This is a genomic window from Streptomyces albofaciens JCM 4342 (genome assembly GCF_008634025.1).
Lineage (GTDB): Bacteria > Actinomycetota > Actinomycetes > Streptomycetales > Streptomycetaceae > Streptomyces > Streptomyces albofaciens.
This window is the reverse complement of sequence record NZ_PDCM01000001.1, coordinates 1,172,180-1,227,500: the sequence shown is the minus strand read 5'-3', so window position 1 is coordinate 1,227,500 and position 55,321 is coordinate 1,172,180. Positions and strand designations below refer to the sequence as shown.

Here is a 55,321-nt window from a genome sequence, read left to right as displayed (position 1 = left end):
CGTTTCCGAGTTTCATCGGAGGGGTTTGCCTTTCGGCTGGTCCGACTTTATCAGGAACCGTTTCACCGAACTGAATCGGTGTGCGCTTTCCGGATAAAGATTCGGCGGTGCTTCGTGGAATCGGTGTTCCGGCCGAAGCAGACGAGAGACTAACCGTTGCACTCGAACATGTCTAGTCCGTTGCAACCGTTCGAATCTACCTCCCCGCCTCTCCCGTGTCAACGGGTTTCTTGGGGTGATCAGGAGATTAGCAGGTCAGCGGGGCTGTACGCACATCAGGCGGCCATTGGGGCCAATGCGTCGCGGTCCGACGCGTCGACGTCGCCCGTCTCGCCGGACCGGACGGCACGGCCGCCGAGTACGTACACGTACACGAGAAAGGCCAGCTCGGCGACGACGCCGATGGAGATGCGGGCCCAGGTGGGCAGGCCGGACGGGGTGACGAAACCTTCGAGGGCGCCCGACACGAACAGCACGGCGGCGAGACCGATGGCCACACCGAGCGCGGTGCGCCCTTCTTGGGCGAGTGCGGTGCGGCGGGTGCGCGGGCCCGGGTCGATGACCGTCCAGCCGAGGCGCAGGCCCACGCCGGCGGCGACGAAGACGGCGGTGAGTTCCAGGAGGCCGTGCGGGAGGAGCAGGCCCAGGAAGGAGTCGAGGCGGCCGGCCGAGGACATCAGGCCCAGCCCGATACCCAGGTTGAGCATGTTCTGGAAGAGCACCCAGAAGACGGGCAGGCCGAGGAAGGCGCCCAGGACCAGGCACAGGGCGACGGCTTGCGCGTTGTTCGTCCAGACCTGGGCGGCGAAAGAGGCGGCGGGGTGGCTTGAGTAGTACGTCTCGTACTCACCGCCCGGCCGGGTCATGGCGCGCAGGTCTTCGGGGGCGCCGATGGCGGCCTGGACCTCGGGGTGGGTGGAGATCCACCAGGCGATGAGGGCGCCGACCGCCGTGGACAGGAGGGCCGTCGGTATCCACCAGTGGCGCAGCCGGTAGACCGCGGCCGGAAAGGAGACGGTGAAAAACCGGGCCACGTCGCGCCAGGACGCCTTGCGCGCGCCGGTCACCGTACTGCGGGCGCGGGCCACGAGCGAGGTGAGGCGTCCCGTGAGGACGGGGTCCGGAGCGCTGGTCTGGAGAAGGGACAGGTGGGTGGTGGCGCGCTGGTAGAGCGTGACGAGTTCGTCGGCCTCGGCGCCGGTGAGGCGGCGTTTGCGGCGCAGCAGTTCTTCGAGGCGGTCCCACTCCGCTCGGTGGGCCGTGACGAAGACATCGAGGTCCATGGGGTTCCGCTCCTGGCAGCGCCGTGAGGTGACTGTGCCGTCAGCTTGGCAGACTGGGCGCGCCGGCCGTGGGGCGGGCTTCGGTTCGGGAACGGACCGGTACGGATTCGGGCAGGGCAGGGAAGGACGGCGCGCGTGAACGAGCTCGTGACGGGCGAAGCGGTGGTGTTGGGGCTGCGGCCGGCCCGGCTGCCGAGCCGGGCGCTGGCGATCCTCGTCGATCTGGCGATGACCTGGACTGCCTACATCCTGCTGTCGGTGGTGATGCTGAGCGCCACGGCGTCGATGGACGATGCGGCGCGGGCCGCCGTGTCGGTGGCGCTCTTCGTGCTGGTGCTGGTCGGGGTGCCGATCATTGTGGAGACGCTGAGCCGTGGCCGTTCGCTGGGGAAGCTGGCGTGCGGGCTGCGGGTGGTGCGCGAGGACGGCGGGCCGGTCCGGTTCCGGCACGCGCTGGTGCGGGGCGCGATGGGCGCCATAGAGATCGTCCTGACGATGGGCGTGGTGGCCTGCATCGCTTCGCTCGTCTCGGCGCGCGGCCGGCGGCTCGGGGACGTCTTCGCGGGCACCGTGGTCGTACGGGAGCGGATACCCACCCCGCGCGGGATGCCGGTGCTGCCGCCCCCGCCGCCCTGGCTGGCGGCGGAACTCGGCGCGCTGGACCTGTCGCGGGTACCGGACAGCTGGTGGCTGACGGTGCGCCAGTTCCTGACTCGAATATCCCAGCTCGATCCGCAGGTCGGGGGCGCGATGGCGGCCCGGCTGACCGGGGATCTGAGCGGCTGGACCGGGGCGTCGGTGCCCGCGGGCATGCATCCGGCGGTGTATCTGGCCGCGGTGGTGGGCGAGCGGCAGGCGCGGGAGGCGCAGCGGGCGTTCGGGGCGCCGCTGGGAGCTCCGGGTCCGGTGGCGGCCGGGGCTGCCTGGGGCGGGACTCAGGCTGGGGGCAATGCCGCGGGCGGGCAGGGCGGCAGTGGGGGCATCGAGCCGACTGGGGCTTTCGGGGTGGCCGGGGTGGCCGGGACGACTGGAGCTGCCGGGGTATCCGGAGCGGCTGGGGCTGCCGGGGCGCCCGAGGCAGCCGGGCCGACTTCGTCAACTTCGCCGGTCCCGCCGGTCCCGCCGATCCCGGCGACTCCGGCAATTCCGGCAACTCCGCCGTCTCCGGCGTCGGGTGGGAACGAGGTCGGAGCCGAGACCAGGGGCGAAGCCGAGGCCGGCCCGGGGGCCGAGGCCGGAACCGGCCCTGCAACCGGCGCTGCTCCCGCAACCGAAGCCGACCCCGCCCCCGAAGCCGACCCCCAAAGCTCCCGCCCCACGACCGCCCCAGCGGGCCGCGACGAGCGGCGTACGGGTTTCGCGCCGCCCGTGTGAGGGCGCCAGGCCAGCGGCAGTCGGTCAGGGGAAGGTCGACGGCGGGGTTTCGAGGTCTTCGAGTTCGATGCCGGGGGCGGCCAGGACGACGTCGCCGGCGATGTGCACGGCGTGCTGTTCGCCGGTCTCCAGGTCGTTGACCTGGTATTCGTCTGCCGTCAGCGGGCCGTTGTCAGTGGGGTGTGCTGTCCTGTTCACCAAGGCCCAGGACTGGTCGAGGGTGCGGGGCGCGAGGACGGGGGGTGTGAAGGCCACGAGGCGGGTGCGGACGGCTCCGGCGCCGGGGGCGGGGCGCAGCAGCCTGGCGGTGGCGACGAGGAAGGCGGGGGACGCGCCGGTGAAGGCGTGGGCGGGGACGTTGCCTTCGGTGGCGTGGGTGCCGGTCGGGTCGGTGCGGACCCAGGTGACGCCTTCCAGGGCGGCGCCGCGGACCTGCCAGTCGCCGGCGTGGAGTTCGAGGCGGATGGGGCGGCCGAGGTCGTCGAGGGTGAGGTCGACGGAGCCCGCGGGGTCTCCGGAGGGGGTGGTGAGCTGGGAGACGTAACGCCAGCCGGAGGGGCCGGTGGCGCAGTGGAAGTGTTCTTCGCCGAGGGGGGTGTGGTCGTGCGGGTCGTGGAGGGAGTAACGGCCGCGGGGCATGGGGGTCCTTGGTCGGGTCCGGTGGTACGGGTCAGGCCCCCGCCGTGGTGCTGGACGGGGGCCTGGATCACCGGCTACCGGTGGTGGTGCCCGGCGTGCGCGGTGGCGGGCCGGGCACCGGTCGCGCGGGGATCAGTAGCGGTAGTGGTCGGGCTTGTACGGGCCCTCGACGGTGACGCCGATGTAGGCGGCCTGCTCGGGGCGGAGGGTCGTGAGCTTGACGCCGAGGGCGTCGAGGTGGAGGCGGGCGACCTTCTCGTCCAGGTGCTTGGGCAGGACGTAGACGTCGGTCGGGTACTCCTCCGGCTTGGTGAACAGCTCGATCTGGGCCAGGGTCTGGTCCGCGAAGGAGTTGGACATCACGAAGGAGGGGTGGCCGGTCGCGTTGCCCAGGTTGAGCAGGCGGCCCTCGGACAGCACGATCAGGACCTTGCCGTCGGGGAAGGTCCAGGTGTGGACCTGGGGCTTGACCTCATCCTTGACGATGCCGTCGATGGCGGCGAGGCCGGCCATGTCGATCTCGTTGTCGAAGTGGCCGATGTTGCCGACGATGGCCTGGTGCTTCATCTTGGCCATGTCGGAGGCCATGATGATGTCCTTGTTGCCCGTCGTGGTGATGAAGATGTCGGCGGTCTCGACGACCTCGTCCAGGGTGGTGACCTGGTAGCCGTCCATGGCGGCCTGGAGGGCGCAGATCGGGTCGATCTCGGTGATGATGACGCGGGCGCCCTGGCCGCGCAGCGACTCGGCGCAGCCCTTGCCGACGTCGCCGTAGCCGCAGACGACGGCGGTCTTGCCGCCGATGAGGGTGTCGGTGGCGCGGTTGATGCCGTCGATCAGGGAGTGCCGGCAGCCGTACTTGTTGTCGAACTTCGACTTGGTCACGGCGTCGTTCACGTTGATCGCCGGGAAGAGCAGCACACCGTCGCGCTGCATCTCGTACAGGCGGTGCACGCCGGTGGTGGTCTCCTCGGTGACGCCGCGGATCTCCGACGCCAGCTTGGTCCACTTCTGCGGGTTCTCGGCGAGGGTGCGGTTGAGGAGCTGCAGGATCGCGCGGTGCTCGTCGTTCTCCGCGGTCTCGACGGCGGGGGCCTTGCCGTCCTTCTCGTACTCGACGCCCTTGTGGACCAGGAGGGTGGCGTCGCCGCCGTCGTCCAGGATCATGTTCGGGCCGCCGGTGGGCGAGTTCGGCCAGGTCAGCGCCTGCTCCGTGCACCACCAGTACTCTTCGAGCGTCTCGCCCTTCCAGGCGAAGACCGGGACGCCCTGGGGGTTCTCGGGGGTGCCGTTCGGGCCGACCGCGATGGCGGCCGCGGCGTGGTCCTGGGTGGAGAAGATGTTGCAGGAGGCCCAGCGGACCTCGGCGCCGAGCGCGGTGAGGGTCTCGATCAGCACGGCGGTCTGCACGGTCATGTGCAGCGAGCCGGTGACGCGGGCGCCGGCCAGCGGCTGGGCGGCGGCGTACTCCTTGCGGATCGCCATCAGGCCGGGCATCTCGTGCTCGGCGAGGGTGATCTCCTTGCGCCCGAAGGCGGCGAGGGACAGGTCGGCGACCTTGAAGTCCTGGTTGTTGGCTGCGGTCGACATGCGGGTTGCTCCCGGGGTCGAGGGTGGTCGGCTGGCAGTCTGCGGCGCGGGCAGGTGGGGACGTTACCGCCCGGCGCTTCGCGCGGGCGGACGTACCGCGTATGCGGCACACCGTCCGAGGCGGCGTGCCGTACGGGCAGCGCCCCAGGTCGTACCGGCGATACCCCATGCCGTACCGGCCGTGCACGTCGCCGTGCGGGCCGTGCACGTCGTACGGGCGGTACCGCGTGGGCGGACACACCTCTCCCCCGGCCGCAGCGCAGTCCGTCGGAGGCCCTCTCTCCCTCGGCCGGCCCGCGGGGCGGACCGCCCGACCGCCATCAGCAGCGACGTCTGGCACTGGTCACGAATCTACACCGATCGCCCCGGGTAACCCCAGCCCGCCCAAGGACTTCGTCCGCGGGCGGACGGCCTCGCGGGCCTCCGTTCGGAGCGGGCGCGCAGGTCGCGGGGCACCGGCCGCGAACGGAGTGGCTTTGGGCACTGTGCACCCGTCCCTTCGTATTGCAGGATGCGGAAAGCGCGGGGACACTCGCACGTCATCCCGCGCGCACGTCCGTTAGGAGAACCACGTGACCACCAGTCCAGCCGATCCCCGCGAGGGTGCGGGGACGGGCGGGCGAGGGCTGAAGCTGCTCGCAGTGACCGCCTGCCCGACCGGCATAGCCCACACGTACATGGCCGCCGAGAAACTGGCCCAGGCCGCCGAGTCGCTGGGCCATGCGATGAAGGTGGAGACGCAAGGGTCGATCGGCGCCGAGAACGTCCTGTCTGACAACGATGTCAGAGACGCCGACGGGATCATCATCGCGGCGGACAAGGATGTCGACCCGGCCCGCTTCGTCGGCAAACGGCTGCTGGTGGTGGGCGTGGCCGAGGGCATCCGCCGCCCCGAGGAGCTGATCGAGCGGGTGCGGAGCGCGCCGGTGTACGGCGCGGACGGGGACGGCACCGGGGCCGGGACCGGGGACGGGGCCAGGACCGGGGCCGACGGTGGGCGCGGGCACTCGGGCGGCGCGGCCGGTTCCGGTGCCGGGGGTACGGCTGCCGGGGCCGGTCCGGATGGGGCCGGTTCGGGCGGTCCAGCCGGCTCGGCCGGCGGTGCCGGGCGGGGCAGGGAGCGCAGCCTCGCGTACAAGGCGCTGATGAACGGTGTCAGCTACATGATCCCGTTCGTCGTGGTCGGCGGGCTGCTGCTGGCGCTGTCGCTGGCGGTCGGCGGGCACCCGACGGCGAAGGGGCTGGTGATCCCGGAAGGCACGTTCTGGGCGCACGTCAACGACATCGGCACCATCGGCTTCCAGCTCATGGTGCCGATCCTGTCCGGCTACATCGCCTATGCGATCGGGGACCGTCCCGCGCTGGTGCCGGGCATGATCGGCGGCTGGATAGCCAACACCGGCGAGTTGTACGGATCCGAGGCGGGCGCCGGGTTCATCGGGGCGATCGTGACCGGCTTCCTGGCCGGGTACCTGGTGATGTGGATCAAGAAGGTCCGGGTGCCCCGGTTCGTCCGGCCGATCATGCCGATCATCGTGATCCCGATCGTCGCGACGGCGGTGCTCGGACTGTTCTTCATCTACGTCCTCGGCAAACCGATCTCGTGGGTCTTCACGCACCTGACGGACTGGCTCGGCGGGATGACGGGCACCAGCGCGATCGTGCTCGGCGCGGTCCTCGGCCTGATGATCGCGTTCGACATGGGCGGGCCGGTCAACAAGACGGCGTTCCTCTTCGGTACGGGGCTGATCGCGACCGGCAACCAGACCGTCATGGGCATGTGTGCCGCCGCGATCCCGGTGATGCCGCTCGGCCAGGGCCTGGCCACGCTGATCCGCCGGCGGCTGTACTCCGAACAGGAGCGGGAGACCGGCATGGCGTCGCTCTTCATGGGTCTGTTCGGCATATCGGAGGGCGCGATTCCGTTCGCGGCGGCGCGGCCCGCGCAGGTCATCCCGGCGAACATGCTGGGCGGCGCGGTGGCCGGTGCCGTCGCGGGCATGGCCGGGGTGACGGACGCGGTGCCGCACGGCGGCCCGATCGTGGCGGTGCTCGGCGCGGTCGGCGGTGTGCCGATGTTCTTCGTGGCCGTGGCGATCGGCTCGGTGGTGACGGCGCTGGCGACGGTGGCGCTGGTGGATGTGTCGGATCGCAGGAACCGCAGGAAGGGGCGGACGGCCGGTCGGGGAACGGAGCAGGTGGCGGGTCAGGAGACGGCAGCAGACCTGGCCGTGGCACCCGAGCCGGTGCTCGCCGGGGTCGGCGCGACAGCTGCCCCCGCCGCCACCGGTCCCACCCCTGCCCCCGCCTCTGCCGCTGCCACCACGACATCGGCGACCGAAGCGACCGGGGCAACCGGGGCAACCCGAGCGACCGGAGCGACCGAAGCGACCGGACCGACCGAAGCAACCGGAGCAACCGCCACGACGGAAGCAGCCAGTACGGCCGACACCCCCGCTGCGACCGGAGAAGCTGAAGCCCCCACCACCCCCGCCCCGGACGCCGAGGTGCTTTCCGGCTACCTCACCCGCCACACCGTGAAGGTGCGCCTGGCCGCCGACGGCAAGGAGGCCGCGATTCGGGAGATGGCGGAGCTGGCGGCGCGTACCGGCAAGGTGCGGGACGTGGACGAGTTGGTGCGGGTGGCGCTCGCGCGTGAGGCGCAGGGCACCACCGGCCTCGGCGAGGAGATCGCCATCCCGCACGCCAAGACGGACGCGGTGAGCGCGCCCGTCGTCGGCTTCGCGCGTTCCGAGGAGGGCATCGACTGGGACTCGCTGGACGGTACGCGCGCCAAGCTGGTGTTCATGATCTCGGTGCCGGAAGCCGCGGCGGGCGACGAGCACCTGCGCATCCTGGCGCTACTGTCGCGGAAGCTGATGGACGCGGATTTCCGGGCCCGGTTGCAGGCCGCGCCGGACGAGGCGGCGATCCTGCGGGTGCTGAGCGAGGTCGGGTAGCCGTACGAGGCGGGTTGTCCGTACGGGCGGATAGCCGAATGGGGCAAGTTGCCCGTACGAGCGGATAACCGAACGGGACGAGTTCCCGTACGAGCGGATAACCGAACGGGACGAGTTCCCGAACGAGCGGATAGCCGCACGAGGCAGGTTGCCCGTAGAAGCGGACAGCCGCACGGGGCAGGTTGCCCGTACAAGCGGATAGCCGTACGGACAAGTGGCAGGGCCCCGCACCACACCGGGTGCGGGGCCCTGCCGCGTACAGAGGAGATTCCCGCCTTCCTCAGTTCCCCCCGGGCGTCTTCGCCGGATCGTTGCCCGCCGCGGCGGCGGACTCGCGGTAGATGTCCGGCTCCAGGTAGATCACGCGGGCGATGGGGACGGCCGCGCGGATGCGTTCCTCGGCGGCGTTGATGGCGTCCGCGACCTCCTTCGCCGTGTCGTCGTGCTGGACCGCGATCTTGGCGGCGACGAGGAGTTCCTCCGGGCCGAGGTGGAGGGTCCGCATGTGGATGACGCGGGTGACGGTGTCGCCGTCGACCACGGCCGCGCGGATCTTGGCGACCTGTTCGGGGCCGGCCGCCTCGCCGAGCAGCAGCGACTTGGTCTCGGCGGCGAGGACCAGGGCGATCAGGACGAGCAGGACACCGATGCACATCGTGCCGATGCCGTCCCAGACGCCGTTGCCGGTGGCGAGGGTGAGGCCGACGCCCCCGAGCGCGAGCACCAGGCCGATCAGCGCGCCGAAGTCCTCCAGGAGGACGACGGGCAGTTCGGGTGCCTTGGCGCGGCGGACGAACTGGGCCCAGCTCTGCTGCCCGCGCAGCTCGTTGGACTCCTTGATGGCCGTACGGAAGGAGAAGCCCTCGGCGATGATCGCGAAGACCAGGACGCCGACCGGCCAGTACCAGTGCTCCAGCTCATGCGGGTCGTGGATCTTCTCGTAGCCCTCGTACAGGGCGAAGACGCCGCCGATGGTGAACAGGACGATGGAGACGAGGAAGCCGTAGATGTAGCGCTCGCGGCCGTAGCCGAAGGGGTGTTCCTCGGTGGCGGCCCGCTTGGCCTTCTTGCCGCCGAGCAGCAGCAGCCCCTGGTTGCCGGAGTCGGCGATGGAGTGGACGCCTTCGGCCAGCATCGAGGACGATCCGCTGAAGGCGAAGGCCACGAACTTCGCCGCCGCGATCGCCAGGTTGGCGCCCAGCGCCGCGACGATCGCCTTGGTACCGCCTGATGCACTCATGGGTGGCGCGTTTCCCTTCCGTCGAACGGCCGCGGTGCGCGGCCTGCTCCGAGGCCGCTGCGTGGGCGGCTTTACGAACCCTTTAGGCGGGTCATTGTTGCAGCCCGCCCCGACGGCCCTTCGTCAGGCCACCAGCGTTGCCCGGAAGACGGTGCCCTTTCCCGTAAGTTCCACGCGCTCCCCGGCACGTACGAAGACCGATTCGCCCGGTGCGAGAGTTACGGCGGTTTCGGTTCCGGTTCCGGTGAAGGTGTCTGTGCCCGTGCCCGTGCCTGTGCCCGTGCCTGTGCCCGTGCCTGTGCCTGTGCCCACATCGGAACGCACCGTCGCCTCCCCCGCCGTGCACAGCAGGATCTGCGGCGTACGCTCGTCGAGCGGGCGGGGCGCGGCGCCCGGGGCCAGCACGAAGCGGGAGAGCCGGAACTCGTCGATCGGGGTCTCGTAGACCTCCTCGCCCGACGCCGTGGCCTCCTCGGGGCGCAGCACTCCCGCGTCCCGGGCCTCGAAGCGGACGACACGCAGCAGTTCCGGTACGTCCACGTGCTTGGGCGTCAGGCCGCAGCGCAGCACGTTGTCCGAGTTGGCCATCAGCTCCACGCCGAGGCCGCCGAGGTAGGCGTGCGGGATGCCGGCGCCGAGGAAGAGGGCCTCGCCGGGCTGGAGCCGTACGTGGTTGAGGAGCATGGCGGCGAGCACGCCGGGGTCGCCCGGGTAGTGGTGGGCGATGCCGGCGTACGCGGCGCAGGCGTCGGCGTACGGGCCGTCCTCGGCGGCCAGGCGCCGGGCGGCGGCCGCGGCCTGTTCGACGGTCTCGGCCGTCTCGGCGTGGTCGGCGCTCAGTACGGCGGTGAGCACCTCGCGCAGCGCGGCGTCCTCCGGGGCGGCGCGCAGGATGTCGGCGTACGGCTTGAGGCCGCCTACGCCGAGCGCTTCCAGGAGGGCGGCGGTTTCGGCCGGGTGGCGGAAGCCGCAGAGCCCTTCGAAGGGGGTGAGGGCGCAGATCAGTTCGGGCTTGTGGTTGGCGTCCTTGTAGTTGCGGTGCGGGGCGTCGAGGGGGACGCCGCGCCGCTCCTCGTCCGCGAAGCCCTCCTTGGCCTGGGTCAGGTCGGGGTGGACCTGGAGGGAGAGCGGGGAGCCGGCGGCGAGCAGCTTGAGCAGGAAGGGCAGCCGGGGGCCGAAGGCGCGTACGGCGTCGGGGCCCAGTTCGCGTTCCGGGTCGGCGGCTATGACGTCGGCCAGCGACACTGGGCCGGCGCCGCGGTCGGTGCGGGAGGGGGCGCCGGGGTGCGCGCCCATCCACATCTCGGCCTGCGGCTCACCGGTCGGCTCGGTGCCGAGGAGTTCCGGGAGGGCGGTGGTGGAGCCCCAGGCGTAGGGGCGCACGGTGTTCGTGAGGCGGTCCATGGTGGCGGCGATCCTGACTTCTCGTGCGTGGTTTCTTGTACCCGGCTGCTCGTGCGGGCTGTTCGCGTGTGCTCGAACCGTACGAGGCTCGCGTGGGCTCGAACCGTACGAGGCTCGCGTGTGCTCGAACCGTACGGAGGCCGGCAAAACGTGCCTGCCCGGCGCCCGGCGCGGCGCGGGCCGGGCCCGTGCTCCCGCGGCCACACGCCCGCAGACACGCCCGCAGACACATCCTCAGACACACACCCGCAGTCATACGCCCGCGCTCACATGCCCGCGGTCATGATCCCTTGGTCCCGGCGAGCCCCAGGTAAACGGCGGCGAAATCCGTGACGGCGAGCAGTTCGGCGGCCTTCTCCAGGTCGCCGCCGTCGTCCGGTTCCAGTTCGCTGACCGGTGTGTCGTGCTCCAGCGCCAGGTCCCGGGCGGCGGGCGCGGCGGTGAGCGGGCCGGGGGGTTCCTCGCGCAGCAGGACGACCCGGGCGTGCAGGGCGGTCGGCTGCTCGACCCGGTCGCGGAAGAAGTCGTCCGGGTCGGCGCCGGCCGCGAACGGGCCGGCGAGCAGCGCGCCGTGCGTGGTCATCGTCTCGGGCAGTTCGCCGGCGAGGGCGGGCCGGCCGGCGAGCCCGGCCAGTACGGTCGCGAAGTGCCGGCCGACGGCCCCGGCGACGAGGCCCTCGGTCCAGATCAGCGGCAGCGCGTCGGCGAGTTCGGCGGCGAGCGTCTTGGCGGGGTTGGAGTACGTCTCGATGGCCGGGCCGCAGCGTTCGGCGACCTGGTCGAGGCGGTCGGCGAGCTGGGCGAGCGACTCGGGCGTCGCGCTGAGCAGGCCGATCCGGTCGGCGAGCGCGAGCAGCGGGATGAGCAGCGACCAGAGGGTGCCGGGGGCGGCGGGCGGCGCGCCCTCGACGTCGAACTCGGCGTCGTACGGGGTGGTGGCCAGCGGGACGGTCAGGCCGCGCGCCTGGACGACGGCGTCGGCGAGCAGGCCGCCCGCGGGGGTGACGGCGACGATCGAGCAGCCGCGGCGGTAGGCCTGCTCGACCAGCTGGGCCAGGCCCGGGTCGGTGCCGTCGGGAGCGGTGATCAGCAGCAGGTCCAGCGGCCCGGACCAGCCGGGCAGGGTCCAGCGCAGCGCGCCGGTACGGGCCGCGACACCGGTGGGCCGGATGAGGCTGACCGGACAGTTGCCGCCGCCGAGGGCGCCGAAGAGGTCGGCGACGCAGGCGGCGGCCGGTCCCGGGCCCGCCACCAGGACGGTGCGGGGCCGGCCGTCGGGCCGCAGGGCGGGGATGCCGGACTCGGCGGCGTTACGGGCCGCCGTGCGCACCCGGGCCCCCGATTCGGCGACGCCGCGCAGCAGCCCGTAGCGGTCGGCGCCGGCCAGCGCTTCGGGTGCGTCCAGGAGGGACTCGTCGAGCATGGTGTGCGCTGCCTCCGATCGCCGGTACGGGCGGGGGTGGGATCCGGAACGGCTCCGGCGCCCGGGTCAGGCGGGGCGCCGTGCCTCGTCCACCAGGAGTACGGGAATGCCGTCACGGACGGGGTAGGCGAGGCCGCATGCGGTGCCGGTGCACTGGAGCTCGGCCGGGTCGGCGTCCGACCGGTCCGCCAGCGGGGCGTGGCACGCCGGGCAGGCGAGGATCTCGATCAGGCTGGCGTCGACCGGCATGGGGGCTTCTCCTTCGGCGTGAATACGGCACTTGCCAGCGTACCGCCGGGAAGGCGGCGGGGACGCGGCGCAGGTGGGGAGCGGTGGCCGGGCACATTTTCGAGTGCCCGGCCATCGGCCCCCTCGTCAAACGTTCAAGCACGTCCGGACAGGCTCAGGCACATCCGAACCCGCTCAAGAACACCCAAGCGTGCTCAAGCCCGCTCAAGCACACCCAAGCGTGCTCAAGCCCGCTCAAGCAGTCCAAGCCAGCTCAAGCAGCCCAAGCAGTCCAAGCCAGCTCAAGCAGCCCAAGCCCGCTCAAGCACATCCAAGCTGCTCAAGCCGTCCCAGCGCAGCCAGGAACATCGAGGAATCCAAGAACATCCAGGAAAACCCAGGACCGGCCGACACCGCCCCTCACCCCCGCACGATCTCCAGCACCTCGTCCCGCACCCGCTCGACCGTCGCCCGGTCCCGGGCCTCGACGTTCAGGCGGAGCAGTGGCTCGGTGTTGGAGGGGCGGAGGTTGAACCACCAGTCGGCGGTGGTGATCGTCAGGCCGTCCAGCTCGTCCAGTTCCGTGCCCTCGCGGCCCTCGTAGGCGGCCCGGACGGCGGCGAGACGGCCCGTCTGGTCGTCGACGGTGCTGTTGATCTCGCCGGAGGCGGCGTACCGGTCGTACTGGGCGACCAGCTGGGACAGCGGGCCGTCCTGGCCGCCGAGCGCCGCCAGCACGTGCAGGGCCGCGAGCATGCCGGTGTCGGCGTTCCAGAAGTCGCGGAAGTAGTAGTGCGCGGAGTGCTCGCCGCCGAAGATGGCGCCGGTCCGGGCCATCTCGCCCTTGATGAAGGAGTGGCCGACGCGGGTGCGGACGGGCGTGCCGCCGCACTCCTTGACGACCTCCGGCACGGACCAGGAGGTGATGCAGTTGTGGATGACCGTGCCGCCCGGGTGCTTGGCCAGTTCGCGCGCGGCGACCAGGGCGGTGATCGCGGACGGGGAGACCGGGTCGCCGTTGCCGTCCACGACGAAGCAGCGGTCGGCGTCGCCGTCGAAGGCCAGGCCGATGTCGGCGCCGGTCTCGCGGACGCGCGCCTGGAGGTCGGTGATGTTCTTCGGGTCGAGCGGGTTGGCCTCGTGGTTGGGGAAGGTGCCGTCCAGCTCGAAGTACAGGGCATCCAGCTCGATCGGGAGCCCCTCGAAGACCGTGGGGACGGTGTGGCCGCCCATGCCGTTGCCGGCGTCCACCACGACCTTCAGGGGGCGGATGCCGGAGAGGTCCACGAGGCTGCGCAGGTGGGCGGCGTAGTCGCCGAGGACGTCGCGCTGGGTGATGGTGCCGGGCCGGGCGGCGGGCTCCGGGCCGTCCCCGTCGCGCCACCGCTCGACCAGCGCGCGGATCTCGGCGAGGCCGGTGTCCTGGCCGACCGGCGCCGCGCCCGCGCGGCACATCTTGATGCCGTTGTACTGGGCGGGGTTGTGCGAGGCGGTGAACATGGCGCCCGGCAGGTCCAGCGCGCCGCTGGCGTAGTACAGCTGGTCGGTCGAGCAGAGCCCGATCTCGGTCACGTCCGCGCCCTGCGCCGCGGCGCCGCGGGCGAAGGCCCGGGACAGGCCGGGCGAGGAGGGCCGCATGTCGTGCCCGGTCACGATCGCGTCCGCTCCGGTCACCTGGGCGAAGGCCGCGCCGAACAGCTCGGCCAGCGTCTCGTCCCACTGGTCGGGGACCACACCGCGCACGTCGTACGCCTTCACGATCTGCGACAGATCAGTCACAGCCAGCCCTCCTGATGTCATGACGGGGTCCCAAACCTACCCGTACGCGACCGGAGGGAGGCTTGAGTGTGCGGGGCCCGGTCCGCCCAGGACATCTGGTGTCCCGTGCGGCGCCCGCCAATCACGCCACCGCCCGGCCGGTGCGGGCCGGGGGCCCGCGCCCGTTCGGCGGCCCGTACCCCTACGGCAGCATCCACCCCAGCACGTCCGTGCTCTGCCCCACCACGATCAGGCACATCACCAGCAAAAGTCCCAGACTCCACGGCAGCACCTTGCGCAGCAGGTCCCCCTCGCGGCCGGCCAGTCCGACCGCTGCGCAGGCGATCGCGAGGTTCTGCGGGGAGATCATTTTGCCGAGGACGCCGCCGGAGCTGTTGGCCGCGGCGAGCAGGACGGGCGAGAGGCCGGACTGCCGGGCCGCGGTGACCTGGAGGGCGCCGAAGAGGGCGTTGGCGGAGGTGTCGGAGCCGGTGACGGCGACGCCGAACCAGCCGAGCACGGGCGAGAGGAAGGCCAGTCCGGCACCCGCGGCGGCGACGGAGTGGCCGATGGTGGCGGCCTGACCGGAGAGGTTCATGACGTAGGCGAGCGCCAGGACGGCGGTGACGGTGAGGATCGCCAGGCGCAGTTCGCGTACGGTCGCGGCCCATTCCCGTACGGCGGTGGCGGCCCGTACGCCCAGGACGGGGGCGCTCAGCGCGCCGGCCAGCAGCACCAGCGTGCCGCCGGTGGCGAGCAGCGGCAGCGCGAACGTGTTGCCGGCGACCGGTGTGCCGTCCGGGCCCGCGACGTCCAGGAAGGGCCAGTCGAAGGTGCGGGTGGCGCGTGCGAGGAGGTCCTTGGCGGGCGGGACCTGGGCGAGGGAGAAGACGGCGACGATGAGGGTGTACGGCGCGTAGGCGCGTACGACTTCGGCGCGGGAGTCGCGTGCGTCCAGGTCCGCGCTGCGGGCGCCGGTCAGCACGGCGGCCCGTACCGGCTCGGCGGCGGGCCTGCGGGCGCCGGGTACGGCGACCAGCGCGGCGGCCCCGGCCAGGGCCGCGCCGATGTCGGCGAGCTGCGCGGAGACGTAGTTGGCCGCCGCGAACTGCACGGCGGCGAAGGCCAGTCCGCAGGCCAGCGCGGGCACCCAGGTCTCGCGCAGGCCGCGCCGCCCGTCGACCAGGAACACCAGCAGCAGCGGTACGACGAGGGCGAGCAGCGGCGTCTGGCGGCCGACGACCGGGGCGACGGCGTCCAGCGGCAGGCCGGTGACCTGGGCGAGGGTGACCACGGGTGTGCCCATGGCGCCGAAGGCGACCGGGGCGGTGTTGGCGACGAGCGCGACGACGGCGGCCCGTACCGGTGCGAAGCCGAGCGCGACCAGCATCACCGCGCTGATCGCGACGGGCGCCCCGAACCCGGCGAGCGCTTCGAGCAGCGCCCCGAAGCAGAAGGCGATGACCAGGGCCTGGACGCGGGGGTCGGCGGAGAGCCCGGAGAAGGAGCGGCGCAGCACGTCGAAGTGCCGGGTGCGGACCGTCATCCGGTGGATCCACAGGGCGTTGACGACGATCCACAGGATGGGGAACAGGCCGAAGAGCGCGCCCTGCGCGGCGGCGGACAGGGCCTGCCCGGCGGGCATGCCGAAGCCGAGGCAGGCGGTGCCGAGGGCGACGGCGAGGCCGGTGAGCCCGGCGCGGTGGGCCCGCATCCGTACGGCGCCGAGCAGGACGAGGACGGTGACCAGCGGCAGGGCGGCGACGAGTGCGGACAGGGCGAGCGAATCGGCTATGGGCTCCAGCTGCTGTACGAACACTCGGCCTCCCGGGCCTACCGGTGGACAGCTCAGTCAGCTCCCCCGCCACTTCCGCGATACGGAAGCGGATCACCCGGGAGTGGAGGCATGGTGGGGGCTGCGCGGAACCGGCGTCAATGCCGCGTATGGAAGCGCGGAAGCACGGGAGTGCGGAAGCACGGACGTTTGGCAGTACGGGCGGCCCGTGCGGGCCGTGTCCGCCCGTGAGCCGGCGGCGGTCCTCACGAACGCGACGGCCGTCCTCAGCAATCCGGCAGCCGTTCTCACGAATCCGGCGGCCGTCCCCAGAACCCGGCGACCGCCCTCACGAATCCGGCGACCGCAGCACCCGCAAATGCCCTCGGCGGGCGACCTCCATCGGGTGGGCGTCGCGGCCGTTCGGTCCGGAGACCTGCGGTCCGTTGCCGCCGCCCGCGGCGCGCTCCTGCGGCCGGGCGGCCTCGCGCACCGCGTTGGCGAGCGCTTCGAGGTCGTCGCCGCTGGGGCGGGCCGGCCCGGCGTCGGTGGCCAGGCGCACGACCTCCCAGCCGCGCGGCGCGGTCAGCCGCTCGGAGTGCTCGGCGCACAGGTCGTAGCAGTGGGGCTCGGCGTAGGTGGCGAGCGGTCCGAGCACGGCGGTCGAATCCGCGTAGACGTACGTCAGCGTTGCGACGGCGGGGCGGCCGCACGCAGTGCGCGAACAGCGACGTACAGGGCTCACGACGTTGGACGGTACCGCACTCTTGAGCGGGCCGCGATGACTCTCCACGACCTCACCCGACCGTGTCGTCCTGGTTCGTCCGGTGCGCCTGACCTGCGGGCGCTCGGGCCGCTCCGCGCGGGGAGCACTGCGCCGTACGGCGCAGGGGGTCAAAACCCGTCATGACTGTGTGCATTTCGTGTCATTCCTCATGCTGTTCGCGGTCCGGCGCGTAGTCGCGAACGGACGCAACGAGCCTATGACCGGTCACTCACCGACATCTCACCGGATCCGCCGCTCTTGCGCCCCGCCCGCCCTTGGACGGTTACGCTCGGTTTTGATGGACAGCCCCGTACCTCCTCCGGCCGACTCCGGGGGGACCCCTGCCCCGGCCGGCACCGGCGGGACCGGCGGGTCCGCCGCGCCGGGCGCCGGCGCCGGACGAAGCCCCGCGCCGGCGGAGCCGCGCCCGCGCCGCCGCGACCGCCACGGCCGCGGCATGCGCGGCCCGGTCGCGCCGCCCCAGGTACCGCTCTCCGTGAGCCGTGCGGACGCCTTCGTCGACCTGGTCTACGACTCACGCGACCGGCTGGAGCGGCGCTGGCCCCAGCTGGCCGACGTCGACTTCCTGGTGGTCGAGGTGCCCGGGTTCGGGCCCGACGGGGCCGCCGGGCTGCCGGACGACGAGGAGACGGTGCCGCTGGGCCGGCTGCTGCCCGCCGACGGTGACCAGCGGGACCGGGTGCTGGTCTACCGCCGCCCGGTCGAGATCCGCACGAAGAACCGCGACGAGCGGGCACTCCTGGTCCACGAGGTCGTCGTCGAGCAGGTCGCCGAGCTGCTCGGCCTGGCACCGGAGTCGGTGGACCCGCGGTACGGACAGGACTGAAGCCGGGCGGGTCCGTCGCGGCCGCCCGGCCCCGCCCTCACTTCGTCAGCAGTGACAGGTCCTCCCCCGCCGTCGGCACCACGACCGTCCCCCGGTCGTCCGGCAGCGTCTGCACGGTGAAGGCCGGGAGGCCGCCCTGCGGCAGGGCCAGGGTGCGGGCCGCGTGGACCGGGCCGCTGCCCGCCTCCGGGGTGACGGTCAGCGCGTAGGAGCCCTTCAGGCCCTGTGGGCGCGGCGGCTCGACGGCGAGGGTGCTGCCGCCCTTGACCGTGTACGTCTTCGAGACCGGCGTACCGCCCCCGCTGCCCGCCGACGCGGTGACCGTGACCTTGGCGTCCTTGCCCTTCTCCGGCGCGACGAGGGACAGCGTGCCGCCCTTCTCCCGGTTGTCGGCGGCGGTGGCCCGCTGACCGACCGGCCGGGTCGCCGGGATGAAGGCCATCTCCTGCTTGTCGCCCTGGCCGCGGGTGACCCGGAGGGCCGCGGTGACCGGTGCCGTGGAGCCGTCGGCCGGGGTGAGGACGAGCGAGCCCGCCTCGCCCTTGGTGAGGTCCTTGAGGTCGGCGGTCGTGGTCATGCCGCTCTTGACGTGCAGGGTCTCCAGGCCGGCCGGGGTGATCAGGCCGTTCGGGGTGGCCAGCTGCACCTTCAGGTCGGCGTCCGCCTTGCCGGGGGCGACGGCGACGAGGTGGACGGAGGTGGCGTCGGCCGGGATGCCGGGCAGCACCAGGCCGGGCGCGGGGTCGGCCGCGGCGGGCAGCCAGTCGCCGCCGAGCTTGGCGTCGGCGGCCTGGACGGAGGCGCCGACCCGGCCCTCGCGGGCGGTCACGTGCAGCGCCGCGTCCTGGACGGGCGTACCGGTCAGCGTGGAGAGCAGCACCGGCACGGTGGCGTGCGGCGGGACGCTGATGTTCTCGCCGGAGGCGGACTGCACCGGGCCGTCCTTGCCGCGCAGGTCCAGGTCCACGACGGCCGGGGTGTTGTCCGGGTTGGTGAGGTGGACGTAGTCCTGGCGGTCCTTGGCGGTGCTCACGCCGGGGAACCAGAAGTCGGTGTCGGGCGCGACGCAGGACAGGCCGAGCAGGCCGCGGCCGCTGCCGGCCGCGACGCTGGTCGTCTGCTGGACGGTCCAGCCGGGCGCGAGGGCGCCGTCGGCGGCCCCGACGAGGGCGGGCGCGTCCGCGCGGTCCGTGCTCGCGGTGACCGGCGTACCGGGCTCCTTCAGGGGCGCGACGGGCTGGGCGTCCGCCTGCGCGCCCTGCCCACCGCCCTTCTCCTTGTCGTCCTGGGGCGGCTTCCCCTTGCCGTCCTGCTGCTTGCCGGGCTGCGCGGGCAGCAGTCCGGCGGTGCCCTGGGAGCCCGCCTTGCCACCCGTGCCCTTCGGCGTGAAGGCGGTGTACGTGGTGTCGCCGACCTCGGAGGAGGTGGGCGGCGGGCACAGCAGCGCGGACCGCTCGACGGGCAGCCGGGTACCGCCCTTGGCCGCGCCGTCCCGCGGCCCGTCCGGCGCGGCGACGGCGGCGACGCCGGTGACCGCGCCGAGTGCCGCGGCCGCGCCGATCAGGGACATGATGGTGCGCTTCACTGCTGGTCGCTCCCGTCGCGGCGGGGCTCGGGGTAGGAGCCGGGGTACGTCGTGCCGTCGCCGTAAGGCTGCTGGTGCGGCGGCTGGTGGGCCTGCTGGGGCTGCTGGGCCTGCTGGCCGTAGTGGTACGGGTCGTAGGCACCGGGCTGGTACGGGTCGGCGGGCTGGTCCTGGTCCGGATTCGGCGGGTAGGGGGTGGAGTCCGGGTCCGGATGGCCGTACTGGTTCTGGCCGTACGGAGCCTGGTCGTACTGGTTCTGGCCGTACTGGCTCTGGTCCTGGCCGTACGACGGCGCACCCGGGTCCTGCCCGTACGACGGCACGCCCGGGTCCTGTCCGTACGACGGGGCGTCCTGGCCCTGTCCGTACGGCTGCTGCACGCCCTGGTACGGGTCGAAGACCTGCTGCTGCGGAACGGCCGCGTACGGGTCGGCGGTCCCGCCCGTCATCGGGTCGGCCATCGGGTCGGGGTGCTCGGCACCCGCGAGTGCCATGGGGTCGGGCGTCGGCCCGTCGCCGGTGCGCGGCGCCGGGACGCCCGCTTCCGCGCCTTCGGGGGCGCCGGCGGCCTGGGCCGCCCGCAGCCGCCGGGCCCGGCGGCCCTCGCCCGTGGCGGCCGGCGCGGCCGTCGCGGCCGCGCCGTCCTCGGGCAGGTCGTCGTCGATCTCCCGGCGGCGGCCCGGCAGCGCGAGCACCACCAGGACGACGGCGAGCAGGCCCTGGGCCCACAGCCACAGGGTGTGGCCCATGGGGTCGTCGTAGGTGAGGTCCAGGCGTCCGCCGTTCGCGGGCAGGGTGAAGCCCTGCGCCCAGCCGTCGAGCGTGACCGGCTTGAGCGCCTTGCCGTCGAGGGTGGCCTGCCAGCCCGGGCCGGCGGTGTCGGCGAGGCGCAGCACCCGGCCGTCGGGGCCGTTGGGCAGGTCGGTGTGGGCCTCGACCGGGCCGGCGGCGACCGGGACCGGCGCGGCGGCGCGGCCGGCGCGGGTGCCGTCCTTGGTCTCCGACGGCACGATCGTGACGCGCGCGACGCGCTGGTCCACGCGCCACAGGGCGCTGCCGTCCTCCTGGCTGAGCCGGGTCAGGCCCGGCGTGGCGTCCAGGACGCGGCCCATCTGGCGGGGGGCGCCGTCGCGGACCAGGACGTAGCGGATCGCGTAGCCGCCGAGCTGGTTGGTCTGGTCGGCGCCGGAGCCGGCCACGAGGTTGGCGACGATGCCGCCGAGCCGCTTGTCCTCGCCGGTCTCCGTGGCGATGTCGGCGTCCCCGAGGCGTGCGCCGGAGCCGCGTACCAGGGTGTACGCGACGTGTCCGGCGTCGCCGTCGAGGACGAGGGTGCGGGCCCGGTCGACGGAGCCGGAGTCCTCGGCGACGAACGCGGGGACCTGGACGGCGGCGCGGCGCTCCAGCGGCCCGGCCGCGCCGGTGATCATCCAGCCGGCCGCCGCGTAGAGCGGGGCGATCAGCGCGGACAGCGCGATCAGCACGGCGACCGGCTGCTTCCAGCCGAAGCCGACGCTCTCCATGCGGGAGCGGATGCCCTCGGCGCCGACGGCGGCGGCGCACAGCAGCGCCAGCCCGTAGACGAGGACGGCGGGCCCGGCCCACGCGGAGCGGTTGGCCAGGACGGCGAGGAGCAGGCCGGTCACGGCGACGGCCCAGGCCGTGCGGACCGCGAACTGCCGGTCGGCGCGCAGGGTGGCGGCCAGCGCGGCCAGCACGATGCCCAGGAGCAGCACGCCGCCGACGGCCTTGGGGCCGCCGGGGCTGATGCCGACCAGGTCCAGGGCCGAGGCCGGTCCGGCGCCCAGGTCCAGTCCGGCTTCGCGGAAGAGGCGGGAGGGGTGGGTGAGCAGGGACAGCGACCAGGGCGCGAGGACGATCAGCGGGGTGACCGCGACGGCCAGGAAGCGCAGCGCGTACGGCAGGAGCAGGCCGCGGTTGCCGTCGAAGGCGCGCAGCACCAGCAGGGCGAGGCCCAGGACCACGGCGGCGGGCCAGACGACGGGGGTGAAGGCGGTGGTGAGGGTGAGCAGCAGCGCGTAGGCCCAGGCGGCGCGCCAGCTGGGCCGGGTGCCGGGGGTCAGTCGCAGGCCGCCGGCGGCGACGGCGGCGCGGGCCATCGGCGGGAGCAGGACGGCCAGGACGGCGGTGCCGATGCGGCCGCCGGCGAGGGCGCCGGTGGCGGCGGGCAGGAAGGCGTAGACGACGCTGCCCCAGGCGCGCAGCAGGCGGGAGGTGACCAGCGGCCGGGAGGCGAAGTAGGCGCTCAGCCCGGCGAGCGGTACGGAGCACACCAGCAGCACGGTCATGGCCAGGCCGGTGTTGCCGAGGAAGAAGGTGGCGGCCAGGGCGAGGACGGCGAGGTAGGGGGGCGCCGGGGCGGTGCTGCCGGTGCCGGTGGCGTGCCAGCCGTCGAGGTAGCTCGACCAGAGGTCGCCGACGCTGTCGGGGGCGGGCAGCAGGGCGCCGCCGGTGAGGGCTCCGGAGCCGAGCAGGGACCGGCAGGCGACGAGGGAGACGACGAGCAGGACGAGGAAGAGCACCGGGGCCGGCCGGCGGGCGATCCGCTTGAGCCGGGCGAACTGCTCGATCTCCAGGTAGTCGGCGTCGTCGCCGCCGGGTCCGGATTCGACGGCGCCGTGCCGTCCGGCGGAGGCGGCTTCGGGGGCGGAGCGGCCGGCGAGGTTGCCGGCGACCTGTTCGACGGTGGCCCGTACGGTCGCGCCGGGCGGCGGGAACAGGGGCCGCAGTTCGCTCGCTTCGACGGCGGGCCGGCCGCGTTTCCTGCGCGCGGCGAGGATCGTGCCGGGGCGCAGCACGGTGCCGAAGAGTCCGGCGAGTTCGTCGAGGGCCTGGCCGGGGACCTTGCCGACGAGGTAGGCCAGGACGCGCAGCAGGGTGCCGAGGACGATGCGCAGGGCGACGTACGGCAGCAGGACGCCGCGCGTGTTGGCGAGGAGGGTGTAGACGGCGCCCGCCTTGTCGACCCGGTGGGGGCCGGCGACGGAGCGGCCGACGCAGTCGATGGGGCGGCGTTCGCGGGCGGCCGCCTCGGCGTGCCGCAGCACCGCGTCGGGGGCGACGAGGACCTGGTGGCCGGCGGCCTGGGCGCGCCAGCACAGGTCGACGTCGTCGCGCATCAGGGGCAGTCGGCGATCGAAGCCGCCCAACTGCTCGTACACGTCGCGCCGAATGAGCATGCCCGCGGTGGAGACGGAGAGCACCGGGCGGACCTGGTCGTGCTGGCCCTGGTCCTGTTCGCGGCGGTCCAGGCCGGTCCAACGGCGGCCGCTGCGGGCGATGCTGACGCCGGCTTCGAGGAGCTGGCGGCGGTCGTACCAGCTGCGCAGCTTGGGGCCGACGATCGCGGTGGAGGGGCTGGCGTCGGCCACCCGCAGCAGTTCGGCGAGGGCGCCGGGCTCGGGCGCGCAGTCGTCGTGCAGCAGCCACAGCCACTGGACGGGTTCGCCGTGCGGCAGTTCCGGCAGGTCGTAGGCGTCGTCGCGCCAGGTGCGGCCGACCGGGTCCCAGCCGCTGGGGCGTTGCAGGTAGGGCAGGTCGTCGGGGCCGAGCACGGGGGCGGCGCGTACGGCCTCGTCGACCGCGGTGCCGAAGCCGGAGCGGCGGGCGAGGTGGAGCACCCGGTCGTCGCCGAGGGCCTCGGCGAGCAGCCGGGCGGAGGCGTCCGCGCTGCCGGTGTCGGCGCCGACGGTCTGCTGTGGCGGGCGCTCCTGGCCGAGCAGCCCGGCCAGCGCGTCGGGCAGCCAGCGTTCGCCGTCGTGCGAGACGAGCACGGCGGTGACGACGTGCCGGGGGAACTCGGGGGTGCCGTCGTGGTACTGGGCGGCGGCTTGCGCGGCCTGGGCGGCCGGCTGACTGTGCAGGGACATCGAGGTAGGGGCCCTCCCCGGGGGTCTCGGGGTCCTCCCCCGGCATAGCGCTCGCTGTGGACTGCGACGGACGGCGACGCGGTGCGGGCGACGGCACGTCCCGTGGCCGGGTTGCCCGTCTGGGCGTCGGTGCGCCTCGGACGCGGCCCCACACTAATGGTTCCGGGCGGCGCGTCCGTCGGCCCCGTACACAGGCGTCCGCCTCCGGCGCGTGGGCGCCGGAGGCGGACCGTTGTCTATAGGGGGATTTAGGGAGATGCGGTGGCCCGGCGGCCGGGCCGTCCGGCCGGACGGCGTCAGACCGCCGCCTTCTTGAGCCGGCGCCGCTCGCGCTCGGACAGTCCGCCCCAGATACCGAAGCGTTCGTCGTTGGCGAGGGCATATTCAAGGCATTCGGAGCGGACCTCGCACGCGAGGCAGACCTTCTTGGCCTCGCGGGTGGAGCCACCCTTCTCCGGGAAGAAGGATTCGGGGTCGGTCTGGGCGCACAGCGCGCGCTCCTGCCAGCCGAGCTCCTCGTCCGCGTCTTCGACCAGCAATTCCTGGAACAGCTCGGTCATGTGCGCCCCTCGTCTGTCTTTGCGTCCCCGTGATGCAGCCGTTACCGATGACGGCTGAACGACACGAGTGAAATTACAAGTGTGCCGATCCGGGCCAGTCAAGCCGAGATCTGCTATTGGGCCCCTTATTCACTCTGCGGAACCAAGCGTATGCAGAAAGTGTTCAAATCGGCAAAAAACAGGACACTTCCTCAGCCGTATCACCCGTAACTTCCTTCTCACACCCAAGGACGCGACGGGCGCGGCAGCCGTTGCACCTCGCACACCGAAGCGGGCCGGATCACATTCAGGTCACGAGACCGCAACGGCGCACGGCGGCGCGCGGATGTCGGCCGTCTGCTCCGAACCCCCCTTGCACAAACCTTTCGCCGGGCGCAGCAACCGGATGAGGTGAAACATCTCGCCCAAACCCGGCATCCGGTTGACACGGCGCCGAGTACCCGGTCTCCTTACAGGCATGCCAGCGATTCCTGCGCTCCGCCTGACCCGTGCCTACGGGTCCCGCTGCGCTGCCCAGGCCCGCTGTCGCTGTTCCAGCTGTTGACGCCACCGAGCTCCAGCCCTCTTTCCCCGCAGCACCCCGCCGCACGGCTTCCGTGCCCGCCGCGCGCACCGCGCACGGCGGCGCACCCCTTTCGCGTCACCTGATCCGCGCCACCTGAGCACCTTGCCGAGGAATCCCCGCACATGAACAGCGACGTCCAGATCGCCGGCGACCCGCTCGCCGTCCCGCATCTGCTCCCGCCCGTCCCCGCCCACCCGGTCACCGTCGCGGGCTTCGCCGGGCTCGCCCGCGACATCGCCGCCGACCGCGCCGCCTGGGCCTCCCTGGTGCGCTACGACGCCACCACCCGCTGGTACCACCGGCTGCGCCAGGGGCCGGGTTACGAGGTCTGGCTGCTGAGCTGGCTGCCCGGCCAGGGCAGCGGGCGGCACGACCACGGCCCCTCCTCCGGTGTACTGACCGTGCTGGAGGGCGAGTTGAGCGAGCACACCGCGACCGGCCACCGCACCCTGGCGGCGGGCGCGCAGCGCGTCTTCGCGCCCGGCTACGTCCACGAGGTCGTCAACGACGCCCTGGCACCGGCCGTCAGCCTCCACGTGTACTTCCCCGGACTGACCGAGATGCCCATGCACAGCGCGCGCTGCGCGGCGGGCGCCTCCCACGAGAAGGTCGCGCCCTGACATGCTGGCCCCATGCGCATTGTGGTTCTCGCCGGCGGCATCGGCGGCGCCCGCTTCCTGCGGGGTCTGAAAGCAGCGGCGCCGGACGCCGACATCACGGTCATCGGCAACACCGGTGACGACATCCACCTGTTCGGGCTGAAGGTCTGTCCCGACCTCGACACCGTGATGTACACGCTCGGCGGCGGCATCAACGAGGAACAGGGCTGGGGCCGGGCCGACGAGACCTTCCGGGTGAAGGAGGAGCTGGCGGCCTACGGGGTCGGTCCCGAGTGGTTCGGGCTCGGCGACCGGGACTTCGCCACCCACATCGTCCGTACGCAGATGCTCGGCGCCGGCTACCCGCTCAGCGCGGTGACCGAGGCGCTGTGCGCGCGCTGGAAGCCCGGGGTGCGGCTGCTGCCGATGTCGGACGACCGCGTCGAGACCCATGTGGCCGTGGACATCGACGGCGAGCGCAAGGCCGTCCACTTCCAGGAGTACTGGGTACGGCTGCGCGCCTCGGTCGACGCGCAGGCCGTGGTGCCGGTCGGCGCCGAACAGGCCAAGCCCGCGCCGGGCGTGCTGGAGGCCATCGCCGAGGCGGACGTGGTGCTCTTCCCGCCGTCCAACCCGGTGGTGAGCGTCGGCACGATCCTGGCGGTGCCGGGCGTGCGCGAGGCGATCGCGGACGCCGGGGTGCCGGTGGTCGGGCTGTCGCCGATCGTCGGGGACGCGCCGGTGCGCGGCATGGCGGACAAGGTGCTGGCGGCGGTCGGCGTCGAGTCGACGGCCGCGGCGGTGGCCGAGCACTACGGCTCCGGGCTGCTGGACGGCTGGCTCGTGGACACGGTGGACGCCGCCGCGGTGCCCCGGGTCGAAGAGGCGGGCATCCGCTGCAAGGCCGTACCGCTGATGATGACGGACCTGGACGCGACGGCCGCGATGGCCCGCGAGGCGCTGGCGCTGGCCGAGGAGGTCCGCGCGTGAGCGGGCCCGGGGCCGCCCCCGCGTACCGGGTGTGGGCGCTGCCCGGCATCCCCGAGGTGCGGGCCGGCGACGACCTCGCCAAGATCATCGCGGCCGCGGCGACCGCCGACGGGCTGCCCGGCCTGGCCGACGGCGATGTGCTGCTGGTGACCTCGAAGATCGTCAGCAAGGCGGAGGGCCGGATCATGGAGGCCGCCGACCGCGAGGCGGCCATCGACCGGGAGACGGTACGGGTCGTGGCGCGCCGCGGCACGCTGCGCATCGTGGAGAACCGGCAGGGCCTGGTCATGGCGGCGGCGGGCGTGGACGCCTCCAACACCCCGGCCGGTACGGTCCTGTTGCTGCCCGAGGACCCGGACGCCTCGGCCCGCGCGATCCGCGACGGGCTGCTGGCCGCGCTGGGCGTGCGCGTCGGGGTCGTCGTCAGCGACACCTTCGGGCGGCCGTGGCGCAGCGGGCTGACGGACGTCGCGATCGGCGCGGCCGGGGTGCGGGTGCTGGACGACCTGCGCGGCGGCGTGGACGCGTACGGCAATCCGCTCAGCGCGACGGTGGTCGCCACCGCCGACGAACTGGCCGCGGCGGGCGACCTGGTGAAGGGCAAGGCGGCCGGGCTGCCGGTGGCGGTGGTCCGCGGGCTGCCCCACGTGGTGCGCGACGGCGGTACGGACGGGACCGGCGACGGGGACGACGCCGGGGCCCGGGAGCTGGTGCGCTCCGCCGCCGACGACATGTTCCGGCTCGGCACCTCCGAGGCGGTGCGGGAAGCGGTGACCCTGCGGCGTACGGTCCGCGAGTTCACCGACGACCCGGTGGACCCGGGCGCGGTCCGGCGCGCGGTCGCCGCCGCGGTCACCGCGCCCGCGCCGCACCACACCACGCCCTGGCGCTTCGTCCTGCTGGAGTCCGAGCGCTCGCGTACGGAACTGCTGGACGCGATGCGGGACGCGTGGATCGCCGACCTGCGCGGGGACGGTTTCGGCGAGGAGTCGATCGCCAAGCGGGTACGCCGGGGCGATGTGCTGCGCAAGGCGCCGTACCTGGTCGTGCCGTGCCTGGTGACGGACGGCTCGCACACGTATCCGGACGCGCGGCGCAACGCCGCCGAGCGGGAGATGTTCGTCGTCGCCAACGGCGCGGGCATCCAGAACTTCCTGGTCGCGCTGGCCGGGGAGCGGCTGGGGTCGGCGTGGGTGTCCTCGACGATGTTCTGCCGCGACGTCGTACGGGACGTGCTGGGCCTGCCGGCGGACTGGGACCCGATGGGCGCGGTGGCCGTGGGCCGCCCGGCGGCACCGCCCCGGCCGCGCCCGGCGCGCACGGCGGACGACTTCGTCGTGGTGCGCTGAGCGCTCGTACGCCTGCCGCGCGCTGCTAGAGCCGCGCGATGTCCCCCACGGGGAAGCGCGGCGCGCGGCGCGGCAGGGTGCGGCCGGACAGCAGGATGAAGCGGGCGGCGCGGTGGCGCTGGCCCTCGTAGGGGGCGAGCAGTTCGAGCATCTGCGCGTCGGTACCGTCGCGCCGCCCGGTCAACGCGTAGCCGACGATGCGCGGCAGGTGCAGGTCGCCGACGGTGATCGCGTCGGGCGCGCCGTTGGAGCGCTGGAGCGCCTCGGCGGCCGTCCACGGGCCGATGCCCTGCACCAGCTGGAGCCGGTGCAGGGCGTCCGGCAGGTCCATGGCCGCGGCCTCTTCGAGGCGGCGGGCGACGCGTACGGCCCGCAGGATCGTGGCCGACCGCTTGTGGTCGACGCCCGCGCGGTGCCACTCCCAGGACGGGATCAGCGCCCAGCCGCGCGGGTCGGGCATCACCCGCAGCCGGTCCCAGGGGCCGGGCGCGGGCTCGCCGTGCCGCTGGAGGAGGAGGCGCCAGGCGCGGTACGCCTCGTCGGAGGTGACCTTCTGCTCCAGGATCGAGGGGATCAGCGACTCCAGGACCAGCCCGGTGCGGGCCAGGCGTACGCCGGGGTGGCGGCGGCGCGCTTCGTGGACGAGGCGGTGCCGCGGGGTGAAGGCCGCCGGGTCGTCCCCCTCGCCCAGCAGGGCGGGCAGCCCGTCGAGCATCCACTCCGCGCCCGGACCCCACGCCTCGGCCTCGATCTGCCCGGCGCCGGGCCGCGCCCGTACGCACAGGGTGGCCGGGCCTTGCGGCGTGCGGCTGGCCCGCCAGACGGCGCCGTCCGCCACCCGGAACGCCGGGTCGCCGGGCCCGCGCCCGAGCACACCGAGGGTGCGGTGCAGGTCGTACGGCCCGGGCGGGACCCAGGTGCGGCGGAGGGGGGCGGGCATTCGGCCAGGGTAAGTGATGCGGGTGTGCGGTGACGGGGCCCGCGGTTCCCGAGTGGCAGGGGTCTCCCCCGGCCTGCCGCCCCGGGAGAGCGGCCTGCTGGTCCCCGGCCGAGCGGTCTGCCGGCCCCGGGAGAGCGGCCTACTGGTCCGACGAGAACCGCACGGACGCCTCGGGTATCTCCGCGCCGCACCACACCCGTATGCCGTCGCGCAGCTCGTTGTCGGCGCCGATGACCGCGCCGTCGCCGATGACCGCGCCTTCCAGGACCGTACGGGCGCCGATGCGGGCCCCGGCGCCGATCAGCGAGTCGTGGACGCGGGCGCCGGGCTCGACGACGGCGCCCTCCAGGACCGCGCTGCCGTCGATGCGCGCGCCCGCGCCAACCCGGGCGCGGGGGCCGATGGCGGTGCCGCCGGTGAGCTTGGCGTCCGGGGCCACGTCGGCGGAGTCCAGTACCAGCCGGTCGCCGCAGCGGCCGGGGACGGCCGGGGACGGGGCGCGGCCCAGCACCAGGTCGGCGGAGCCGCGGACGAAGGCGTGCGGGGTGCCCAGGTCGAGCCAGTAGGTGGAGTCGACCATGCCCTGGAGGTGGGCGCCGTCCGCCAGCAGGCCGGGGAAGGTCTCGCGTTCGACGGAGACCGGGCGGCCGGTGGGGATGGTGTCGATGACCGAGCGGTTGAAGACGTAGGCGCCCGCGTTGATCTGGTCGGTGACGATCTCCTCGGGCGTCTGCGGCTTCTCCAGGAAGGCGGTGACCCGGCCGGTGGCGTCGGTGGGCACCAGGCCGAAGGCGCGCGGGTCGGCGACCTTGGTCAGGTGCAGCGAGACATCGGCGCCCGTGGTGCGGTGGGTGTCGACCAGTGCCTCGATGTCCAGTCCGGTGAGGATGTCGCCGTTGAAGATCAGGACCGGGTCGTCGGGTGCCGAGTGCAGGCGGGAGGCGACGTTGCGGATGGCGCCGCCGGTGCCCAGCGGCTCCTCCTCGGTGACGTACTCCAGGTGGAGGCCGAGCGCGGACCCGTCGCCGAAGTACGGTTCGAAGACCTCGGCGAGGTAGGAGGTGGCCAGCACGATGTGCTCCACGCCCGCCGCGCGGGCGCGCGCCAGCTGGTGGGTGAGGAAGGGGACACCGGCTGCCGGGACCATGGGCTTGGGCGTGTGCACCGTCAGCGGGCGCAGCCGGGTGCCCTTGCCGCCGACCAGGAGGATCGCTTCTGTCACCTTGTCTTCTCTGCTTCCTGCTGGGGTCGGCCGGTCGGCGGACCAGTGTAGGCAGATGCTTTCGAACGGACTTTCAGCGGCCCTGCAGGCGCGCCGCGGAACTGCGTACGCTGCCGAGTTTCCCGTAGAGGCGGTCACCGGGGCACTCGGTGGAGAAGCCGTCCCGGTGGCCCGAGATGACGTGCAGCCTAGCCCGGGTGCCCTTCTTGTACCGGTTGCCTCCGCCGGAAACTAGGGATGTTGTGGTGCGCGGGTCCATCCCGTACAACCCGAGTTTCCACGCCGTCAGCCGCGCCACCGCGGAAACGGCCGAGGTTGGCGGATTTGCATTCTCGAACGCCCCGAGCACGGCGATGCCCATGGTGTTCTCGTTGAAACCGCGGGTGTGCGCGCCCTTGACCGGCTTGGTGACGCCGCCCGCCCGGCCTTCGTAGACGGTGCCGCACTTGTCGACGAGGAAGTTGTAGCCGATGTCCCGCCAGCCGCTGCTCCTGACGTGGTAGCGGTAGATGCTGCGCACGACGGAAGGGGCCTGCCGGCACGCGTAGTTGTTGCCGGTGGCGCTGTGGTGGACGAAGGCCGCCTTGACGGTCCTGGTGTAGGCGAACCTCCGCTCGCGCAGCCGCTCGTCGGCGCCCCAGCCGGCCCGGGTGACGATGGCCGGGCGCGGGCCGACGTGCGAGCGGGCCTCGGCGGGCGGCCGGGAGGTGCCGGGGCGGGGGGTGCTGGAGGAGTTCGCCGTCGGGTCGTCGTCATCGTCGCGGGGGCGGGCGGGCGTGTTCACCCCCGGGATGCGGAAGACGCCGAGCAGGGAGCCGAGGGCGGAGCCGACGGAGCCGAGGGCTCCGCTGCCGCCCGGCGGCGTCGGGCTGCCTTCGCCGGTCCGCGCCGCGCGCACCTGGGTGGAGTCCTCGCCGGGGTCGACGAGTTCCAGGTGCATGCCGGCGGGCAGCGCCCGGCGCTCCGGTGCGCGGCCGGTGCCGCCGTGCTCCGGGACGACGCGCAGTTCCACGGCGTCGGAGGAGCCGACCCACAGGGGCGCGGTGCTGCCCCGTACCGAGCCGCGCCCCTCGGAGGAGCGCGGGTCGGGCGCGTCGTCGTCGTGTGCCTGGATGTCCTGCCAGCCGGACCAGCCGGTGCCGCCGACGGGCCGGGTACGGACCTGGACGCGGCCGTCGAGCGCGGCCGCCGGGTCGTCCCAGACGACACCGACCAGCGAGAACGGGGCGACGCCGTAGGCGGCCAGGCCCTGGGCGCCGGGTGCCGCGCCGCGGTCCGACGACCGCAGGGGGTGCAGCGGGAGGGAGCGGGTGCTGCCGGGGATGCCGTCCGGGGCGGCCGGTGCGGACGGCGCGCGGGCCGTGCCGGTGGCGGAGGCGGCGGCGCGTTCCGGGGCGGTCGCGCCGGCGGGGAGGGCGAGCGGGAGGGTGAGGGCGGCGGTGCACGTCACGGCGATCGAGGTAGCAAGAATGGCACGCATGGAGAAATCGTGAACGAATAGGGCATAACACGCCATTCGTAATCTGACGGCGCGTCGGCCCGCACGCCCCGCGCCCGCCCGCCGTCCGGCTGACCGCCGGCCGCCCCCGCGCGTACCCTGACGCCGATGAACACCACCGATCGCACCCCCGCCGACCTGCTGCGTTCCGCGCTCGCCGCGGACCCGTCCCGGCCGCTGGTGACCTTTTACGACGATGCCACCGGCGAGCGCGTGGAACTGTCCGTGGCCACCTTCGCCAATTGGGTGGCGAAGACCGCCAACTACCTCCAGGACGACCTGGCCGCCGAGCCCGGCGACCGGCTGGCCCTGCTGCTGCCCGCCCACTGGCAGACCGCCGTATGGCTGCTGGCCTGCTCCTCGGTCGGTGTGGTCGCCGACATCGGCGGCGACCCGGCGGCGGCCGACCTCGTCGTGAGCGGCCCGGAGACCCTGGAGGAGGCGCGCGCCTGCTCCGGCGAGCGGGTGGCGCTGGCCCTGCGCCCGCTGGGCGGCCGCTTCCCGCAGCCGCCGGAGGGCTTCGCGGACTACGCGGCCGAGGTGCCCGGCCAGGGCGACCGGTTCGCGCCGTACGCGCCGGTGGCCCCGCAGGACCCGGCCCTGGCGGTGGACGGCCGGGAGCTGACCGGCGCCGAGGCCGTGGCGGCGGCGCTGGCCGACGCGTCGGAGCGCGGGCTGTCCGCCGGCTCCCGGCTGCTGTCCGGCCTGCCGTACGACACCTGGGCGGGCCTGTCCGCCGGGCTGCTGGCCCCGCTGGCCGCGGGCGGCTCGGTCGTCCTGTGCCGCAACCTGGACCGCCTGGACGCGGACGGCCTGGCCAAGCGGGAGGAGAGCGAGCGGGTCACCCACCGGGTGCTCTGAGCCGCCGCTCCCCCGTCCGGCGGACGCCCGGCCCTCCGTGAGGGGCCGGGGCGCGCCGCGCGGGCCATGATCTTGGGGTACGGACGCCGTTGCGCGGGTCCGCTCCCCCGGCCTCCGGAAGCCGGCCCGCGCGGGCGCGACGCCGACTCCGGAGGGATGGGGACGCACTCGTGACCGACAGCCCGGAGAACCCTTCCGGCCGGCCGGGCCCGCACGGCCCGCAGGGCCCCGCCGACGGGACCGGCGCACCCGGCGCCCCGCTCCCCGCGCCGCCGCTGGACCTCACGGCGGAGAGCGGCGCGACGTCCACCGGGCCGGGGCCGCGGCGGCAGTGGCTGCGCCGGGCCGCCGTCGGGCTCTGCGTACTGGTGCTGGCCCTGGCCGGCCTCGGGTGGCTGGTCTACGCCAAGCTGGACGGCAATATCCGCGCCGACTCCGACACCCGTAACGAGCTGGAGAAGTACGAGGCGGAGCGGCCCAGGTCGCAGCCGGGCGGCGCGGAGAACGTCCTGCTGATCGGCACCGACCGGCGCTCCGGGGAGAACAACGGCAAGTACGGCGCGGACAACGGAACGCAGCGCTCGGACACCACGATTCTGCTGCACGCGTCGGGGGACCGGCAGAGCGCGACGGCGGTGAGCATCCCGCGCGATCTGATGGTGCAGATTCCCGAATGCAAGCGCTCCGACGGAAAGCTGTCGCCGCCACAATTCCACCAGTTCAACTGGGCGTTCGAGTTCGCGGGCGCGGCCTGCTCGATCCGTACGGTCGAGAAGATGACGGGCATTCGCATCGATCACCACATGATCGTGGACTTCACCGGCTTCAAGAAAATGGTGGACGCGGTGGACGGGGTGGATGTGTGCCTGGAACGGCCCGTCAACGACGACGAAGCGCAGCTGCGTCTGCCGGCCGGCCGGCAGACGCTGCGCGGCGAGGACGCGCTCGGTTACGTACGGGCCCGCAAGAGCCTGGGCGACGGCAGCGACACCCAGCGCATGGAACGCCAGCAGCAGTTCCTCGCGGCACTGGTGAACAAGGTCAAGAGCAATGGCGTGCTGCTCAATCCCCGCCGGCTCTACCCGCTGCTGGACGCCGCGACGAGTTCCCTGGTCACCGACGAGGACCTGGCGTCGCTGCGCGGTCTGTACGAATGGGTACGCGGCCTGCGCAGCATTCCGACCGAGAAGGTGCAGTTCCTGACCGTTCCGCGACAGGAGTACCGCTACAACGCGGACCGCGACGAACTCGCCCAGCCGGCCGCCGAAGACCTCTTCCGGCAGCTCGGCAAGGACCGCCCGGTGTCCGTACAGCCCACTTCCGCGCCTTCCTCCGCCGCTCCCTCGGGGCCGGGTCCGGCGTCCGGGCCGCGTGAAGATTCCGTGAATGGCGCCGCGGGCGGTTCGCCTTCCCCGTCCGAGCCCACGTTCCGGGGGACCACCGCAGAGCGCGGGATCTGCCGATAAAAGCTCTGCAAAGGTACAGTCGGCTGCTCGAAAGCTGTCGAAAGGTTGGGGCGAATTGCCCAGTTGTAGGGAAGTGGAATTTGTCACGGGCGTCGCTCGACGCTGAACTGGGCGGATAGTGTGAGCGATCCGGTCCGCACCACCAGGCTGACCGCGCATTGCACAACCGACCGACCGAGCGCCTTGAGGGGGAGGCGCCGCGTGGCACCGACGGAGGACACAAGGCACCGTGGACGCGCAAGGCCGTGGGCGAGCGGACGACTTCGATCCCGCTGATCAGTGGGTGTTCGATCCCAACACCGGCAACTACGAGTTGCGGCTGGACCCTGCCGACGCTCCGGCACCGCAGCCGGCCGACCGCGGGACTCCGGCGCCCAGACGCGGCAGCGGACCGGCCGGGCCCGAAGGGGGCCGGGGGGCCGGGAAATCGGGCAGCGGCACGGGGCAAAACGGTTCTGGAGCCGGCGGGCCGCGCCGGCACGGCGACACCCGCGAGCTGCCGGCCCAGCGCGACCGGCGGGCCGGGAGCCGTTCGGCGGGCGGCGGCACGACCGGCGGTACCCCGCCCAGCCGCCGTAAGCCCAAGCCGAAGAAGTCCGCCAAGAAGAAGGCGCTCTACTGGACGTCCGGCGCGCTCGGCTTCGTCCTCGTCGCGGGCTGCGGTGGCGCGTTCTACCTCTACCAGCAGCTGAACGGGAACATCTCCAAGGTCGACGTCGGCAAGGAGAACCCGGCGGTCAAGGACGGCCCGGTCAACATTCTGATCATCGGCACCGACGCCCGCTCCGGGAAGGGCAACCAGGGCTACGGCGACGCGGGCAGCGTGGGCCACGCGGACACCACGATCCTGATGCACGTCTCCAAGGACCGGACCAACGCGACGGCCCTGAGCATCCCCCGCGACATGATCACCGACATCCCGGACTGCCCGACCAAGAAGAACGGCACCACGAAGACCATCCCCGGCGAGCGCAACGTCCGCTTCAACACCAGCCTGGGCCAGGAGGACCGCGACCCCGGCTGCACCTGGCGCACCGTGGAGAAGATGACCGGCCTGTCCATAGATCACTTCATGATGGCCGACTTCAACGCGGTCAAGGAGCTGTCCGAGGCGGTGGACGGCGTGGAGGTGTGCGCCGCGAAGCCGATAGACGACCCGAAGTCGCATCTGCACCTTCCGGCGGGCAAGAGCGTCGTCAAGGGCGAGCAGGCGCTGGCGTTCGTCCGTACCCGGCACTCCGTCGGCACCGGCAGCGACCTGAGCCGCATCAAGCTCCAGCAGCAGTTCATCGGCTCGATGATCCGCAAGATGAAGTCCGGCGACACCCTCACCAGCGTGCCCAAGCTCTACGACCTGGCCCAGGCCGCCACCAAGGCGCTCACCGTGGACACCGGGATCGGCAGCGCGGGCAAGCTCGTGGACCTGGCCAAGGACCTCAGCCGGGTCGACATCAAGAACATCACTTTCGCCACAGTGCCCGTCCTGGACAACCCGAAGGACCGTGCGACCGTCGTACTGGACGAGGCGAAGGCCGCGCCGCTGTTCCAGATGATCCGCGCCGACCATTCGCTGTCCAAGACCGACGGGAAGGACGAGAAGAAGGACAAGGGCACCTCGGACGACAAGCAGGTTCCCAAGGCTCCGGCCGACAAGGTCCGGGTCGATGTCAGCAACGGCGGCGGGCCGATCGGGGCCGCGCAGGAGACGGTGGACTGGCTGCAGAACAGCAAGGCCGCGAAGCTCTCGACGAACGCCGGCAACGCGCCGACGAAGCTGGCCGCCACCCGGCTGGAGTACGCGCCCAACCAGGCCGACCAGGCCGCCACCCTGGCCGACTGGATGGGCCTGCCCAAGAGCGCGCTGAAGAAGACCACCGCGGACGCGGGGCCGAAGGTCCCGATGAAGCTGATCCTCGGCAAGGACTTCCAGGGAGCGGGCAAGTCGATCGAGGCGCCGGCCAAGACGCCGGACGGCGTGCAGAACGTGAACGCCGACGACAAGAACATCTGCGCCAAGTAGCCGCACACCGGCCGGGCTCCCCGGCCGGACCACGGCTGCACGGGGCAGCCGAACGACCAAGCGAGCCCCGGCCGCCGTGACCGGCGCCGACTGACGGGGGAGAACCCAATGCGGCAGAGCAGTGTGCGCGGAAACGGACCGCGCCGGCGCCGGCCGGACGCCAAGGATCTGGGCTGGGACGACAGCCTGTACGAGGACGAGGAGAACGGAGCGGCGGGAGCCGGGGCAGGGCGTACAAGACCCGCGCAGAACCCGGGGAGCGTGCCGAATCCCCGGAGCGGGGAGAACTCGCAGAACCGTCAGGCTCCCCGGAATGCGCAGAACGCGGGAGCTGCCGGCGCCGCAGCTCCCGCCGCTCCCCCGGCTCCCGCCGCTCCCGCCGTTCCGGGCATCACCGGTACGCCGGTGGCCGGGGGCGGCCGGACCGCGACGCCTCCGGTGATCACCGGAGGCGTCAAGGGCCCCGCCACCGCCGCAACCACCGGCACCGCCACCGCCACAAAAGCCGCGCAGGTCACGCAGGACACGCAGGCAACGGCGGCGGAGCCCGCCGCCGCCCCGGCCGACGCCCCCGCCCCCGAGGGCGCCGGGGACACCGACCCCACCGCCAAAGGCACCCGCCGCGCCGGCAAACCGCGCGGCAAGGCCAAGCGCGTGCTGCGCTGGAGCGCGATATCCCTGGCCGTGCTGCTGGTCGGCACGGCCGGAGCCGCTTACTGGTACTACGAGCACCTCAACAGCAATCTCCGCAAGGACGCCCTCGACCTGGGCTCCGGCGGCCTGGAGAAGCCCCAGCCGAACGCCTTCGGGCAGACCCCGCTGAACATCCTGCTGCTCGGCTCGGACGGCCGGAACAGCGAGAAGAACATCGAGCTCGGCGGCGCCCGCCAGGACGCGGACCGCAAGCCGCTGGCGGACGTGCAGATGCTGGTGCACGTCTCCGCCGACCGCAGCAACATGTCGGTCATCTCGATCCCGCGCGACACCCGCGTGACGATCCCGAAGTGCACCGACCCGGACGACGGCAAGGTCTATCCGCAGACCACCGCGGCCATCAACACCTCGCTCCAGCACGGCGGCCCCGGCTGCACGGTCGCCACCTGGAAGGAGCTGACCGGCATCTACATCGACCACTTCATGATGGTCGACTTCGCCGGCGTGGTGGACATGGCGGACGCCATCGGCGGAGTCCCCGTGTGTGTGGACAAGAACGTCTACTCACACGACAAGAAGGGCCACGGCAGCGGTCTGAAGCTGACCGCGGGCACCCACTCGGTCAAGGGCGTCCAGGCCCTCCAGTGGCTGCGCACCCGGTACGGCTTCGAGGACAACACCGACATCGGCCGGGCCAAGGCCCAGCACATGTACATGAACTCGATGGTCCGCGAGCTCAAGGCGGGCACCAAGCTCACCGACCCGATGAAGCTGCGCGACCTGGCCGAGGCCGCCACCAAGGCGCTGACCGTGGACGAGGGCCTGGGCAGCGTGAAGAAGCTGTACGACCTGGGCGGCGACCTCCAGCGGGTGCCGACCGAGCGGATCACGATGGTCACCATGCCGTGGCAGTACGCGGCGGGCGGCGAGTACGTCGTGCCCAAGCCCGGGGACGCCGAGCAGACCTTCTCCCTGCTGCGCAACGACACCGCGCTGGACGGCAAGGACCAGAAGAAAAAGAAGCCGGCGCCCGAGCCGAAGCCGACGACCGCCAAGGACAAGCTGGACGTCATCGTGCAGAACGGCACCAACAGCACGGTCCGCGGCCCGGTGTCCGGCCGCGCGAACGTCATCCACAACCAACTGGTGTCCCTCGGCTACACGGGTGCCTCCACGGACTCCAGCCTCACCACCCAGGCCGACACCACGATCACCTACCCGGCCAGGCAGGGCAGCGGTGACGCCCTCGCCCTCGCGAAGGCCCTCGGCCTGCCCAAGTCCGCCCTCAAGGAGTCCAGTACGGCCACCCGCATGCGGCTGGTGATCGGCAACGACTGGCGCAAGGGCACCTCGTTCCCGAAGCCGCCGGACGAGAAGAAGGAGGCCGACAAGGCCCCGGACAGCGCCGACGCCCTCAACGGCGAGGACAAGAAGGCCTGCATGAAGGTGAATCCGGCCTACACCTTCTGACCGGACCGGTCCCGGGTGCGGCCGGCCGGCACCGCCGGGCCCGGGGGCAGGGTGCAGTGCGCGCCGTGCGGCCCCGCCGGGGCGACGGCGCACGCGGTGGTCCGTACCTCGTCGTCCACCCGCCGGTGCAGGCAGGCGGTGAACGGCGAGTCGGGGGCGAGGGTGTCCAGCAGGGCGTGGGCGCGCTGGTGGACGTCCGCGAGGAACCGCTGGTACGGGGCCAGCACGTCCGGGTCGAACATCATGGCGGCCAGTTCCCGGCGGTCGGCGGCCGAGTCGGCGGCCCGGCCGAGGAGTTGCAGGGCGCGTTCCCGGTCCGCGTCGGGCGCCGTGTGCAGCAGCTGGACCAGCAGGTAGGTGGCGGTCCGGTTGCCGAGGTCCTCGTGGTGGCCGGAGCGCAGGTCGTCCTCGTCGTTGCGGAACTGCGCGAGCAGGCCGACGGCCTGGCCGAACTCGCCCCAGACGGCGGCGCGCGGGTCGTCGGCGCCGTCCGCGCCGAGCGCGAGGCGGGCCGCCATGGTGGCGGCCATGCCGTAGACCGCGCCGCTCTTGTGCCGGTAGACGGTCAGCACCTCCTCGGGGCTGGTGGTGGTCGGCGAGCCGAGGAGGTCGCCCACCTGTCCGTCGCAGGCGGCGGTCCAGCCGTCGAGGAAGTCCGCGGCCAGCCGGTCGCGCAGCGCCGCGGGCACCGGCAGGGTGGTCAGGGCGCGCAGCGGCAGGGCGTAACCGCACTCCAGGGCCGCGATCAGCACGGCGGCCGGGTCGCTCCCGTACAGCCGGGTGTCCTGGCCGCCGTCCGACACGTCGTCGAAGGTGTTGGCGGCCCGCCACCACAGGACATGCGCCCCGGCCACCGGCACGGCCGGCTCCAGGGAGCCGTCGACCGCGCCGTGCACGAGGAGCGGCAGCGCGCATTCGAGTGGGGTGCGGCGGCCGTCGGCGACCAGCCGTTCGAGGGCGGGCCGCAGATGCGCGTACCGGGGCCGGTAGCCGTCGAGGAGCCCGGCCAGGTACTGCCGTACCCGCGGCAGGGCCTCGGTGAGCCGGTCTTCGGCGGTCGGCCGCGCGGCGGCGGGCCGGGGATGAGAGGACAAGCGGTTCTCCGTACGGTCGGGAGGGAGCGGAGGGCCTTCCGGGGTCACAGCGGCAGGTCGCGCGGCGCCGGGGAGTCGACGCCGTCCTCGCGGAGGACGGCGGGCGCGGCGGCCCGAGGCAGGTCGCGGGCGAGGACACCGGCGGCGGCCGACGTCGTGGTCAGGGCGGCGGTGGTGACCGCGAACGCGCCGACGACATCGGCCGTGGCGCGGACCTGGGCGAAGAAGAGGAAGCCGAAGACGCACACGCCGAGCGCGGCGCCGAGCTGCTGGGCCGTGGAGACCACGCCGGACGCCGCGCCCGCGACGGCGTCCGGCACCGTCCGCAGGGTCACGGACAGGGCCGGGGTGACGCACAGGCCGAGCGCGGCGCCGACGGCGCAGACCGTGCCGATCAGCAGGCGCGGATCGGTGCCGAGGGCGGTCGCGGCGCAGCCCGCGTAGCCGGCGGTGGCGGCGAGGGAGGCCAGGACCAGCAGCCGGGGCTCGGCGCCACGCGCGAGCCGCGGCGCGAGCAGCGACCCGCCCGCGAAGGCGACCGCAGCCGGAGCCATGCCCAGGCCGGTGGCCAACGGGCTCCAGTCCAGCCCGCGTTGCAGCAGCAGGCCGAGTATCAGGACGAACGCGCTGAGCCCACAGTTGATCAGGACGATCAGCACGATGCCGCGGCGGAAGCCGTCGAGGCGCAGCAGCCTCGGTGGTACGAGCGGGGAGCCGCCCCGGGCGTCCAGCGCGCGTTCGTGGCGCAGGAAGCAGGCCGCGACCGGGACCGACGCGGCCAGGCAGGCCGGCCCCCACCACACCATGCCGCCCGCGCCGCCCGCCACCAGCGGGACGACGAACAGCCCGAGCGCGCCCGCCGCGAGGCCGATCCCCGGCAGGTCGGCGCGGACCGGGCCGTGCCGTACGGGGCTCGCGCCGCCCGCCGCCCACGGCAGCAGGGTGAGCGCCAGAACCCCCACCGGCACGTTGACGAGGAACACGGCGCGCCATCCGAGCCCGAGCACATCGGCCGTCAGCAGCCAGCCGCCCAGCAGTTGGCCGCCGATGGCGCCGAGCCCCATCACCGCGCCGATCGCGGCGTACGCCCGGCGCTGCGCCGCGCCGGTGAACAGGGTCCGCGCCGCCCGGTAGACCTGCGGCACCATCAGTGCGGTGCCGGCGCCCTGCGCCATCCGCGCGACGACCAGTACGGCCGTGGTGGGCGCCACGCCGCAGAGCAGCGACGCGCCGGTGAAGACGGCCATGCCGAGGCCGAAGACGCGCAGCGTGCCCAGTGCGTCCCCCAGCCGTCCGCCGGCGGCGAGGCCGAGGGCGTAGACCAACTGGTATCCGGCGAGGACCAGTTGCTGCTGGCCGCCGTCCGCCCCCAGGTCCCGCTCCAGCGCGGGCATGGCCACGACCACGATGAAGACGTCGAGGTTGGCCAGGAAGGTGCCGCACAGCAGGACAACCAGTGCCGCCCATGGACGCACGGGGGCACCTCCAGCCGATCGGCGAGCACGATGCGTGATGATCGAGACACGTATCGTAACCGCGACCACGCGCCTGTGCCCAGCCCGTGTCCGGTGCGGTGACGGGTGGGGTGCGTGGGGTGGATGAGGCGGGCGGATACGCGTCGGCGCCCGTACGGGATCGCGTACGGGCGCCGGGTGCGCGTCAGTCGCCGGTGCGGGCCGCCGGGCTCACTCGGCCGCGGCCGGGCGGCGCGGGGCCGTCACCGCCGGGCGGCGGCTGGCGATGACCTTCTTGGCCAGCGACCGCGGGCTGGTCAGGAAGCCCCAGCCCCAGGACATGTGCATGGTCGCCAGCGCGACCGGGATCTGCGCGCGGGCCTTCAGCGGCAGCCCCTTGCCCGCCGGGACCGAGCCCGCCGCGATGGCGGCCACGTAGCCGGCCGGGACGACGAAGCCCCAGGGCGTGACGAAGGCGCCGACCACGGCGCCCGCCGCGATGGCGCACACGGCGGTCGGCGGGGCCAGGTAGCGCAGGTTGATCGATCCGGGGTGGTAGCGGGCTACGACGTGGCGCCAGCGGCCGTAGTCCTTGTACTGCTTGGCGAGCGCGCGGATGCTGGGCCGCGGCCGGTACTGCACCTTCAGCTCCGGCGAGAACCAGATCTGCCCGCCCGCCTCGCGGATCCGGAAGTTCAGCTCCCAGTCCTGGGCGCGGATGAACTCCTCGTTGTAGCCGCCCTGCTGCTCCAGCGCCTCGCGCCGGAAGACGCCCAGGTAGACCGTGTCGGCCGGGCCGGCGGCGCCGCCCGTGTGGAACGCCGCGTTGCCCACGCCGATCTTGGAGGTCATCGCGGCGGCCACCGCGTCCTCCCAGGCGTTCTCGCCCTCGGCGTGCATGATGCCGCCGACGTTCTGCGCGCCGGTCTCCTCCAGGAGCCGCACCGCGGTCGCGATGTAGTTGGGCGAGAGCATGCCGTGGCCGTCCACGCGGACCACGATCGGGTGCCGGGACGCCTTGATCGCCGCGTTCAGGGCGGCCGGGGTACGGCCGGTGGGGTTCGGCACGGTCAGCACGCGGGCGCGCTCGTTCGCGGCGTTCTCGGCGACCAGCTCGGCGGCGATCTCGTCGGTGCGGTCCGTGGACGGCCCGAGCGCGATCACCACCTCCATGTCACCGGCGTAGTCCTGCGCCAGGATGTGCTGGACGGAGCTGCGCAGATGACGTTCCTCATTGAGCACCGGCATGATCACGGAGACGGCCGGGGGCTGCTGCGGGGGCGTGGCGTTCATCGCGGTCACGTTACCGCGTATGGGGGACGGGGGCCGACGGCAGGCGGGTGGCCTTGGGCCCGGCGCCCGGCGTGTGGCGCTTTACAGCCGATCATATGGGCCTACGGTGACCCGGCCCGCTCCGTTCCCTCGCGGAGACGATTCGTCCCCCTCCGGAGACGGTCTTCCGCCTCCCCGGCCGGACCGCCCGGGTCCGCAGCGTCCCGCCCGTACGCCCACGTCCCAGCTTCCACCCCACCCGTCACCGTCCCCCGTACCCCCCTCCCTACCCCGTCCCCCTACCTACTCCGTCCCCCCTCCCGCTCCCCCTCCCCACTCCGTCCGCCCCGACCCGCCGCGGAGGTGTCCCCCATGACCGCACCGCACCGCCCGCCCCGTACCCCCGCCCGCCACCGGCGCCCGGACGGGCGGCCCCGCTGGGGTCTGCGCATGGCCGCGAGCGCTTCGCTGCTGCTGCTGGCCGCGGGCGGGATCGGGCACGCCATGGTCAGCGGCGTACAGGACGGCATCTCCCGGGTGGACGCCTTCAAGGGCTTGGGCGACCGGCCGGACAACAGCGGCGGGGACGGCATGAACTTCCTGGTCGTCGGCACGGACGGCCGGGACAAGCTGTCCCGCGAGGAGAAGCGCCGCTACCACCTCGGCGGCGAACCGTGCCACTGCACCGACACGATCATGATGGTCCACCTGTCCGCCGACCGGGACCGCGCCAGCGTGGTCAGCCTGCCGCGCGACTCGTACGCCCTGACACCGCCGCACACCGACATCACCACCGGTCAGAAGCACCACGGCCACCCGGTCAAGCTGAACGCGGCGTACGCGGAGGGCGGACCTGGCCTGACCATCCGGACCGTCGAGCGCATGACCGGGGTGCACATCGACCACTACCTGGAGGTCGACTTCACCAGCTTCATGAAGACGGTGGACGCGGTCGGCGGTGTGGACATCTGCACCACCCGCCCCCTGAAGGACAGCTACACCGGCCTGGCCCTGCCCCCCGGACGCTCCCGGCTGGACGGCGGCCAGGCCCTCCAGTACGTCCGCGCCCGGCACCTGGACAGCGCCTCCGACCTCGGACGGATGCAGCGCCAGCAGCGCTTCTTCGCCGCGCTCATGCACAAGATCACCAGCTCCGGCGCGCTGCTGAACCCGGTCCAGTTCAAGCACATCACCGACGCGCTGCTGGAGTCCGTACGGGCCGACGAGGGCTTCGGCGCCGACGAGATGGTCGACCTCGGCCAGGCGCTGCGCGGCTTCAACCCGTCGTCCTCCGAGTTCGCCTCGGTCCCGGTGGGCGACATCGACTTCCAGGTGCCCAACGTGGGCTCGACCGTGATGTGGAACGAGGCCAAGGCGAAGAAACTCTTCCAGGCCCTGCGCGAGGACCGGCCGCTGGCCGCGCGGCGGCCCGGCCGGCAGCGGGCGACGACGGTGGACGTACCGCCCGGCACGATCCGGGTGCAGGTCGACAACGGCGCCGGGCGGGCCGGGCTGGGCCGCGCGGTGGACAAGGCCCTGCGCGCCACCGGCTTCGACACCACCGGAACGCCCGGCAACGCCCCCGCGCGCGTACGGCGGACCGTGATCTCCTACGATCCGCGCTGGGACCGCTCGGTACGCTCCCTGTCCGCCGCCCTGCCCAAGGCGGCCCTACGCCAGGCCCCCGGCCAAGGATCACTGCTGCGCGTCACCGTCGGCAAGGACTTCAAGGCGGTGCACAAGGTCCGCTCCGACGACCCGACCCAGCCGTCGGGCGCCGGCGATTTCGGAACGCTGACGGGGGACGAGGCGGCGTGCCCCTGACTCCCGGCCCCGCCCCCACCGTGCATTGCTCGCTCACCTATGTGTACTCAGTCCTGTGTACTGAGTACAGTCCCGCCCATGGGCGAGAAACGATCACCCCTCTCCGACCGCTGGTTCATCGAGCAGATCACCGCCGTCGCGCAGCAGTTCCTGCGTTCGCAGCCGGACCCCCGCGTACCGGACGCGCCGCCCGCCCCGCAGGGCTCGGGGCCCGCGGACCTGACCGCCCGCGCGGCGCGACTGTCGGCGCAGCGGGCCCGGCTGGAGCAGGAGGAAGCCGCGCTCCAGGCGGACGTCGAACGCCTCAACCACGCGGCCCGGCGGGATTCCGGCACCGCACCGCGACCAGCGCGTACGACGGCCGTCCCGGAACTCGACATCGGCGCCGACGACCTCACCCTCACCGAGGCGGGCCGCATCCGGCGCGCCTACAAGGTCACCGAGGCCGCCCTGCCGCGCCTCGTCCTGGAGGCCGCGGCGGACGGCCTCGACGCACCCGCCATCGCCCGCGACCTGGCCGTCACGCCGTCGTACGTGTACCGCATCCTGCGCGAACGCGTCCGCTACACGTGGCGCCTCGACGTATGCGACGGCGGCGCGTGGACCGTACGCGGCAGCGGCCAGGACGTGGTCGAGCGCGCCCTCGACAGCGGGACCCGGCTCGCCGAGCGGCTCCTCACCGAGACCGGCGCCGACCGCGTACTCCTTTGGGAGGGCGCACGCACGACCGACGCCGAGGCGAGCCTCGTACGCGTCCGCCCGTAAGTGCCGCGACCCGGCCGTAAACGCCGCGCCCCGCCCAGAAGCGCCGCAGCCTCCTTACAAGCGCCGCAGCCTCCCTACAAGCTCCGCGCGCCGCCCGAAAGCTTCGCGCCTCACCCGGGAGTTCCGCGCCCGCCCGGAGGTCTCAGTCCTCGGCCCCGCCCACCGCGCCCTGCTCCCGCAACTCCTTGATCGCGCGGCGGCGGGCCAGCCGGTGGGTGCGGCGGATCTGGGCCTCCTGGTAGCGGCGCTTGTCGCGCTCGGTCTCCGGGATGACCGGCGGTACGGCGCGGGGCTTGCCGTTCTCGTCCACCGCCGCGAAGACCAGGTACGCGGAGCCGACCTGGGTCGCGGGCGTGGACTCGTTCCAGCGCTCGGCCAGCACCCGGACCCCGATCTCCATCGAGGACCGGCCGGTCCAGTTCACCTGGGCCTTCACATGAACAAGATCTCCGACGCGGACCGGCTCCAGGAACGCCATCTCGTCCATGGAGGCGGTGACCGCGGGGCCGCCGGAGTGCCGGCCCGCCACCGCGCCCGCCGCGTCGTCGACGAGTTTCATGATCACGCCACCGTGCACCGTGCCGAGCAGGTTGGTGTCGCCTGCCGTCATGATGTGCGACAGCGTCGTACGGGAGACGGAGGTGGGCTTGCCCGGAAGGTCGCCCTCCGGGCCGGTGGTGACGAGATCGGTCATGCGCCCAGCTTATGCGCGGGGCGCGCACCCTCCCCCAGCGCCCGTCCCGCACCCCGCACCCCTCACATCCCCGTTACGCGCCCCACCGCCCCGCGTTTCCCTTCCCCCTCCCTCCTGACCAGGCACAACCCTCCGGAATGAGCACCTCCACCCGGTTTGCGCAAGCGACGCCCCGCGTCACTTTGCATCAGCTCTGCAACAGCGGCGGCCCGATCTCGTGCCTGGGCTGTATGGGGGAGCGGTAGTACAGGCAGACTTCCCCCATGAACGAGTGGCCTGGGTCCGACAACAGAGACCGGTACGGACGTGGCAGCGGCGCCGAACCGGAGGGCGCGCGCGCCATGCCGCACGTACGCCGTGGCGGTCCGTACGGCTCCGGTGGGCCCGGTGGCCCCGGCGTCCCCGGCGGTCCCGGGCCGGGGCAGCAGCCGCCCGAGCCGCCGCTGCCGCCGCACCTGTCACCGCGCCGCGGCCCCGCCGTACCCCACCAGAACCAGGGCTACGACCCGTACGGCAACGGCCCCGGCCAGGGCCCCGGCCACGACGACGGCTACAACACCGGCCAGGTCTACGGCGGAGGCGGAGGCCGCGGCGGGCGCGGTGGGCGCGGCGGCGACCGCGGTCAGCGCCCCGCCCCCAACTGGGGCCGCCGCATCAAGTGGACCGTCCTGACACTCGTCGCCGTACTCCTCGTCACCTCCGTCGCCACCTACTTCTGGGCCGACGGCAAGCTGCGCCGCGAGGTGGACCTGAGCAAGGTCATCGACCGGCCGGAGGCGGGCGACGGCACGAACTACCTGATCGTCGGCTCGGACAGCCGCGAGGGCATGTCCGACGAGGACAAGAAGAAGCTGCACACCGGCTCCGCCGAGGGCAAGCGCACCGACTCGATGATGATCCTGCACGACGGCAGCAACGGCCCGACGCTGATCTCGCTGCCGCGCGACTCGGACGTGGAGATCCCCTCGTTCGTCGGCTCCAAGACCGGCAAGAAGTACCCGGGCCGCGGCCGGCACACCAAGCTCAACGCGGCGTACGCCGAGGACGGCCCCGAGCTGCTGGTGCGCACCGTCGAGCACAACACCGGCCTGCACATCGACCACTATGTCGAGATCGGCTTCGCCGGCTTCGCCAACATCGTGGACGCGATCGGCGGCGTCGAGATGGACATCCCCAAGGCGTTCAAGGACAAGAAGTCCGGCGCCGACTTCCAGGCCGGCAAGCAGACCCTCAACGGCGAGCAGGCCCTGGCCTTCGTCCGCACCCGCTACGCCTTCGCGGGCAGCGACCTGGACCGCACGAAGAACCAGCAGAAGTTCCTCGCCGCCCTCGCCAACCAGACGGCCACCCCCGGCACGATCATGAACCCCTTCAAGCTCTACCCGACCCTGGGCGCGGGCCTGGACACCCTGGTCGTCGACAAGGACATGGGCCTGTTCGACCTCGGCTCGATGTTCTTCGCGATGAAGGGCGTCACCGGCGGCGACGGCAAGTCCATGAACATGCCCATCGCCGGCACCGTCGGCGGCAACCTCCGCTGGGACAAGGCCAAGGTCTCCAAGCTCGTCGAACAACTGAAGAACGATGAGCCGGTTACGGTGAGCGGGAACGAGTAGGGGGACGGCGGGCAGACGGAACCGGGCCCGGACCGCGAGCGAGCGGTCCGGGCCCCGTCGCGTCGGCATCATCGTGCGCCGGGCGGCCCTGGGGCGCGCACGAAGTACGCACGCGCGCCGTTGACGGTTCGACCCCTCCTCCACCACGCTCGTGCAAGCCGGCGCAAGCCACTCGGCATCGGAGCGGCCATGGCTCTACGGTTCATCGGCATTGATCCAGACACCGGTCAGCAAGGCTCCCCCACCGTCTGGGTGGACGACGAGGCGCGGGAACTGGTGCTCCAGGGATGGAAACCGGACGCACGGCTGGCGGCGGAATGCGGCGCGTTCACGGCCCCCGGTCATGGCGCGGAAATCCCGGCTCACGAAACCGTCATCCGGGTCCCGGCCCGTATGGTGCCGATCCTCAGGGAGGCATGTGATGCCGCAGAGCGAATGGGATTTCGACACGCTGCTGGCCGGGGCCCGGCACTCCGCCGTACATCTGGAGATGCGCGACGTGTACGGCGTGGACGACGAGATCGACGATTTCGAGCACTGGAAACGTACGGGAGAGCGTGACACGGACCCCACGTCCCGGTATTGGGCGCCTTGGGTGAAGCTGATCCGGGAGACCGTGGCACGCGGAGTCGTCGTACGCCGCGCCCGCGTCGTCTCCGAACCGGTCACCGATTACATCCGGTACGAGCACGCCGGCACCCCGGTGAACATCCACGCCGGGGAGCAGGTCCGTTGGTTGCCCCGCCGTCTGGCGTCGGACATCGCCCTGCCGGGGAACGACTGCTGGGTGTTCGACGGCAGGGCCGTGCTCTTCAACCATTTCTCGGGTGACGGAGATTGGTCCGCGCCCGGCTGGGAAATACGTACGGAATCCGCCGTGTCCCGGCTGGCGTCGGCAGCGTTCGAGTCCGTGTGGGAGCGCGCCACTCCCCATGAGAAGTACACGGTCTGAGCGACCCCGGGGAGTACTGCCGCATGTCCGTTTCCCCCTCGTCCAGCACCCAGGCCGCCAGAGAGGCGCTCGCCGCGCGCCTCGGTGAACTGCGCAGGGAAGCGGAGCTGAGCGGTCATGAGCTGGCGGTGCGGTGCGGCTGGAGCCCTGCGAAGACGTCCAGGATCGAGCGGGCCAGAACTCCCGCCTCCGATGCCGACATCCGTGCGTGGTGCACGGCGTGCGGGGCCGAGGAGCAGGTGCCCGATCTGGTCGCGGCGAACCGTCATGCAGAGCAGATGTACGTGCACTGGAAAAAACTGCACCGGCACGGGATGCGCCGGGCACAGGAGGAAGTGGTTCCCCTGTACGAGAACACCCGGAATTTCCGGGTGTACTGCTCGAACGTGGTACCGGGAATGCTCCAGACGGAGGCGTACGCGACAGCCCTGCTCTCCACCATCGCCGCATTCCAAGGCACCCCGGACGACTCGGTTTCCGCCGCGGCCTCGCGTGTCGAGCGCTCACGGGTGGTTTTCCGGGGCGGCCATCGTTTCGCTCTGCTGGTGGAGGAAGGCGTGCTGCGCCACCGCACCGGTGACGCCGGCACCATGGCCGGGCAGCTCGGATACCTGCTGGCGGTGATGGCCCTGCCGAATGTCGGCTTCGGCGTCATCCCGTTCACCGCCGAGCGGCGGGTGTGGCCGCTGGAGGCGTTCTATCTCTTCGACGACTGCCGGGTGAGCGTCGAATTGCTCACGGCCGCGGTGAACATCTCGGCTCCCAGTGAGATCGCCGTCTACGCGAAGGCCTTCGCCGGGCTCTCCCGGATCGCCGTGTACGGCGCTGCGGCACGGACCCTCATCACCGAAGCGATCGACACACTTAGGTGATTCACGTGCAAGCCCGTGCAACAACGTGGTCGACAGCCCATGCCTCTCCGTAGCGTCGCGATGACACACGATGACGCCCAGGAAGCGAGGCACACATGGCCAAGAAGGGCGGAGACGACTCCGGAAGGCCGGACACCTCCGACAGCGACGGCCACCGCGACCGGCCGCCGGGGCCGACCAAGCCGTACGAGCCGCCGAAGGGCTGACACCGGATGACGACACAGCGGCAGCTGTTGGCGGCGCTGGCGAGCAGGGGGCCGCTGCCCGCGGAGTGGCGCGACGCCGTGGCCGCCGTGGACCGGGCACTGTTCATCCCCAGGGTGTTCGAGGGACACGACTTCACCGCCGACCCTGAAAGCTGGTTGGCGGCCGTCTACACGGACGCCCCTGTCGTGACCCAGGTCAACGACGGCGAGGACACTCCGGACGGCGGGTTCCGGCTCGCCACATCGTCCTCCTCCATGCCGTCGGTCATGCTCGACATGCTGGCCCTGCTCGATGTGCGGGACGAACACCGGGTGCTGGAGATCGGCACCGGCACCGGATACCACGCCGCCTGGCTGTGCCACCGGCTGGGCGACAGCTGGGTGACGAGTGTCGAGTTCGACCCGGCGGTGCTGATCATGGCCCTGGGCAACCTCAGGCGTGCGGGGTTCCGGCTGACAGCCGTTGCCGGTGACGGACGCCACGGCTACCGGCAGGGCGCTCCGTACGACCGCGTCATCTGCACCTGCACCATGCGGGACATCCCGTCGGCGTGGCTGGAGCAATGCCCGGACGGACGGATCGTCACCCCGTGGGGCAGCAGCTTCTTCAGTGGCTCGTTCGTCGCGCTGGAGGTACGGAACGGGGTGGCCCAGGGTGCGTTCTCCGGCTATCCGTCCTTCATGTGGGACCGCACCCGACGCGCCGGGACCGGGCGCATCGCCGACCTGTACGCCGGGGAGGAGGGCGAACACAGTACGACGGACATCCCACCGCAGCACGTCATCCAGGACGCACCGGCGTTCTTCACCGGCCTGATCGTCACCGATGCGTGGTACCGGTGGCACGCCGACGACTGTGGTGAAGCCACCTTGTGGTTCTTCTCCGACGACGGAGCGTCCTGGGCGGCCGTGGAGTACGCACCTGACGCGGCGACGTACGAGGTGGAGGAGTACGGGCCGCGGGCGCTGTGGGACGAGGTGCGCGGGGCGTTCCGCCGGTGGCACGGCCTGGGGCGGCCCGAACGGTCGCGGTTCGGCTTGTCGGCCGACCGGGACGGCCAGCGGATATGGCTCGACGACCCACGAAACGTCGTGAGCCGGCCGTAGCCGGGCAACGGGAAGCCCCCGCAGCGCGACGGGGGCCGCTCAGGAAGGTGCGTCACAGGATGAACACCCCGGTCCGAAAGGACCGGGACGCTCACCCCCCGACCCCCTTACGGCAGATTCCGGGCCATGACGATCCGCTGCACCTGGTTCGTCCCCTCATAGATCTGCGTGCTTTACAGCGCACACGGCTCTGACCTGGGAAGACACCCCTTCCGGGGGTATTTCCCCAGCACTTGCCCATGATCACCAAGCTGACCCCCTCGGGACCTCCCTCGGCCCCTCCTGCTGGTCATGCGTTGCTCACATGAGCCTGCCACGCCATACCCAAAGCCGCCTCCGGCGGTGGGCGAGCACCACAGTTTTATGCGACAACGCAAATATTGGCGTGACCGCATGGACGGCGTGGCACGCCCTCCGTACGGTCGTGGAGCCGCCCCACAAGGGGGCGGGGACAGGGGGCTTCACCATGGCTCGTGAGGAATTGACCCGACTCACCGGGAACGGCAACGGGGGGCCGTGCGGCAAGGACGACTGCCCGAACGTCTACCGCACCGCTTCCGGCTCCATCGTCGTCCAGGGCGACGTGTCCAAGGCATTCCAGCCCCCGGAGGGGGAAGGGCTTGTCGAGATCCCCGAAGACGTTCTGAGGGAGGCTGTCCGTGCTCTTGGCTGGTGAGGAGTGGGCCGCACGCTTCGAGGGCTTCCGGCGGGAAGCATGGCGTCTTGAGACCCTGCCGCAGTACCTCATGCCGCAGGAAGCCGAGGAGCTTCAGGCGTTCCGTGACGGCGCGCGTATCGACCCGGCAACGGTCCACAACGAGTACACAAACCGGCTCCGCAGACAGGTCACGGAGGGGCGCGTTCAAGGACGCGTCCACATCGTCACTCGGCCTCTGTCTGAGTACCTGCGGTTCGAGTTCTCCCAGTACTACCGGCCGCACCTCTTGGCTGGGGAGCAGATCCGAATTCTTGACGTGACCGACAGAACCAACCCTCTTGAGGGGGTTCAAGACTTCTGGATGTTCGACCAGTCGGAAGTCGTGCTCATGAACTATGAGCCTGACGGGAAGCAGATCAACCGCGAGGTATTCGAGGGCGACGTGGCCCAGTTCATCGAATACCAGCGAATCGCGGTAGCTGAGTCCGTGCCCTTCGAGGAGTTCGTGAAGGGTCTTGAGTTTTGAGCCTGAACGGCTAGGTCAGTCCAGGTCGGACCTAGCGGAAGCATTGCGAAGCCTGCGCAAGCGAGCCGGGAAGACTCAGACCTGGCTCGCTCGCCGCTGCAACATGTCACAAACCAAGGTCAGCAACATGGAGAGCGGGAAACTGAGTCCCGCCATTGTCGACGTAGAGCTGATCCTTGAAGCGCTTGGGACCGATGATCCGGCAGCCTCGCAGATCCTCGAACTGGTTCGCACCGCGAACACCGAGTGGCAGGACCATTGGTCTTCGCGGCGCCGGGGTCTTGATAAGAAGCAGAACGAGCTAGCCAGGATCGAAACGGTCACAACAGAGTTCCGATTCTTCCTGCTCTCGGCGATCACAGGGCTACTTGCTACGCCGGAGTACGTGCGTGCCAGCATCGCGGACACTCCCGGAGACCAGTCCAAGACCATTGCGAAGAAACTGGAACGCCAGAGCGTCCTCTACGACTCGTCAAAGTCGTTTACGTTCCTGCTGACGGAACAGGCCGTTCGCTGGCCCTTACTGCCACCTCTCGCCATGGCAATGCAGCTCGACCGACTGACTTCGGTATCTCGAATTCCTAGTGTTCGACTTGGGGTCATCCCCTTGGCAGGCCACATTTCAGAGATGCCGCTGAATACTTTCACGGTATACGACCGGCGACTAGCCACCGTGGAAACCGGCACCGGCGCATTGGTCCTGCGGGACCATCGTGACGTGAACGCATACCGCGAGGAATTCGAGAGGTACGAGTCGTACGCAGTGTTCGGAGACGAGTGCCGAGAACTCCTGAACGAGTGGTCCGGGATCTTTACCCGACAACGCAAATAGCACTAGAGGTCCCTCGCCTGCGGCCCGAGGATGTACTCATGCCGACCGAACCGAAGAGTGACCGTCAGAAGGCCCCGCTGGGTTGGCGGATGGACCCGATCCCAAGCCGTCCGGCATACCGGGATGATGATGGGAACATTCGCATCCCTGTGTGGCTGACGAAGAACGGTCGGCTTATGGCAGACACGGAAATGATTCTGCTCCTGTCTGAGGCGGCCTTACTGGACGACAACCTGACCAACGCGATGCGGGACAACTCCAGGTCGATACTGCACGAGATCTTTCGGGAGAGCGCAACGGCTCTTGGCCCGGGTGTCGTGTTCGTGTCGAAGTCGGATCAGTACCAGCTCTGAGTCTGCCCCCAGCATTGATCTCACAGAAAGGCACACCTATGCCCGGAACCGACCTGTACAGCCTGCCCATCGACGGTGTCACGTTCCTCAAGGCGTGCGGGGGCAACACACACCCCGACGGCGAGTCCTGCGCCACGCTGGCCAAGATCGGCCCCAACGCGTGGGCGTTGGGCGACAGCAAGCGGCCCGGTGCGGAGCCGTTGCGTTTCACCACTGCCGAGTTGGACGCGGCCGGTATCGACCCGGCCCGCTTCGGCCTGTCTGCCTGACGGCCATCCCTGGCGCCCCCGGTCCTGGCTCATCCCCGAGAGGCAGGGCCGGTCGGGCGCCCCTCTTCTTCCTGCTCTGAACGGGACGACAGTTGCACCACCACGGCTATCTGTGGACCGGCTCCAAGCAACGGTTCGATGACGAGGCGCTGAGACGGCCCCCGCATCCTGACCCTCCTCCGGCCGATAAGCCGGAGCTGTTCGCGAGGTACAAGGAAGTGAAGGCGGAGTTCCCAACCGTGGACCTGCCACCGCTGGAAACGGCCCACTGGCTGATCAAGCCCGCGAAGCTCGTGCGCGGCACCTGGGAGGAGCCGAAGGAAGCGGCGGAATGGCTCGGGCAACGACTGGCGGAGTACGCACCCCGGTTCGCCTGCGAGTCGGACCGCGACAGTACGCGGCTAGCGCTGCTGGTCTACTCCGCTGCCGATCGGCTGGGTTGGGGTGGAGACGTGTCCCACGGCTTCTACCTGGAGAGGCCCGCATTTCTGTCTATAGCTCTGGTGACCTGCTCCCCGAACCGCGCCGCACCGGACCTTGCCTGCCCGACCGTCCGCGCCTGATGGGGGGAGCGCACCACGATGCCTCGTTCGATCCTGCGGTATACGAAGCACCGGATCACTCAGCAGCCGGACACAGAGGTGACGTTCGAGGCGAAGTGCCTGACGTGCGCCTGGGAGGCTAAGCCTGCGTCGGACGGCGCGACCGTCGATGTGCAGTGCATGAGCCATGCCGGCCGAACGGGGCACGCCCGGTTCCGACGCCTGTGCACATCGGTCGCCCTGGTCGAACGAGCGGAGTAGGGCCGAAGCAACGAAAGAGCCCCGGCCAGAGATGGGCCGGGGCTCGCTTTGTTGGTTGGTTAGAGGAGTGCTCGGAAGGGATTGGCGTCGAGCGAGCCTGTGACAGCGGTCGGGAGCAGTGGACCAATCAAAGGAAGCTGGAGACAGCACCAAGAAGCAGTACCGCTCGATCCTGAACACGACCATTGAGCCGTTCTTCAAGGCGCGCTCGATCGTGTCCCTGAAGGTGGCGGACATTGAGCAGTGGCTCTTGTGGATGGAGACGGACCGCAAGCTGTCCGCACGGACGCGGCGTCAGCGGTTCTCGTTCTTCTCCGGGATGATGGACTGGGCCGTTGTCAACGAGATCATCGGCCGCAACCCGTGCAAGAAGATCAAGCACGCGGGCAGTCGTGCCAAGGAGATCCGCGAGCACAAGAGCAAGGCACGACGGCTCACAACGCGGGAAGTTCTGGCTGCGCTCGACGGCGCCCCACCCCGGTACCGCGCAAAGCTGTGGCTGATGGCCGGTTGCGGGCTCCGTATCGGTGAGGCCATGGCCGTCTCTCGGGATCAGATCGACTTCAAAGCCGAAGTTCTGCGCGTTGGCTTCCAGATCGCGGAGGACGGCGAAACGGAGTCCGGCAAGAGCAGCGCGCTACAGCGGCGGCACATCAAGGCCCACGACGAGGAAGAGCCCGGCCGCGTGGTGCCACTCCCGCCCAACGTTGCCTTCGAGCTTCGGCGACACATCAAGAACCACGGTGTGAGGGCCGGAGCACCTGTTGTTCCCCAACGTGTCGCGCACCGGGTACCTGTACGCGTCGTACTTCTACCGGCAGATCTGGATGGTGGCTCTGTCCCAGGGGGGAGGTGACGTACTGCAAGCCACACTCCATGCGGCACTACTACGGATCGCGGCTCCTGTACGCGGGCGTCCCTGAGAACGATGTGGCCGACTGGATAGGTCACAGCAGTACGGATGTGTTGCGCGAGCACTACCACTACATCTTTGAGGGAGCCGAGCAGCGCGGGCTGGCGGCCATCGCCACGATGCTGACGCCCGGGGCGGACGACCCCACAGAGGCACAGGCCGAAGTCGCCTGACAGAGCCCATACGAACGGCCCCCGGCAGAGTGCCGGGGGCCGTTGCGTTTATGCAGGTGAGAGGCGGTTTCCCGTCCAGCGTCAGCCCAGGATTTCCCCAGCATGACGCCCATGATCGGCCCGAAACGGACCCGAACGGACCGGAAGCCGATCACAGCCCGCGAGCCATCGAAAATGGCCGCTGACCTGCGAAAACCCAGTTACGGCAGGTTCCTCGCCATGACGATCCGCTGCACCTGATTCGTCCCCTCGTAGATCTGCGTGATCTTGGCGTCGCGCATCATGCGCTCCAGCGGGTAGTCGCGGGTGTAGCCGTAGCCGCCGAGGAGCTGGACCGCGTCGGTGGTGATTTCCATGGCGGCGTCGGAGGCGTAGCACTTGGCGGCGGCGCCGAAGAAGGTGAGGTCCTCGTCCTTGCCGCCGGCGGAGATGCGCTCGGAGCGGGCGGCGGCGGCGTAGGTGAGCTGGCGGGCGGCCTCCAGCTTCATGGCCATGTCGGCGAGCATGAACTGCACGCCCTGGAAGTCGCCGATCGGCTTGCCGAACTGCTTGCGCTCCTGGACGTAGCCCTTGGCGTAGTCGAGGGCGCCCTGGGCGATGCCGAGGGCCTGGGCCGCGATGGTGATGCGGGTGTGGTCCAGGGTCTTCATGGCGGTGGCGAAGCCGGTGCCCTCCGCGCCGATCATGCGGTCGGCGGGGATGCGGACGTTGTCGAGGTAGACCTCGCGGGTCGGGGAGCCCTTGATGCCGAGCTTCTTCTCCGGGGCGCCGAAGGAGACGCCCTCGTCGCCCTTCTCGACGACGAAGGCGCTGATGCCCTTGGAGCGCTTCTCGGGGTCGGTCACGGCCATGACCGTGTAGTACTCGCTGACGCCGGCGTTGGTGATCCAGCGCTTGACGCCGTTGAGGACGTAGTGGTCGCCGTCGCGTACGGCCTTGGTCTTCATGCCGGCGGCGTCGGAGCCCGCGTCCGGCTCGCTCAGGCAGTACGAGAACATCGCGTCGCCCTTGGCGAGCGGGCCCAGGTACTTCTTCTTCAGCTCCTCGGAGCCGGAGAGGATGACCGGGAGGGAGCCGAGCTTGTTGACGGCCGGGATCAGCGAGGAGGAGGCGCAGACCCGGGCGACCTCCTCGATGACGATGACGGTGGCCAGCGCGTCCGCGCCGGCGCCGCCGTACGCCTCCGGGACGTGCACGGCGTGCAGGTCGTTGAGGGTCAGCGCGTCCCGGGCCTCCTGCGGGAAGCGGGCCTGCTCGTCCACCTCGGCGGCGAACGGGGCGATCTTCGCCTCGGCGAGCGAGCGCACCGACTCGCGGAGCATGTCGTGCTCCTCGGACGTCCGGTACAGATCGAAATCAGCGGTTCCCGCCAAGGTTTCTCACTCCCCTGAGAGCTGACTGGCTTGCTAACTACCGTTAAGTAACTCGATGTGTCACCCGAATTCTAGGGGCGGCACGGGGCGCGGGAGACGTGAGTTTGCCGACAGCGCACCGCAAGGTCCCGGCCACCGGGCCCGTCGCCCCGGAGACCGGCCGGACTATGCTCGGGCTGCTCAGATCTTCCCCGTACGCACCTGGAGCACCCATGGCCCTGAAGATCACCGTGATCGGCACCGGCTACCTCGGCGCGACGCATGCCGCGGCCATGGCGGAGCTCGGCTTCGAGGTGATGGGCCTGGACATCGACCCGGCGAAGATCGAGATGCTGGAGCGGGGCGAGACCCCGATGTTCGAGCCGGGCCTGGAGGAGCTGCTGCGGGCGCACGTCGCGGGCATCGAGGGCGCCAGCGGCCGGCTGCGCTTCACCACTTCCTGGGAAGAGCTGGCGGACTTCGGCGACGTGCACTTCCTGTGCGTCAACACCCCGCAGAAGCACGGCGAGTACGCCTGCGACATGTCGTACGTGGAATCGGCCGTCGAGTCGCTGGCCCCGCTGCTGCGGCGCCCCGCGCTGGTGGTCGGCAAGTCGACGGTCCCGGTGGG

At 71.9% G+C, this 55,321-nt stretch carries 47 protein-coding genes and 1 pseudogene (1 of these 48 only partly in view); 27 read left to right on the top strand and 21 right to left on the bottom strand.

Annotated elements, in window-relative coordinates:
* Positions 1-275: 275 nt before the first annotated feature.
* Positions 276-1,283, bottom strand: coding sequence for a stage II sporulation protein M (locus CP973_RS05745; protein WP_150238147.1), 1,008 nt, complete (start codon positions 1,281-1,283; stop codon positions 276-278).
* Between the two features lie 135 nt (positions 1,284-1,418).
* Here CP973_RS05745 and CP973_RS05740 point away from each other — a divergent pair, with 135 nt between their 5' ends.
* Complete coding sequence (locus CP973_RS05740; protein ID WP_150238145.1) at positions 1,419-2,657, top strand: RDD family protein; 1,239 nt, start codon at positions 1,419-1,421, stop codon at positions 2,655-2,657.
* 24 nt (positions 2,658-2,681) lie between these two features.
* On the opposite strand, the gene CP973_RS05735 is transcribed toward CP973_RS05740, so the two are convergent.
* Positions 2,682-3,296 carry a hypothetical protein gene (locus CP973_RS05735; RefSeq protein WP_150238144.1) on the bottom strand — a complete coding sequence of 205 codons (615 nt, stop codon included), beginning with the start codon at positions 3,294-3,296 and terminating at the stop codon, positions 2,682-2,684.
* Between the two features lie 132 nt (positions 3,297-3,428).
* Entirely contained in the window at positions 3,429-4,886 is a 1,458-nt protein-coding gene (gene ahcY / locus CP973_RS05730) for an adenosylhomocysteinase (protein WP_150238143.1), read from the bottom strand.
* 641 nt (positions 4,887-5,527) lie between these two features.
* Here ahcY and CP973_RS05725 point away from each other — a divergent pair.
* Positions 5,528-7,846, top strand: coding sequence for a fructose-specific PTS transporter subunit EIIC (locus CP973_RS05725; protein WP_425281988.1), 2,319 nt, complete (start codon positions 5,528-5,530; stop codon positions 7,844-7,846).
* Between the two features lie 280 nt (positions 7,847-8,126).
* On the opposite strand, the gene CP973_RS05720 is transcribed toward CP973_RS05725, so the two are convergent.
* The 7 genes from CP973_RS05720 to CP973_RS05690 form a co-directional block, all read right to left on the bottom strand.
* Complete coding sequence (locus CP973_RS05720; RefSeq protein WP_150238140.1) at positions 8,127-9,086, bottom strand: cation diffusion facilitator family transporter; 960 nt, start codon at positions 9,084-9,086, stop codon at positions 8,127-8,129.
* A gap of 123 nt (positions 9,087-9,209) precedes the next feature.
* A complete protein-coding gene (gene manA / locus CP973_RS05715) occupies positions 9,210-10,490 on the bottom strand; it encodes a mannose-6-phosphate isomerase, class I (RefSeq protein WP_150238138.1) in 1,281 nt (426 codons plus the stop codon).
* A 280-nt stretch (positions 10,491-10,770) separates the two neighbouring features.
* A complete protein-coding gene (locus tag CP973_RS05710) occupies positions 10,771-11,913 on the bottom strand; it encodes an SIS domain-containing protein (protein WP_150238136.1) in 1,143 nt (380 codons plus the stop codon).
* 66 nt (positions 11,914-11,979) lie between these two features.
* Complete coding sequence (locus tag CP973_RS05705) at positions 11,980-12,162, bottom strand: Trm112 family protein (protein ID WP_003985907.1); 183 nt, start codon at positions 12,160-12,162, stop codon at positions 11,980-11,982.
* A 399-nt stretch (positions 12,163-12,561) separates the two neighbouring features.
* Entirely contained in the window at positions 12,562-13,920 is a 1,359-nt protein-coding gene (locus CP973_RS05700) for a phosphomannomutase/phosphoglucomutase (protein ID WP_150238134.1), read from the bottom strand.
* A 181-nt stretch (positions 13,921-14,101) separates the two neighbouring features.
* Positions 14,102-15,718, bottom strand: coding sequence for an L-lactate permease (locus CP973_RS05695; RefSeq protein ID WP_150238132.1), 1,617 nt, complete (start codon positions 15,716-15,718; stop codon positions 14,102-14,104).
* 304 nt (positions 15,719-16,022) lie between these two features.
* The gene (locus tag CP973_RS05690; protein ID WP_078897859.1) at positions 16,023-16,466 is read right to left on the bottom strand and encodes a DUF3499 domain-containing protein; all 444 of its coding nucleotides are present in this window, start codon (positions 16,464-16,466) and stop codon (positions 16,023-16,025) included.
* Positions 16,467-16,737: 271 nt separating this feature from the next.
* On the opposite strand from CP973_RS05690, the gene CP973_RS05685 reads away from it, so the two are divergent.
* The gene (locus CP973_RS05685) at positions 16,738-17,286 is read left to right on the top strand and encodes a metallopeptidase family protein (RefSeq protein WP_244409292.1); all 549 of its coding nucleotides are present in this window, start codon (positions 16,738-16,740) and stop codon (positions 17,284-17,286) included.
* A 37-nt stretch (positions 17,287-17,323) separates the two neighbouring features.
* Here CP973_RS05685 and CP973_RS05680 read toward each other — a convergent pair whose 3' ends face one another.
* From CP973_RS05680 to CP973_RS05670, 3 genes are all read right to left on the bottom strand, one after another.
* Positions 17,324-18,871, bottom strand: a complete 1,548-nt coding sequence (locus CP973_RS05680) for a DUF5719 family protein (protein WP_150238129.1) — start codon at positions 18,869-18,871, stop codon at positions 17,324-17,326.
* Complete coding sequence (locus tag CP973_RS05675; RefSeq protein ID WP_150238127.1) at positions 18,868-22,761, bottom strand: glycosyltransferase family 2 protein; 3,894 nt, start codon at positions 22,759-22,761, stop codon at positions 18,868-18,870. The genes CP973_RS05680 and CP973_RS05675 overlap by 4 nt, the downstream gene beginning before the upstream one ends.
* 296 nt (positions 22,762-23,057) lie before the next feature.
* Positions 23,058-23,321, bottom strand: a complete 264-nt coding sequence (locus tag CP973_RS05670; protein WP_023588371.1) for a WhiB family transcriptional regulator — start codon at positions 23,319-23,321, stop codon at positions 23,058-23,060.
* Positions 23,322-24,008: 687 nt separating this feature from the next.
* Between CP973_RS05670 and CP973_RS05660 the strand changes: the two genes are divergently transcribed.
* Genes CP973_RS05660 through CP973_RS05650 form a run of 3 tightly spaced genes read left to right on the top strand, consistent with a single transcriptional unit; the run spans position 24,009 to position 26,824 of the window.
* Positions 24,009-24,506, top strand: a complete 498-nt coding sequence (locus CP973_RS05660; protein WP_150238126.1) for a cysteine dioxygenase — start codon at positions 24,009-24,011, stop codon at positions 24,504-24,506.
* A gap of 12 nt (positions 24,507-24,518) precedes the next feature.
* A complete protein-coding gene (gene cofD / locus CP973_RS05655; RefSeq protein ID WP_150238123.1) occupies positions 24,519-25,475 on the top strand; it encodes a 2-phospho-L-lactate transferase in 957 nt (318 codons plus the stop codon).
* Positions 25,472-26,824 (top strand): coenzyme F420-0:L-glutamate ligase, encoded by a 1,353-nt coding sequence (locus CP973_RS05650; protein ID WP_150238121.1) that lies wholly within the window; start codon positions 25,472-25,474, stop codon positions 26,822-26,824. The genes cofD and CP973_RS05650 overlap by 4 nt, the downstream gene beginning before the upstream one ends.
* A 25-nt stretch (positions 26,825-26,849) precedes the next feature.
* On the opposite strand, the gene CP973_RS05645 is transcribed toward CP973_RS05650, so the two are convergent.
* From CP973_RS05645 to CP973_RS05635, 3 genes are all read right to left on the bottom strand, one after another.
* A complete protein-coding gene (locus CP973_RS05645) occupies positions 26,850-27,764 on the bottom strand; it encodes a DNA-3-methyladenine glycosylase family protein (protein WP_150238119.1) in 915 nt (304 codons plus the stop codon).
* Positions 27,765-27,903: 139 nt separating this feature from the next.
* On the bottom strand, positions 27,904-28,986 hold the full coding sequence (manB, locus tag CP973_RS05640; protein ID WP_150238116.1) for a mannose-1-phosphate guanylyltransferase: 1,083 nt from the start codon (positions 28,984-28,986) through the stop codon (positions 27,904-27,906).
* A gap of 73 nt (positions 28,987-29,059) precedes the next feature.
* Positions 29,060-30,466, bottom strand: coding sequence for a peptidoglycan recognition protein family protein (locus tag CP973_RS05635; protein ID WP_150238113.1), 1,407 nt, complete (start codon positions 30,464-30,466; stop codon positions 29,060-29,062).
* A 126-nt stretch (positions 30,467-30,592) separates the two neighbouring features.
* Here CP973_RS05635 and CP973_RS05630 point away from each other — a divergent pair, with 126 nt between their 5' ends.
* The 4 genes from CP973_RS05630 to CP973_RS05615 all read left to right on the top strand — a co-directional run bounded on the left by CP973_RS05630 (position 30,593) and on the right by CP973_RS05615 (position 36,955).
* Positions 30,593-31,345, top strand: coding sequence for a TIGR03089 family protein (locus CP973_RS05630; protein WP_150238111.1), 753 nt, complete (start codon positions 30,593-30,595; stop codon positions 31,343-31,345).
* Positions 31,346-31,515: 170 nt separating this feature from the next.
* On the top strand, positions 31,516-32,811 hold the full coding sequence (locus CP973_RS05625; RefSeq protein WP_150238109.1) for an LCP family protein: 1,296 nt from the start codon (positions 31,516-31,518) through the stop codon (positions 32,809-32,811).
* A gap of 229 nt (positions 32,812-33,040) precedes the next feature.
* Positions 33,041-34,831 carry an LCP family protein gene (locus CP973_RS05620; protein ID WP_150238107.1) on the top strand — a complete coding sequence of 597 codons (1,791 nt, stop codon included), beginning with the start codon at positions 33,041-33,043 and terminating at the stop codon, positions 34,829-34,831.
* A gap of 108 nt (positions 34,832-34,939) precedes the next feature.
* The gene (locus CP973_RS05615; RefSeq protein ID WP_150238105.1) at positions 34,940-36,955 is read left to right on the top strand and encodes an LCP family protein; all 2,016 of its coding nucleotides are present in this window, start codon (positions 34,940-34,942) and stop codon (positions 36,953-36,955) included.
* On the opposite strand, the gene CP973_RS05610 is transcribed toward CP973_RS05615, so the two are convergent.
* The 3 genes from CP973_RS05610 to CP973_RS05600 form a co-directional block, all read right to left on the bottom strand.
* Positions 36,943-38,049: a polyprenyl synthetase family protein gene (locus tag CP973_RS05610; RefSeq protein WP_150238103.1), complete on the bottom strand. Its 1,107-nt coding sequence runs from the start codon at positions 38,047-38,049 to the stop codon at positions 36,943-36,945. The genes CP973_RS05615 and CP973_RS05610 overlap by 13 nt on opposite strands.
* A gap of 44 nt (positions 38,050-38,093) precedes the next feature.
* Positions 38,094-39,524 carry an MFS transporter gene (locus tag CP973_RS05605; RefSeq protein ID WP_167538266.1) on the bottom strand — a complete coding sequence of 477 codons (1,431 nt, stop codon included), beginning with the start codon at positions 39,522-39,524 and terminating at the stop codon, positions 38,094-38,096.
* Positions 39,525-39,734: 210 nt separating this feature from the next.
* Positions 39,735-40,796: a glycosyltransferase family 2 protein gene (locus tag CP973_RS05600; RefSeq protein ID WP_150238099.1), complete on the bottom strand. Its 1,062-nt coding sequence runs from the start codon at positions 40,794-40,796 to the stop codon at positions 39,735-39,737.
* 351 nt (positions 40,797-41,147) lie between these two features.
* On the opposite strand from CP973_RS05600, the gene CP973_RS05595 reads away from it, so the two are divergent.
* Entirely contained in the window at positions 41,148-42,599 is a 1,452-nt protein-coding gene (locus CP973_RS05595) for an LCP family protein (protein ID WP_150238095.1), read from the top strand.
* A 78-nt stretch (positions 42,600-42,677) separates the two neighbouring features.
* On the top strand, positions 42,678-43,364 hold the full coding sequence (locus CP973_RS05590) for a hypothetical protein (protein WP_150238091.1): 687 nt from the start codon (positions 42,678-42,680) through the stop codon (positions 43,362-43,364).
* Between the two features lie 142 nt (positions 43,365-43,506).
* Here CP973_RS05590 and CP973_RS05585 read toward each other — a convergent pair whose 3' ends face one another.
* Positions 43,507-44,058: an acyl-CoA thioesterase gene (locus tag CP973_RS05585; protein WP_030594923.1), complete on the bottom strand. Its 552-nt coding sequence runs from the start codon at positions 44,056-44,058 to the stop codon at positions 43,507-43,509.
* A 263-nt stretch (positions 44,059-44,321) separates the two neighbouring features.
* On the opposite strand from CP973_RS05585, the gene CP973_RS05580 reads away from it, so the two are divergent.
* The 14 genes and pseudogenes from CP973_RS05580 (at position 44,322) to CP973_RS05515 (ending at position 53,338) form a co-directional block, all read left to right on the top strand.
* Positions 44,322-45,674, top strand: coding sequence for an LCP family protein (locus CP973_RS05580; RefSeq protein WP_150238089.1), 1,353 nt, complete (start codon positions 44,322-44,324; stop codon positions 45,672-45,674).
* Between the two features lie 189 nt (positions 45,675-45,863).
* A pseudogene (locus CP973_RS40700) lies at positions 45,864-46,121 on the top strand (hypothetical protein); the annotation flags it as partial.
* A complete protein-coding gene (locus CP973_RS05570) occupies positions 46,096-46,626 on the top strand; it encodes a DUF6879 family protein (RefSeq protein WP_150238088.1) in 531 nt (176 codons plus the stop codon). The pseudogene CP973_RS40700 and the gene CP973_RS05570, both read left to right, overlap by 26 nt.
* Before the next feature lie 23 nt (positions 46,627-46,649).
* Positions 46,650-47,498 carry a helix-turn-helix domain-containing protein gene (locus tag CP973_RS05565; protein ID WP_150238086.1) on the top strand — a complete coding sequence of 283 codons (849 nt, stop codon included), beginning with the start codon at positions 46,650-46,652 and terminating at the stop codon, positions 47,496-47,498.
* Between the two features lie 212 nt (positions 47,499-47,710).
* Entirely contained in the window at positions 47,711-48,811 is a 1,101-nt protein-coding gene (locus tag CP973_RS05560; protein WP_150238084.1) for a methyltransferase domain-containing protein, read from the top strand.
* Between the two features lie 466 nt (positions 48,812-49,277).
* Positions 49,278-49,487 carry a hypothetical protein gene (locus tag CP973_RS05555; protein WP_150243174.1) on the top strand — a complete coding sequence of 70 codons (210 nt, stop codon included), beginning with the start codon at positions 49,278-49,280 and terminating at the stop codon, positions 49,485-49,487.
* Complete coding sequence (locus CP973_RS05550; protein ID WP_150238082.1) at positions 49,471-49,995, top strand: DUF6879 family protein; 525 nt, start codon at positions 49,471-49,473, stop codon at positions 49,993-49,995. The genes CP973_RS05555 and CP973_RS05550 overlap by 17 nt, the downstream gene beginning before the upstream one ends.
* Positions 49,985-50,827, top strand: coding sequence for a helix-turn-helix domain-containing protein (locus tag CP973_RS05545; protein WP_150238080.1), 843 nt, complete (start codon positions 49,985-49,987; stop codon positions 50,825-50,827). Before CP973_RS05550 ends, CP973_RS05545 begins: the two co-directional genes overlap by 11 nt.
* 38 nt (positions 50,828-50,865) lie before the next feature.
* Positions 50,866-51,180 (top strand): hypothetical protein, encoded by a 315-nt coding sequence (locus CP973_RS05540; RefSeq protein WP_150238078.1) that lies wholly within the window; start codon positions 50,866-50,868, stop codon positions 51,178-51,180.
* A 38-nt stretch (positions 51,181-51,218) separates the two neighbouring features.
* Positions 51,219-51,449 (top strand): DUF397 domain-containing protein, encoded by a 231-nt coding sequence (locus CP973_RS05535; protein ID WP_150238076.1) that lies wholly within the window; start codon positions 51,219-51,221, stop codon positions 51,447-51,449.
* A gap of 92 nt (positions 51,450-51,541) precedes the next feature.
* Positions 51,542-52,012, top strand: coding sequence for a hypothetical protein (locus CP973_RS05530; protein WP_150238073.1), 471 nt, complete (start codon positions 51,542-51,544; stop codon positions 52,010-52,012).
* A gap of 18 nt (positions 52,013-52,030) precedes the next feature.
* On the top strand, positions 52,031-52,252 hold the full coding sequence (locus CP973_RS41920; protein ID WP_150238071.1) for a DUF7848 domain-containing protein: 222 nt from the start codon (positions 52,031-52,033) through the stop codon (positions 52,250-52,252).
* 118 nt (positions 52,253-52,370) lie between these two features.
* Positions 52,371-53,108: a tyrosine-type recombinase/integrase gene (locus CP973_RS05520; protein WP_150238069.1), complete on the top strand. Its 738-nt coding sequence runs from the start codon at positions 52,371-52,373 to the stop codon at positions 53,106-53,108.
* Positions 53,109-53,128: 20 nt separating this feature from the next.
* Complete coding sequence (locus CP973_RS05515) at positions 53,129-53,338, top strand: site-specific integrase (protein WP_150238067.1); 210 nt, start codon at positions 53,129-53,131, stop codon at positions 53,336-53,338.
* 200 nt (positions 53,339-53,538) lie between these two features.
* On the opposite strand, the gene CP973_RS05510 is transcribed toward CP973_RS05515, so the two are convergent.
* On the bottom strand, positions 53,539-54,711 hold the full coding sequence (locus tag CP973_RS05510) for an acyl-CoA dehydrogenase family protein (RefSeq protein WP_150238065.1): 1,173 nt from the start codon (positions 54,709-54,711) through the stop codon (positions 53,539-53,541).
* Positions 54,712-54,923: 212 nt separating this feature from the next.
* Between CP973_RS05510 and CP973_RS05505 the strand changes: the two genes are divergently transcribed.
* On the top strand, positions 54,924-55,321 hold the 5' portion of the coding sequence (locus CP973_RS05505; protein ID WP_150238064.1) for a UDP-glucose dehydrogenase family protein. The gene runs 943 nt beyond the window's last position; the window shows 398 of its 1,341 coding nt (coding positions 1-398); it begins with the start codon at positions 54,924-54,926; its stop codon lies beyond the right edge, outside the window.

Excerpts from the sequence above, each read along its gene's own strand:
- CP973_RS05745 (WP_150238147.1), bottom strand. The coding sequence starts at position 1,283 with ATGGACCTCGATGTCTTCGTCACGGCCCACCGAGCGGAGTGGGACCGC.
- CP973_RS05735 (WP_150238144.1), bottom strand. The coding sequence starts at position 3,296 with ATGCCCCGCGGCCGTTACTCCCTCCACGACCCGCACGACCACACCCCC.
- ahcY (WP_150238143.1), bottom strand. The coding sequence starts at position 4,886 with ATGTCGACCGCAGCCAACAACCAGGACTTCAAGGTCGCCGACCTGTCC.
- CP973_RS05720 (WP_150238140.1), bottom strand. The coding sequence starts at position 9,086 with ATGAGTGCATCAGGCGGTACCAAGGCGATCGTCGCGGCGCTGGGCGCC.
- manA (WP_150238138.1), bottom strand. The coding sequence starts at position 10,490 with ATGGACCGCCTCACGAACACCGTGCGCCCCTACGCCTGGGGCTCCACC.
- CP973_RS05710 (WP_150238136.1), bottom strand. The coding sequence starts at position 11,913 with ATGCTCGACGAGTCCCTCCTGGACGCACCCGAAGCGCTGGCCGGCGCC.
- CP973_RS05705 (WP_003985907.1), bottom strand. The coding sequence starts at position 12,162 with ATGCCGGTCGACGCCAGCCTGATCGAGATCCTCGCCTGCCCGGCGTGC.
- CP973_RS05685 (WP_244409292.1), top strand. The coding sequence starts at position 16,738 with ATGGACAGCCCCGTACCTCCTCCGGCCGACTCCGGGGGGACCCCTGCC.
- CP973_RS05675 (WP_150238127.1), bottom strand. The coding sequence starts at position 22,761 with ATGTCCCTGCACAGTCAGCCGGCCGCCCAGGCCGCGCAAGCCGCCGCC.
- CP973_RS05670 (WP_023588371.1), bottom strand. The coding sequence starts at position 23,321 with ATGACCGAGCTGTTCCAGGAATTGCTGGTCGAAGACGCGGACGAGGAG.
- CP973_RS05660 (WP_150238126.1), top strand. The coding sequence starts at position 24,009 with ATGAACAGCGACGTCCAGATCGCCGGCGACCCGCTCGCCGTCCCGCAT.
- cofD (WP_150238123.1), top strand. The coding sequence starts at position 24,519 with ATGCGCATTGTGGTTCTCGCCGGCGGCATCGGCGGCGCCCGCTTCCTG.
- CP973_RS05645 (WP_150238119.1), bottom strand. The coding sequence starts at position 27,764 with ATGCCCGCCCCCCTCCGCCGCACCTGGGTCCCGCCCGGGCCGTACGAC.
- CP973_RS05635 (WP_150238113.1), bottom strand. The coding sequence starts at position 30,466 with ATGCGTGCCATTCTTGCTACCTCGATCGCCGTGACGTGCACCGCCGCC.
- CP973_RS05630 (WP_150238111.1), top strand. The coding sequence starts at position 30,593 with ATGAACACCACCGATCGCACCCCCGCCGACCTGCTGCGTTCCGCGCTC.
- CP973_RS05615 (WP_150238105.1), top strand. The coding sequence starts at position 34,940 with ATGCGGCAGAGCAGTGTGCGCGGAAACGGACCGCGCCGGCGCCGGCCG.
- CP973_RS05600 (WP_150238099.1), bottom strand. The coding sequence starts at position 40,796 with ATGAACGCCACGCCCCCGCAGCAGCCCCCGGCCGTCTCCGTGATCATG.
- CP973_RS05595 (WP_150238095.1), top strand. The coding sequence starts at position 41,148 with ATGACCGCACCGCACCGCCCGCCCCGTACCCCCGCCCGCCACCGGCGC.
- CP973_RS05590 (WP_150238091.1), top strand. The coding sequence starts at position 42,678 with ATGGGCGAGAAACGATCACCCCTCTCCGACCGCTGGTTCATCGAGCAG.
- CP973_RS05585 (WP_030594923.1), bottom strand. The coding sequence starts at position 44,058 with ATGACCGATCTCGTCACCACCGGCCCGGAGGGCGACCTTCCGGGCAAG.
- CP973_RS05580 (WP_150238089.1), top strand. The coding sequence starts at position 44,322 with ATGAACGAGTGGCCTGGGTCCGACAACAGAGACCGGTACGGACGTGGC.
- CP973_RS05570 (WP_150238088.1), top strand. The coding sequence starts at position 46,096 with ATGCCGCAGAGCGAATGGGATTTCGACACGCTGCTGGCCGGGGCCCGG.
- CP973_RS05565 (WP_150238086.1), top strand. The coding sequence starts at position 46,650 with ATGTCCGTTTCCCCCTCGTCCAGCACCCAGGCCGCCAGAGAGGCGCTC.
- CP973_RS05560 (WP_150238084.1), top strand. The coding sequence starts at position 47,711 with ATGACGACACAGCGGCAGCTGTTGGCGGCGCTGGCGAGCAGGGGGCCG.
- CP973_RS05555 (WP_150243174.1), top strand. The coding sequence starts at position 49,278 with ATGGCTCGTGAGGAATTGACCCGACTCACCGGGAACGGCAACGGGGGG.
- CP973_RS05540 (WP_150238078.1), top strand. The coding sequence starts at position 50,866 with ATGCCGACCGAACCGAAGAGTGACCGTCAGAAGGCCCCGCTGGGTTGG.
- CP973_RS05535 (WP_150238076.1), top strand. The coding sequence starts at position 51,219 with ATGCCCGGAACCGACCTGTACAGCCTGCCCATCGACGGTGTCACGTTC.
- CP973_RS41920 (WP_150238071.1), top strand. The coding sequence starts at position 52,031 with ATGCCTCGTTCGATCCTGCGGTATACGAAGCACCGGATCACTCAGCAG.
- CP973_RS05515 (WP_150238067.1), top strand. The coding sequence starts at position 53,129 with ATGCGGCACTACTACGGATCGCGGCTCCTGTACGCGGGCGTCCCTGAG.